The sequence below is a fragment of the Pseudomonas sp. CBS genome (assembly GCF_024734645.1).
GTDB lineage: Bacteria > Pseudomonadota > Gammaproteobacteria > Pseudomonadales > Pseudomonadaceae > Aquipseudomonas.
Genome location: NZ_CP102929.1, coordinates 574,669 through 632,339 on the forward strand (window position 1 = coordinate 574,669; position 57,671 = coordinate 632,339).

General features: G+C 61.0%; 28 protein-coding genes and 2 pseudogenes (1 of these 30 running past the window's edge). 27 read left to right on the forward strand and 3 right to left on the reverse strand.

What is annotated here, in order from left to right; genetic code table 11:
* The 9 genes from NVB75_RS02585 to NVB75_RS02625 all read left to right on the forward strand — a co-directional run.
* On the forward strand, positions 1–386 hold the 3' end of the coding sequence (locus tag NVB75_RS02585; RefSeq protein ID WP_258345818.1) for an iron ABC transporter permease. The gene continues 598 nt to the left of window position 1, outside the view; the window shows 386 of its 984 coding nt (coding positions 599–984); its start codon lies off the left edge, out of view; it ends in the stop codon at positions 384–386.
* Positions 383–1,423, forward strand: coding sequence for an iron ABC transporter permease (locus tag NVB75_RS02590; protein ID WP_258345819.1), 1,041 nt, complete (start codon positions 383–385; stop codon positions 1,421–1,423). The genes NVB75_RS02585 and NVB75_RS02590 overlap by 4 nt, the downstream gene beginning before the upstream one ends.
* Positions 1,424–1,451: 28 nt before the next feature.
* Positions 1,452–2,390, forward strand: a complete 939-nt coding sequence (locus NVB75_RS02595; RefSeq protein ID WP_258345820.1) for an ABC transporter substrate-binding protein — start codon at positions 1,452–1,454, stop codon at positions 2,388–2,390.
* Positions 2,391–2,583: 193 nt separating this feature from the next.
* Positions 2,584–3,576, forward strand: coding sequence for a TauD/TfdA family dioxygenase (locus NVB75_RS02600; RefSeq protein WP_258345821.1), 993 nt, complete (start codon positions 2,584–2,586; stop codon positions 3,574–3,576).
* A gap of 67 nt (positions 3,577–3,643) precedes the next feature.
* Positions 3,644–8,449, forward strand: a complete 4,806-nt coding sequence (locus NVB75_RS02605; protein WP_258345822.1) for a non-ribosomal peptide synthetase — start codon at positions 3,644–3,646, stop codon at positions 8,447–8,449.
* 50 nt (positions 8,450–8,499) lie between these two features.
* Positions 8,500–17,982, forward strand: coding sequence for a non-ribosomal peptide synthetase (locus NVB75_RS02610; RefSeq protein ID WP_258345823.1), 9,483 nt, complete (start codon positions 8,500–8,502; stop codon positions 17,980–17,982).
* 2 nt (positions 17,983–17,984) lie between these two features.
* On the forward strand, positions 17,985–27,014 hold the full coding sequence (locus NVB75_RS02615; RefSeq protein WP_258345824.1) for a non-ribosomal peptide synthetase: 9,030 nt from the start codon (positions 17,985–17,987) through the stop codon (positions 27,012–27,014).
* A complete protein-coding gene (locus NVB75_RS02620) occupies positions 27,011–30,793 on the forward strand; it encodes an amino acid adenylation domain-containing protein (RefSeq protein WP_258345825.1) in 3,783 nt (1,260 codons plus the stop codon). The genes NVB75_RS02615 and NVB75_RS02620 overlap by 4 nt, the downstream gene beginning before the upstream one ends.
* A complete protein-coding gene (locus NVB75_RS02625; RefSeq protein ID WP_258345826.1) occupies positions 30,793–32,436 on the forward strand; it encodes a cyclic peptide export ABC transporter in 1,644 nt (547 codons plus the stop codon). The genes NVB75_RS02620 and NVB75_RS02625 overlap by 1 nt, the downstream gene beginning before the upstream one ends.
* A 14-nt stretch (positions 32,437–32,450) precedes the next feature.
* Here the strand turns inward: NVB75_RS02625 and fhuF are convergent, their stop codons facing one another.
* The gene (fhuF, locus tag NVB75_RS02630; protein WP_258345827.1) at positions 32,451–33,176 is read right to left on the reverse strand and encodes a siderophore-iron reductase FhuF; all 726 of its coding nucleotides are present in this window, start codon (positions 33,174–33,176) and stop codon (positions 32,451–32,453) included.
* 287 nt (positions 33,177–33,463) lie between these two features.
* On the opposite strand from fhuF, the gene NVB75_RS02635 reads away from it, so the two are divergent.
* Together NVB75_RS02635 and NVB75_RS02640 are read left to right on the forward strand one after the other, a co-directional pair.
* A complete protein-coding gene (locus NVB75_RS02635) occupies positions 33,464–33,679 on the forward strand; it encodes an MbtH family NRPS accessory protein (protein WP_258345828.1) in 216 nt (71 codons plus the stop codon).
* 35 nt (positions 33,680–33,714) lie between these two features.
* Positions 33,715–35,145: a diaminobutyrate--2-oxoglutarate transaminase gene (locus NVB75_RS02640; protein WP_258345829.1), complete on the forward strand. Its 1,431-nt coding sequence runs from the start codon at positions 33,715–33,717 to the stop codon at positions 35,143–35,145.
* Positions 35,146–35,179: 34 nt separating this feature from the next.
* Here the strand turns inward: NVB75_RS02640 and NVB75_RS33095 are convergent.
* Positions 35,180–35,494: pseudogene (locus NVB75_RS33095) on the reverse strand (substrate-binding domain-containing protein); the annotation flags it as partial.
* A gap of 263 nt (positions 35,495–35,757) precedes the next feature.
* Here NVB75_RS33095 and NVB75_RS02650 point away from each other — a divergent pair.
* The 5 genes and pseudogenes from NVB75_RS02650 to NVB75_RS02670 all read left to right on the forward strand — a co-directional run.
* Positions 35,758–36,678: a LysR substrate-binding domain-containing protein gene (locus NVB75_RS02650; protein WP_258345831.1), complete on the forward strand. Its 921-nt coding sequence runs from the start codon at positions 35,758–35,760 to the stop codon at positions 36,676–36,678.
* Positions 36,679–36,840: 162 nt separating this feature from the next.
* A complete protein-coding gene (locus NVB75_RS02655; protein WP_375378929.1) occupies positions 36,841–38,058 on the forward strand; it encodes an SRPBCC family protein in 1,218 nt (405 codons plus the stop codon).
* Between the two features lie 14 nt (positions 38,059–38,072).
* On the forward strand, positions 38,073–39,203 hold the full coding sequence (locus NVB75_RS02660) for a hybrid-cluster NAD(P)-dependent oxidoreductase (protein ID WP_258345833.1): 1,131 nt from the start codon (positions 38,073–38,075) through the stop codon (positions 39,201–39,203).
* A gap of 49 nt (positions 39,204–39,252) precedes the next feature.
* Positions 39,253–39,885: a dimethylsulfoniopropionate lyase gene (locus tag NVB75_RS02665; protein ID WP_258345834.1), complete on the forward strand. Its 633-nt coding sequence runs from the start codon at positions 39,253–39,255 to the stop codon at positions 39,883–39,885.
* Positions 39,886–40,094: 209 nt separating this feature from the next.
* Positions 40,095–40,708 (forward strand): annotated as a pseudogene (locus NVB75_RS02670) (formaldehyde dehydrogenase, glutathione-independent); the annotation flags it as partial.
* 189 nt (positions 40,709–40,897) lie between these two features.
* On the opposite strand, the gene folD reads toward NVB75_RS02670, so the two are convergent.
* Positions 40,898–41,815, reverse strand: a complete 918-nt coding sequence (gene folD, locus NVB75_RS02675) for a bifunctional methylenetetrahydrofolate dehydrogenase/methenyltetrahydrofolate cyclohydrolase FolD (protein ID WP_258345835.1) — start codon at positions 41,813–41,815, stop codon at positions 40,898–40,900.
* A gap of 293 nt (positions 41,816–42,108) precedes the next feature.
* Here folD and NVB75_RS02680 point away from each other — a divergent pair, with 293 nt between their 5' ends.
* From NVB75_RS02680 to NVB75_RS02730, 11 genes are all read left to right on the forward strand, one after another.
* Positions 42,109–42,984: a LysR family transcriptional regulator gene (locus tag NVB75_RS02680; RefSeq protein ID WP_258345836.1), complete on the forward strand. Its 876-nt coding sequence runs from the start codon at positions 42,109–42,111 to the stop codon at positions 42,982–42,984.
* A gap of 109 nt (positions 42,985–43,093) precedes the next feature.
* Positions 43,094–44,743, forward strand: coding sequence for an electron transfer flavoprotein-ubiquinone oxidoreductase (locus NVB75_RS02685; RefSeq protein WP_258345838.1), 1,650 nt, complete (start codon positions 43,094–43,096; stop codon positions 44,741–44,743).
* Positions 44,744–44,951: 208 nt separating this feature from the next.
* Positions 44,952–45,701: an electron transfer flavoprotein subunit beta/FixA family protein gene (locus tag NVB75_RS02690; protein WP_258345839.1), complete on the forward strand. Its 750-nt coding sequence runs from the start codon at positions 44,952–44,954 to the stop codon at positions 45,699–45,701.
* Entirely contained in the window at positions 45,701–46,639 is a 939-nt protein-coding gene (locus tag NVB75_RS02695) for an electron transfer flavoprotein subunit alpha/FixB family protein (RefSeq protein WP_258345840.1), read from the forward strand. The genes NVB75_RS02690 and NVB75_RS02695 overlap by 1 nt, the downstream gene beginning before the upstream one ends.
* 10 nt (positions 46,640–46,649) lie before the next feature.
* Positions 46,650–47,507 (forward strand): formyltetrahydrofolate deformylase, encoded by an 858-nt coding sequence (gene purU, locus NVB75_RS02700; protein WP_258345841.1) that lies wholly within the window; start codon positions 46,650–46,652, stop codon positions 47,505–47,507.
* 50 nt (positions 47,508–47,557) lie between these two features.
* Positions 47,558–50,008, forward strand: coding sequence for an FAD-dependent oxidoreductase (locus NVB75_RS02705; protein ID WP_258345842.1), 2,451 nt, complete (start codon positions 47,558–47,560; stop codon positions 50,006–50,008).
* A gap of 349 nt (positions 50,009–50,357) precedes the next feature.
* Complete coding sequence (locus NVB75_RS02710; RefSeq protein ID WP_258345843.1) at positions 50,358–51,134, forward strand: AraC family transcriptional regulator; 777 nt, start codon at positions 50,358–50,360, stop codon at positions 51,132–51,134.
* Between the two features lie 103 nt (positions 51,135–51,237).
* Positions 51,238–52,143: a DMT family transporter gene (locus NVB75_RS02715; RefSeq protein ID WP_258345844.1), complete on the forward strand. Its 906-nt coding sequence runs from the start codon at positions 51,238–51,240 to the stop codon at positions 52,141–52,143.
* Positions 52,144–52,273: 130 nt separating this feature from the next.
* Entirely contained in the window at positions 52,274–53,971 is a 1,698-nt protein-coding gene (locus tag NVB75_RS02720; protein WP_258345845.1) for a B12-binding domain-containing radical SAM protein, read from the forward strand.
* 153 nt (positions 53,972–54,124) lie between these two features.
* On the forward strand, positions 54,125–55,504 hold the full coding sequence (locus NVB75_RS02725; RefSeq protein ID WP_258345846.1) for a hypothetical protein: 1,380 nt from the start codon (positions 54,125–54,127) through the stop codon (positions 55,502–55,504).
* Between the two features lie 986 nt (positions 55,505–56,490).
* Complete coding sequence (locus NVB75_RS02730; RefSeq protein WP_258345847.1) at positions 56,491–57,459, forward strand: helix-turn-helix domain-containing protein; 969 nt, start codon at positions 56,491–56,493, stop codon at positions 57,457–57,459.
* Positions 57,460–57,671: the final 212 nt, after the last annotated feature.

Below are 57,671 nucleotides of genomic sequence, written 5' to 3' on the forward strand. Positions count from 1 at the left end.
TCGGCATGTTGCTTTGCCTGATCAATGTCCGGGCGTTAAATGCCTATCGGCTGGGCGCGCAGGTGGCCTCCAGCATGGGCGTCAACCTGTTGCGGATGCGGCTGTTGAGTTTGGCGGCCGTGGTGCTGCTGTCCGGTTGCGCGGTGGCGTTGGCTGGCCCCATCGGTTTTGTCGGGCTGGTAGTGCCGCATGCGGCGCGGCTGCTGGTTGGCCACGACCTGCGGCAGGCGCTGCTGGCCGCGCCGCTGCTGGGAGGCTTGCTGCTGGTGCTGGCCGATGTCGTGGCGCGCACCTTGGTGAGCCCTTACGAGCTCAACACCGGCATCGTCACCGCGCTGATCGGCGGCCCGGTATTCGTCGCGCTGGTACTGAGGAAGCTCAAGTGAGTCGCTGGCTGACCACGCCAAGGCGTTGCCCCGGGTTGCCCTGGGTCGGCCGACCCATTGATGTGTTGGCGGCGTTAGTGCTGCTCTTGTTGCTGACGGGCCTGACGCTGTACGCGGCGAGCGTAGGCAGCTACACGACGGGCATTGCTCAGCTCTGGCAAAGTCTGTTCGCCGATAAGACGGCGCTGTCGGCCAGCGTGCTATGGGAGTTGCGCCTGCCGCGCATTCTGCTGGCGATACTCGGGGGCGCGGCGATGGCTCTGGCGGGCGTGTTGATGCAGTCACTGACGCGCAATCCACTGGCTGCGCCTGGATTGGTCGGGGTGGAGGCGGGCGCGAGCGTCACTATGTTGCTTATCTTGGTGCTGTGGCCGCAGGCCTTGCCGCTGCCGCTCTATCCTCTGGCAGCGCTGCTCGGCGGTCTGGCGGTGGCGCTGTTTATAGTCGCGCTATCCTGGCGCGGTGGTATTGCCCCGCTGCGCCTGATTCTGGTTGGGGTGGGGCTAACGGCCATGCTCGGTGCCGTCGCCGATCTGCTGATCACCTACGGCAATATCGATCGGGTCGAATCGGCGCTGATGTGGCTTGGCGGCAGCCTGCATCGCAGTGGTTGGCCGCAGGTGCAGAGCCTGCTGATCTGGCTGCTGGTGGCGGGCATGCCCCTGCTGTTCTGTCATCGCCAGCTCAACCTACTGCAGTTGGGCGAGAGCGTGGCGCTCAGTCGCGGCCTGAATGCGCCGGTGATAATGCTTTTGCTGTTGCTGTGTAGCGTCACGTTGACCGCGGCAACGGTGGCCAATATCGGCGTGATGACTTTCGTGGGCCTGGTAGCGCCGCACTTGGCGCGGCAGTTGTGCGGTGACCGGCATGGCGCATTGTTGCCGCTGTCGGCCCTGTTTGGGGCCGTACTGGTTCTGCTGGGGGACACTCTGGGGCGCGCTTTGCTGCCGCCGTTGCAACTGCCGGCCGGTCTGGTGGTGGCGATTATCGGTGCGCCTTATCTATTGGTTTTGCTGGCGCGGCAACGCAACCGTTGACGCGTCGTCACTGAAGGACATGACGAAGATGATGGCGAAGTTCAAAGCCCTTTCCCTGATAGCCTGTGTACTACTGGGCCTGAGTTCGATGCAGGCTGTCGCCGCCGAAACCCGTGTGTTCGAGAACCGCTTCGGCCGTGTCGAAGTGCCAGTCGCACCACGTTGCGTGGTATCCCTGCATGACCTTAGCCTGACCACTCAACTGCTCGAGCTGGGCATAACGCCTTGCGGGTCCACGGGGCGCAAGAAGCTGTTGTCGGACGTGTTGTTCCGTGGTGCTCAGCAGCGCTTCGATGTCTCCGGCATTCGCTATGTCGGTTCGCACCAGTCGCCCGATCTCGAGGCCATCGCAGCGCTCAAGCCTGACCTGATCATTGGGCTGTCCTATCACCAGGACCTGAAAGAGCGCCTCAGTCGCATTGCCCCTGTGGTGCTGCTGCCGGCGCGCGAGGCCGACATCAAGACTTACGCCAAAGAGCTGGCCGAACTGGTAGGCAAGCAGCAGCGATACGAGAAGCTACTAAACGAATACCAATGGATCGTCGGCGAATTCGCCAAGCGGGTGAAGGAGCCGGGGCGTATCACGGTAACCACCCTGGAGGTCTATCCGGATGGTTTTCAACTGATCGGCCGTTCCGGCATGGATGACGTGATCGCCGACTTCGGCCTAGGGCGCGTGTCCGCCTTCAAGGAGGCGCGTCAGAACGTGCCTTACAGCCTGGAGCGCATTGGCGACTTCGACAGTGATTTCATCATCGATACCTATGAGGAAATGCTCGGTTCGGAGGCCGGCACCGAGGCCTTCCGCCGATCGCCGCAATGGCAGAACCTGTTCGCGGTGAAGAACCATCAGTTCCTATATTTCAACCGCAGTCGTTTTGCCGACACCATGCAAGGCATGATCGGTTCGGCCTACCTGCTGCTGTCGCATATCGGCGAACGCGATTACAACCTGCAGGAAAAATGAGCCAGACAGCCTGAGTAGCGGTTACTGCGGCCCAGGTGATAGCTAAATAATGTCTGGAGCTATGCGGCTTCGCGGCTTGTGTGCAGCAATGAATGCCCGGGACGCCATACTTAAATAGTATTAATTCCTGTTTGATAATGAGTCGGTTTTGCGATAATTTTGTGCTCCTCGTCAGTAGCAGTAAGGAACGCAGATGCTTACCGATTTGCTCAATCGTGCAAACCGTTCACTCGATGAGGTTCAGGCGGGTGTCGAGGGACCGCTGCCCTTCGTGTTGCGCGCCCCTGTGCCAGGCGACTCCTGGCGTGATCACGCGCAGCTGATCCGGCATGCCGCCGACAGCAACCTGCAGACCACCGGTGGCATCCTCTTTCGCGATTTCGCCTTCCGTGATGCCAATGACTTCGAGGATTTCGCCCGCAGTTTCGATCACGAGCTGCTGACCTACGACTACGCCTCCACGCCACGCACCAAACTCAACAGTCGCGTCTATACCTCGACCGAATATCCCGCTCACCAGGTCATTCCGCTGCATAACGAGCAGTCATACTCGTTGAACTGGCCGATGAAAATCTGGTTCCACTGCATCCAGGCCTCGCCGGTCGGCGGTGAGACGCCTATCGCCGACAGTCGCCTGATCTATCAGCGCATCGATCCCGCCATCCGCCAGCGTTTCGCCGACAAGCGCCTGATGTACGTGCGCAACTACGGCAATGGTTTGGATCTCTCCTGGCAGCAGGCGTTCAGCACCGAGGACCGCAGCGAGGTCGAGCGCTTCTGTCGGCTCAGCCACATCGACTTCGAGTGGAAGGACGACGGCGAGCTGCGTACGCGCCAGGTCTGCCAGGCCGTCGCGCAGCACCCGGTGACCGGGGAGTGGGTCTGGTTCAACCAGGCGCATCTGTTCCACATCTCCAACCTCCCGGCAGCGTTACGCGAAACGCTGGTGTCGATCGTCGGCGAGGAGGACGTGCCGCGAAACGTCTTCTACGGTGATGGCTCGTCCATCGAGCTGGAGGCGCTGGAGCATGTGCGCGATGTCCTGCAGCGCACCCAGATCAGCTTCCCCTGGCAGGCGGGTGATGTGCTGATGCTCGACAACATGCTGGTCGCCCATGGTCGCTCCACCTTTCAAGGGGCACGCAAGGTGGTGGTGGCCATGGCTGAGTCCGCGTCGGCGATCTGACGCTGAATAATCCTCGAAGCCACTGCCAGGGTGGCTGACCTTGAATCCGCACGATGAAGGACGACACATGCTCGATTGCTTGATGCATGACTGCTGGCTGCGTGGTATCCGCATGTCCGCGAGCGAAGGCCGCCTGATGATTTCCACTGGCTTGCCTGAGGCCCTGAGTACCGAGCTGGAGCGTGAGCTGCATGCGCGCTGTACTGAAATTCTGCCCTGGTTGGCCCGCCACCCGGACTACTTCCAGGCACGCCCGCTCAACGATAACGAGCGGGCCCTGTGGTTCCTGCAGCGTATGGAGCCCGCCAGTTGCGCCTACAACATCGCCCTGGCCGGGCGTATCAGGCCGCACTACCTCTGGGCAGATCTGCCGCATCGTCTGGAGCGGGCCTGGCAGACGGTGCAGCAGCGTTACCCGCACTTGTGCAGTGCCTATGTCGAACGCGACGGCCAGTTGCTGCAGTGGGACAGTCGCCCGCAGCCCACTTCACTGCAATGCGAAATCTGTCAGGACGCGGATGCGGCCAGTGTGCAGCAACGTATCATTGAGCTGGCCGACAAACCTTTCGATCTGGCTGCCGGTGAGATCAGCCGGCTGGTGCTGTTGAGCAACCAGTTGGGTGATCGTGTCGAGTACACGGTGCTGCTGGGCATCCACCATATCGCCTCCGACCTGACCACCTTCGACGTGCTGTTCAGTGAGCTGTTCGCCCTCGTCGATGGTGACGAGCTTGTCGATGTCGACCCCGAGGCCTATCGCAACTGGGGCAGCGCGTTGTACCTGCGCAGCGAGGCGATCGAGGCCGAGGAACTGACCTGGTGGCAGGCGCAACTGGCCGAAGCGCCGGCGCTGGAGCTGCCCATCGACTTCGCCCGTGGAAGCATTCAGGGCTTCGAGGGCGGAGAGCTGTCGTTCCATTTTGGCGCGGACAACAGCGAGCGGCTGCGTGCGGTCGCCAAAAGCCTGGGAGTGACGCCCTACGTCTATTGGTTCTCACTGTTCCAGCAGTTTCTCGGGATGCTGTCGGGTCAGGACGATTTCGTTCTCGGTACGCCAAGTGGCTGGCGCTTGAAGCGCGAGCAGTCTGAACTGCCGGGCTATCTGGTCAACCCGTTGCCGGTGCGCTGCCGTTTGCGTCCTGACCTGTCCAGCGCTGAGTGGGCCAAGCAGGTGGCTGCCACTGTCCGGCAGACCTTGCGCCATCGTCACTATCCCTTCGCACGCCTGGCCAAACATCTGGATCTGCCTCGGCAGATGGGCCGGGCACCGGTGTTCCAGCACATGTTCACGCTGAACAAGGAGCGTGACGTGCCGTTCGAGCGCTACATCGAACGCGTGATTGGCGAGCAGCGTGGTGCGGCCCACGAGTTGAACCTGGTGATCATCGATGACCTGCCCGAGTTCGTCGGGCGCTGGCGTTACAGCAAGGCGCTGTATCGGCGCGAGAGCGCCGAACGTTTTCAGGCGCAGTTCATTGCCCTGGTCATGGCGGCTATGGAGCAGCCGGACGTGCCGTTTGCCGAATTGGACTGGCTGCCTCTCGAGCAGCGTTCGCAGTTGTCTGGCGAAAGCCTGCCGGTCCCGGAAGAGGGCGCCTGGAATGCTTTTGCCAAACACTGCATGGAGAAGCCCCAGGCCATCGCCCTGGAGGATCAGCAGGGACAACTGTGTTATGCCGAACTGGCCAGGGCCGTGGTCGCCCGTGGCGAGCGCCTGCACGGCTCGCTGAGTGCGAGCGGTGATAGGGTTGCCCTTTGCCTGCCACGCAGCCGCGAACTGGTGATGCACATGCTCGCCGCCTGGCAGTGCGGCGCAAACTATCTGGCCCTCGATCCGCAGTGGCCCGCGTCGCGTCTGCAAGACATCTGCCTGGATGCAACGCCTAAGGTCTATGTGGGTGAGGGCGAACGGCCAAGCTGGTTACCGAAGCAGGTACAGTGGCTGGCCGTGCCGGGCGAGGCGCTGTTCAGCGATGCGCCGCTGCGCACCAACCTGCCGGCAGACTTGCCGGCCTACGTGGTCTACACCTCCGGCTCCAGTGGGCGGCCCAAGGGTGTGGAGGTGACCCAGGGCAACCTTGTTCACTATGTTAGCGCCTGCCTGGCACGGCTGCGCTTGAGGGCCGACGCCAGCCTGACGAGCCTGGCCAGTTGCGCCACGGATCTGGGCCACACTGCCTTGTTCGGCGCGCTGCTCAGCGGCCGGCGCTTGCGCCTGCTGGACGAAGCGCTAGCCTTCGATGCCGAGGAGCTGGCGACGCTGCTCGGGCAGCAGCCGGTGGACATGCTGAAGATCGTGCCCTCGCACCTCAACGCCCTGCTGGTCGCCAGCGAGCCGCAGCGCCTGTTGCCGCGCCAGTGCCTGGTGCTCGGTGGCGAAGCCCTGGGCGCCGATCTGCTGGCGCGGGTGCGCGCCCTAAGCCCGCAGCTGCGCATCGTCAACCACTACGGGCCCAGCGAAACCACGGTGGGCGTGCTGACTCACGACGTCGAAGGTGAGGGGGACGCACCGCTCGGACGCCCCCTGGGCAACGTGCGAGTCAGCGTGCGCGGGCCGGATGGCGCATTGCTGCCGGCTGGCGTCAGCGGCGAGTTGTATATCGAGGGCGCGACCGTCGCGCGTGGCTACCTGAGTGCCAGCGAGGCCGATCGGGCGCGCTTCGGTGCATTGGGTTACCGCACGGGTGACCGGGTACGCCTCGATCATCTGGGGCGGGTGCTGTTCCTCGGGCGCCTGGACGAGCAGGTGAAGATTCGCGGCTACCGCGTCGAGCCTTCGGAAGTGGCGGCGCAATTGCGTGCGCTGCCACAGGTCGATGACGTGCGCGTGCTCAACGCACCGACGCCCGTGACCGGCAACCGCTTGTTGGCTTTCCTGGTCGCCGGGCCGAGCGCACTGGCGGACATTCAGGCCGCGTTGCAGGCACGCCTGCCGGACTACATGCTACCGGCGCAGTGGCATTGCCTGGAGGCGATGCCACTGCTGGCCAATGGCAAGGTCGATCGTCAGGCGTTGTTGAACCTGGCCGAGCAAGCACCGCGCAATCTTGAGCCGCGTACCGAACAGCCGTTGAATGCATTGGAAAGCGCCTTGCTGGCCATCTGGCGTGAACTGCTGGGTCACCCGAACATCGGCCCGGACGACGACTTCTTCGCCCATGGCGGCGATTCGATTCTCGGCCTGCAGATCATTGCCCGCGCACGCCAGCAACAGATTACCCTCACCCCCAAGCAACTGTTCGCCGAGCCCAGCGTGCGGGCGCTGGCGCGGGTGGCGCAGACGCCACAGCGCGCCAGGGTCGAGCGGCTGCTGGTGATCGCCCGGGAGATTCTGGAAAAGCCTGATCTGAAAGCTGACGACAACTTCTTCGCGGTCGGTGGCGACTCGATCCTCAGCCTGCAGATCATCGCCCGTGCCAAGCAGCAGGGCCTGCAGCTCAAGCCCAAGCAGATATTCGAGTTCCCTTCGGTCAGCGGCTGGGCCGAGCAGGCCGTGGACCTCGCCAGTGCGGCCGAGCAAGCCAAGGTCGATAGCGCCGAGCCGAGCGCCGCGTTCGCCCTGACGCCGATCCAGGCCTGGTTCTTCGACCAGCGGCAGACCACGCCACAGTACTGGAACCAGTCACTGTTGCTGGCCGTTCACCAGCCGCTGGAACCGGCGCGCCTGGCCCAGGCACTGGCGATCTTGTTGCAGCGTCACAGCAGCCTGCGGTTGATCTTCGAGCAGAGCGGGCAGGGCTGCCAGCAACGCTATCAGCCGCTGTCGGCGGCGATGGCCGACACGCTGCTGCGGGTGGTCGAACAGCCGCTGGACGACGCGCTGCTGCTGCAGTGGCAGCAGGGCTGGCAACTGGATCGAGCCCCATTGATCCGATGGGTGTATTTCACCGGCAGCGGGCATCTGCTGTGCACGGCACATCATCTGCTGGTCGATGCGGTGTCCTGGCAGGTGCTGCTCGATGAGTTGGAACGCCTGTACCACGACCCGCAGGCTTCATTGCCGGCGGTTTCCACTCGCTTCGATCATTGGAGCGAGGCCTTGCAGCGTCATCGTCATGTTCCCGAGGTGCTGGCCCAGCTCGGCTACTGGCAGGCGCAGTTGGCCGAGGAGGGCGAGGTCGCCCGTGATGTCAGCTTGTATGGCGAAAGCCGCACGCTGGAAACGAAACTGTCCCTTGAGAAAACTGACTTGTTGCTGGGCGACTGCCATGGGGCCTACAGCACCCAGGTGCAGGATCTGCTGGTCGCGGCACTGGCTGGCGTGATCGGCCAATGGCTGGGGCGTGAGCAGGTCACCCTGGAGATGGAAAGCCACGGTCGCAGTGGCTGGGAGCAAGGCCCGGATCTGTCGCGCTCGGTGGGTTGGCACACCAGCCGCTACCCGTTGGCCGTGCGCGCCGCCGAACAGCCGGAGGAGGCGATCATCGCCGCCAAGGAGGCATTGCGCCGTGTTCCGGAGCAGGGCATCGGCTACGGCCTGCTGCGCCTCAATCCACAGCACGGGCTTGGTGCTGCTTCGCTGCTTACCTTCAACTACCTGGGACGGGTCGACCAGTGGCTGGGTGGCTCGCGGCTGTGGCGCCTGGCGCAGCCGGTTTGCCCGGCCATGCGTGCCCCCGACACCCGTCGCACACATCTGCTCGACGTGACCGCTCTGGTCGACCAGGGCCAGTTGTACATCGAATGGCGCTACGCCCCGCACGTGCATGAGCAGGCCCTGATCGGCGCACTGGCAAAGCAGTTCCAGCAGGGTATCGAAGACCTGCTCGAACACTGCCTGGCCCCCGAGGTTGGTCGCGCCACTGCTGCCGACTTTGCCGACTCGGGGCTTTCCGACGACGAATTCCTCGGTCTGCTCGAGCAACTGCAATGAGCACCCCCGGCGCCCCTACATCCCCAGCCCATGGCAAGGAGACCCTCGGCATGAACGACAAGGTCAAAGCACTTTCCCGCAATATCGAGGCCATCTATCCCCTGGCTCCTATGCAGCAGGGGTTGCTGTTTCACAGCCTGATGCACCCGGGCAAGGGCATGTACCTGCTGCAGTACCGCCATGTGATGGTGCTGCCGCAACTCGATCTGCAGGCGTTCCGCCAGGCCTGGGCACAGGTGGTGGAGCGCCACGAGCTGCTGCGCACCTCCTTCGTCTGGAAGCAGCAGAAGCGGCCAATGCAGGTGGTGCACAAGCAGGTCGAACTGCCGATCAGCTATGAGGACTGGTCGGATATCGACGAGGCCGAGCAGCAGGGGCGTCTGGAGCATATGCTGGCCGAGGAGCGTCGCGAGGGGCTGGATTTCACCCAGGCACCGCTGATGCGTGTGCGCCTGTTCAAGCTGGCCCCGGACACCTACCAGTTCGTGCGCAGCTATCACCACATCCTCATGGATGCCTGGTGCTTCTCCATCATCATGATGGACTTTCTCGACGGTTACCGCGCCGCGCGTGAGGGGCGGCGTCTGGAGCTGCCCAAGCCGCGCCCGTACCGCGACTTCATCCGCTGGCTGGAGCAGCAAAAGCCTGAGGATCATCAGGCCTTCTGGCAGCAGCGCCTGGCCGGTTTCGACACCCCCACCGAGTTCGGTTTCGGCCATCCTGGCCGCGTGATCGATGCGCCGGAGCCGGTGGAGGATTGCGTCGAGCACCTCAGCGTCGAGCAGACGCAGGGCCTGCAGCAGGCCGCCAGTGGCCTGGGCATCACCCTCAACACCCTGGTGCAGGGTGCCTGGGCCTTGGCGCTGGCGCGCTACAGCGGCAATCGTGACCTGCTGTTCGGCGTCACCGTGGCCGGGCGCCCGGTGCACATGCAGGGCATGGAGAGCATCGTCGGGCTGTTCATCAACAGCCTGCCGCTGCGCTGGAGCTGGCAACCGCAGCAGCCCCTCGGTGCCTGGCTCAAGGCCTTGCAGGCCGAGAACTTGAGCCTGCGCGAACATGAAAACGTGTCGCTGGCGCAGATCCAGAGCTGGAGCGAGGTACAGCGCCAGGATCTGTTCCAGAGCCTGTTCGTCTTTGAGAACGCGCCGATCTCCGCCAGCCTGCGCCAGGGCCAGTTGGACTACCTGATCAGCGACATGGCCAACCGCACCCACACCAACTATCCGGTGACCGTGGTGATCGTGCCCGGCGAGCGCCTGCACCTGCAGTTGACCTACCAGACCGACTGGTTCCTGCGCGAGGAAGTCGAGCAGATGCTGCGCCACTTCCGCACGCTGCTGCTGAACATGGGCGACAGTCTGGCCAGCGAGGTGGATATCCCGTTGCAACGCATCGCCATGCTCGATGCGGCAGAGATCGCCCAACAGCACGCCTGGGCCAGCGGTGACCTGGCGGCGGACGCGGCGCAACTGCAGCCGCTGTACGTCGAGCGCCTGCAACAGCAGGTGCGTCGCACCCCCGAGCGAATCGCCGTGGTGCATGGCGAGCACAGCCTGAGCTTCGATCAGTTGAACCGGGCGGCCAACCGACTGGCCCGTCATCTGCGCGCCAATGGCGTGCAGGACGGCGACCTGCTGGCGTTGCTCGACGAGCGTGGCCTCGACCTGGTGATAATGATCCTCGCCACACTCAAGGCTGGCGCAGGCTGGCTGCCCCTGGACCCGCGCAATCCGCCGCAACGCCTGGCCCAAGTGCTCACCCAGAGCCGTTCGCCGCTGCTGCTGCATGGCGTGGAGCAGGGTGAGCTCGCACAGCAGGCGCTGCAGCAGATGGCGCAGCCGCCGGCGGCGATCCGCTACGAGCCAGCGGCCCTGAGCGGCTACAGCGATGCCGACCTGGACATCCCCGTGCATGGCCTTTCGCTTGCCTACTGCATCTTCACCTCGGGCTCCACCGGCACGCCCAAGGGGGCGATGGTTGCCCATGCCGGCATGCTCAACAACATGATTGGCAAGTTGCCGGGCCTGGGCTTGAATGAAGATGACGTGATCGCCCAGAGCGCGCCGCAGTGCTTCGACATTTCCGTCTGGCAGACCCTCGCCGGCCTGGTGCTGGGGGCGCGCACGGTGATTCTCGGCGACTGCGTGATTCAGAACCCCGAAGCGCTGGCCGAGGCCATCGCTCGCCATGGCGTGAGCATTCTAGAAGCGGTGCCGTCGCTGATGCAGAGCCTGCTCGAGGCGGGCCTGGAGCGCACCGCACTGCGCTGGGTATTGGCCACTGGCGAGGCGCTGCCACCGGCGGTGGCGCGGCGCTGGTTCGAGCGCTACCCCGACATCCCGCTGATGAACGCCTACGGGCCGGCCGAATGCTCCGACGACGTGGCCTTCCATCCGCTCACCGAGCGCCTGGCTGAGTCTCGCAGCAGTGTGCCTATTGGTCGCGCCACCCTGAACAACCGTCTGTACCTGCTCGATACTGATTTGCAACCGGTGCCGCGCGGTGCGGTGGGAGAAATCTTCGTCGCCGGCGTGGGGGTTGGCCGTGGCTATATGGCCGACCCGGCACGCACGGCGGCGGTGTTTTTGCCCGACCCCATCGCCAACGACGGCAGCCGCCTGTATCGCACCGGCGATCTGGCGCGTTTCCTGGCCAATGGCGAGCTGGAGTACGTCGGTCGTACCGACCACCAGGTGAAGATTCGCGGCCACCGTATCGAGCTGGACGAGATCGAAGCCTGCCTGACCCGTTACCCCGGCGTGCGTGAAGCAGTGCTGCTGGCCCGTGACGACCAGCAGCGCGCCAAGGTGCTGGTCGCCTACCTGGTGGCCGAGTCGCAGCCCTCCATCGAGGCGCTGCGCGAGTTCGTTACCGCCAACCTGCCGCCCTACATGCTGCCCAGCGCTTTCATGCTGCTCGAGCGCATGCCGCTCAACGCCAACGGCAAGATCGACCGCAAAGCCCTGCCGGCGCCCGACTTCGCCGCGCAGAGCGAGGCGCGCTACGTGGCGCCAAGCAGTGAGCTGCAAGCGCAGTTGGCCGAGGCCTGGCAGGGCGTGCTGGGGCTCGCGCGGGTCGGCATTCAGGATCACTTCTTCGAGCTGGGCGGGCATTCGCTGCTGGCCACGCAACTGATCGGCCAGATCGGCAAGCTTAGCGGCAAGGAACTGCCGCTGCGCGTGGTCTTCGAGCGCCCGACCATCGCCGCCATGGCCGAGTGGCTGGAACAACAGCAGGCCAGCGAGAAAACCACGCCGATGCGCCTGCCGCGTCCGCAGACCCTACCGCTGTCGTTTGCCCAGCAGCGCCTGTGGTTCCTCCAGCAACTGCAGCCGCAAAGCCCGGCCTACAACCTGGCCGGCGCGGTTCGCCTGAGCGGCGACCTGCATGTTGCTGACCTGCAGGCAGCTCTGCAGGCCCTGGTCGATCAGCACGAAGTCCTGCGTACCCGTTTTGTCAGCGACGGCGGTGAGCCTTCGCAGCTCATTCTCGCCAAGGCCGAGCTGGCCTTGCCGCTGATCGAGGTGGTCAGCGAAGCGCAGTTGCACGACCTGCTACGCCAGGACGCGATGACTCCGTTTGCCCTGGACAGCGCGCCGCTGCTGCGTGCCTGCCTGTACCGCCTCGGGCCGCAGGCGCACGTACTGGCGCTCAATTGCCACCATATCGTCGCCGATGGCTGGTCGCTGCAACTGATCATCGACGGTCTTTGCAGCCATTACCGCGAGCTGCGCCAGGGGCGTAAACCGGCGTTGGCCGAGGCGCCGATGCAGTACGCCGACTATGCCCTGTGGCAACGCCAGTGGATGAACAGCGCCGCCTGCCAGGACGAGCTGGCCTACTGGCGCGACGAGCAGTTGTCTGGCGAATTGCCGGTGCTCGAACTGGCCGCGGACTTCCCTCGGCCGGCCCATGCCAGCCAAGCCGGCGGGCGTGTCGAGCAACGCCTGCCGGATGCGCTGGCGGCGCGCCTGCGGGCATTCAGCGCGAGCCACGGCTGGAGCAACTTCATCCCCATGCTCTGCGCCTTCCAGCTGCTGCTGCGCAGCCGCAGTGGCGAGCACGACATCCTCGTCGGGGTGCCGGCCGCCAACCGCCATCACGCGGCGTTGCAGCCGCTGGTGGGCTGCTTCGTCAATACTCTGGTCTATCGCCAGAAGCTTTCCGGCACGGCCAGCCTGCTGCAACTGATGCGCGAGTTGCAGGCGCTGTCTGTGGCGGTGCAGTCGCATCAGGATCTGCCCTTCGACTACCTGATCGAACAGCTCGGCGTGGCCCGCCAGGTCAGCTACAACCCGTTGTTCCAAGCGATGTTCAACTACTTCCCGGGCCATGCCCTGGAGCGTTTCGACCTGACCGAGCTGATCGCCGAGCCGCTCGACAATCGCCCGGACAGCGCCCTGTGCGACCTGCATCTGGACGTGCGCGACAGCGAACACGGCATCGCCCTGAGCCTGCAGTACAGCAGCGAGCTGTTCCGTGAGCAGACCGCGCAGGCGATGCTCGAGCAGTATCTGGCGCTGCTCGATGCCGTGCTCGAACAACCACAGCAGGTACTGGGCGAACTCGCCCGGCCGCCCGAGCAGCGCGCGCTGGCGCGCTTGCACGGTGAGCCTGTGGAGGGCCGGGAAGACATCCTGCAGGCCTTTGCACGGCAGGTCGCCGGGCAGCCTGAGGCCATCGCCGTGCAGGCCGGCGAACGGCACCTGAGCTATGCCGAACTGAACCAGGCGGCCGAACGCCTGGCCGCTGCCTTGCAGGCCCGTGGCGTCGGCGCCGAGGATCGTGTGGCCCTGCGCCTGCCGCGCGATGCGCGGCTGCCCATGGCCATGTTAGCCATTCTCAAGGCTGGCGCCGCCTACGTGCCGCTGGCCGAGGACACCCCTGCCGAGCGCGGCCGTTACATCCTTGCCCATGCGCAGCCGCGGTTGTGCCTGACCAATGCCGAGGCCCTGGCGGAACTGGCAGAGTGGGGCAGTGCCGTCGAACTGCTGGATATCGATGCGCTGACCACCACCGAGCCCTACTGCGCGCCGAGCGTGCATCCTGCCCAGCTCGCCTACGTGCTCTATACCTCGGGTTCCACCGGCCAGCCCAAGGGCGTGGCCATCGCCCGTGGCAACCTGATGAACCTCATGCTCGGCGTACAGCAGGTGCTGCCATTGACGGCGCAGGACAGGGTGCTGGCGCTGACCACAGCGACCTTCGATATCGCCATCGTCGAGCTGCTGCTGCCGCTGAGTCGCGGGGCCAGGATCCTGCTCGCCGACCGTGAGCAGGCACGCGACCCGCAAGCCCTCGACCGCCTGATCGAGGCCGGCCAGCCGACGGTGATGCAGGCCACTCCTGCCACCTGGCGCATGTTGGTGGCGCACACCGGGCGCAGTTGGCAGGGCGTGCGCGCGATTTCCGGTGGCGAGGCCCTGCCGTGCGCGCTTGCCGAGGCCATGGAGCAGCGTGGTGCCCAGGTGATCAACGGTTATGGGCCGACCGAGGCCACCGTCTACAGCACCTTCGAGCCGCGTCAGGGCGAGAAGGGCGGGGTGGAGGTGCCGATCGGCCGGCCGGTGGTCAATACCGCCGCCTATGTGTTGGACGCCGACTTGCAACCCGTGGCTCCCGGCGTTTCCGGCGAGCTGTACCTGGCGGGTGCCAACCTGGGGCGTGGCTATTTCGCCGCACCTGCCCTGAGTGCGGTGAGCTTCCTGCCCGATCCTTTCGTGCCGGGGGCGCGCATGTACCGCACCGGCGACCGCGTGCGGCGCAACGCCAAAGGCAGCCTGGACTACCAGGGGCGCCTGGATTTCCGGGTCAAGCTGCGTGGCTTCCGTATCGAGTTGGGCGAGATCGAGGCCCTGCTGGCGCGGCTCACCGGGGTGCGGGAAGCGGCTGTGGTGCTGCTCGGCAGCGGCGACACCGCGCGCCTGGTGGCTTACTACTCGGTCACGCAGGCGGCGGGTGCTGACGTGGGCGACGCCGCGCTACGCGTGCAACTGGCGCAGCACCTGCCGGATTACATGCTACCGAGCCAGTTCGTGCGTCTCGACAGCTTGCCGCTGAGCCCCAGTGGCAAAGTCGAGCGCAAGGCGCTGCCGGCTCCACTCCAACATGAAGGTCAGCGCGACGGCGAGCTGAGCAAACCCTGGGAGGCGCAACTGGCCGAACTGTGGTGCGAGCTGCTCGGGTGCAACGCGGTTGGCGCAGGCGACAATTTCTTCGCCCTCGGCGGCCATTCGCTGCTGGCGGCACGGCTGGTGGCGCGCATCGCCGAGCGTTACGAGCGGCAACTGCCGCTGCGCAGCGTGTTCGAGTGCTCGACCCTGGGTGAACTGGCGGCCATCCTGGCCACTGCCGAGGGCGCAGGCGAGAGCATCCTGCGGCCATTCGGCGAGGCGACGGCGCCGCTGCACTTCACCCAGCAGCGGCTGTGGTTTCTCGACCGCTTGCAGGGCGACACCCAGGCCTACCACCTGTCACTGGCCATGCACCTGCACGGTACTCTGCAAGCCGAAGTCCTGGAACGCGCGCTGGCACAACTGGTGGAGCGCCAGCACAGCCTGCGCAGCGTGTTCAGCGAGACGCAAGCAGGCGCGCGGCAGCAGGTCGTGCAGTTGCACGGCACGCTGCTCAGCGTCGAGCCCTTGCAGCAGGATGTGCATTCGCCGGCCTTCGCCCGTACCTTGAGCGAGGAAGCGCAACGCGCCTTCGACCTGAGCGCAACGCCGCTGTGGCGGGTTCGGCTGTATCAGGGCGAAGGCCAGAGCGTGCTGCAGGCCACCTTGCACCACATCATCGCCGACGCCCGCTCGCTGGAGATCTTCTTCGATGAGCTGCAACGTCTTTACCAGGCCGAGCTGAGCGCAACCCAGGCGGCGTTGGCGCCGCTGCAGCTGCAGTTCAGCGATGTCGCCGCCAGTTGGCAGACCCCTGCCGGGCAGGCACGCATTGAAGCGCAGCTGGACTACTGGCGGCAGGCCCTGGCCGGCGAACCGCCGGTGCTGGACCTGCCCACCGACCTGCCACGTCCTGCCGAGCAGGGCTACCACGGGCGGCGCCTGCGTTTCGAGTTGCCCGTCGAGTTGGTCGAGCGCCTGCGTGGCACCGCGCAGCGCCATGGCCTGACCGCCTTCGCGCCTCTGCTGGCAGCATGGAAAGTGCTGCTGGCCAGGCATTCGGGGCAGCGCGAGCTGTGGATCGGCCTGCCGGTGGCGCAGCGTCAGCAGGCGCACACCGACAACCTCATCGGCTATTTCGCCAGCACCCAGGTGCTGCGTAGCCAGATCGACCCACTGCAATCGGTGGCGTCGTTCTGGCAGGCGTTGCAAGCCACCCACCTGACCGCGCAGCAGCACGGCGACGTGCCCTTCGAACGGCTGGTGGAGGCTTTGCAGGTACGCCGCGATCTCAGCCATACGCCGCTGTTCCAGGCGCTGTTCAACCTGATCCAGCGCGATGACGTGGCGGCGGTCGGCCAGGGTTTTGCCGGCCTGCCGGCGCAGCGCCTGGATGTCGAGAGCGACAGCGCCCTGGTGGACATCGGCCTGCATATCGAGCAGCACGGCAGCGCCTGGCACTGCGTGCTGGAGTACAACACCGAGCTGTTTGTCGCCAGCACCATGCAACGCTACGCCGACGAGTACTGTCACCTGCTCGACGGTATGCTGGCGCGGCCCGAGGCGCGGCTGTGGGATATCGACCTGGCGAATGCCGATCATGCCCTGACACGCCGTGCGTGGAACCTGCCAGCGCATGCGCTGAGCGAGACGCAGGATCTGATCGCGCGCTTCGAGCGCCAGGCCCTGCGCACCCCGGATGCGCTGGCCGTGGATTGCCAGGAGCAACGCTACAGCTATGCCCAGCTCAATGCCCTGAGCAACCGCCTGGCCCACTGGCTGCGCGCCCAGGGTGTCGGCTGCGACGATCTGGTCGCGCTGTGCCTGACCCGTGGCCCCTGGCTGCTGCCCAGCATCCTGGCGATCCACAAGGCGGGCGCGGCCTACTTGCCGCTGGATCCGCAGCAACCGGGCGAACGGCTGCGTTTCATCATCGAGCATGCGCGGCCGCAGCTGGTGCTCAGTGAGCAGGCCTGCGCCGACGTACTCGGCAGTGTCGACAGCCAGGCCGTCGACCACCTGCCGCTGGACGAACAGCCAGCGCACGACCTGGCATTACCGGTGGTGCCGCTGCAGCGGGCCTACGTGATCTACACCTCGGGCTCCACCGGCACACCGAAGGGCGTACAGGTCACCCGTGGCAACCTGAGCAACCTGCTTGCCGGCCTCGACCGCCAGTTGCCGCTGACGGCCGAGGACGCCTGGCTGGCCAGCACCACCTACGCCTTCGATATGTGCAAGCCGGAGCTGTTCCTGCCGCTGCTCAAGGGCGCGAGCATCCTCCTGGCGCGTCGCGAGCAGGTGGTCGATGGTCACCGCCTGTTCGATCTGCTGCGCCGTGCCACGGTGTTCCAAGCCACCCCAGCCGGCTGGCAGATCCTGTTGGAAACCGGGCGTGACGACTGGCCGGTCCTGCGCGGCCTGATCGGCGGCGAAGCAGTGCCGGCCGAACTGGTGAGTGCGCTGCAGGCCAAGGGGGTGAGGCTGATCAACGCCTATGGCCCGACGGAAACCACCGTCTGGTCGACCACCCAGGCGCTGCGGGAAGTACCGGCCGGTGTCGCCGATATTGGCATGCCGCTGCTCAACACCCGTTGCTACGTACTCGACGAATGCCTACGGCCAGTGCCGCTGGGCAGCACCGGCGAGCTGTATATCGCCGGCAGCGGGGTGACCCGTGGTTACCAGCGGGCGCCGGCGATCACCGCAGCGGCGTACCTGCCCGATCCGTTCGCCAGCGAGCCTGGCAGCCGCATGTACCGCACCGGCGACTTGGTGCGCCGACGCACCGATGGGCGCCTGGCCTATGTCGGACGCGCCGATTTCCAGGTCAAGGTGCGTGGTTTCCGCATCGAGCCGGGGGAGATCGAATCGCTGCTGCGCCGTTACCCCGGCGTGGACGAGGCGGTGGTCATGCTCGATGCGCGCAGCCACAACCTGTTCGCCTGGCTGCAGGCCGCGAGCCCGGTCGACGAGGTGGCGCTGCGCCGTCATCTGGAAAGCCTGCTGCCCGCGTACATGGTGCCGGCCGGCTTCATCCAGGTGCAGCGTTTCGCCCTTAATGCCAACGGCAAGATCGACCGCAGGGCCCTGCCGGCGCCGCAAGCGCAGGCAGAGCAAGGCGTGGCCCCGCGTACGGCGGTGGAGCGCGAACTGGCCGAGCTGTGGCAGGAGCTACTTGATCTGCCGCAGGTCGGCGTGCTCACCAGCTTCTTCGAGCTCGGTGGCCATTCGCTGCTGGCTATGCGCCTGATGACCCGGGTGGAGAGCCGCTTCGGTGTCAAGGTCGAACTGCGCAGCCTGTTCCACAACCCGACCATTGCCGGCCTGGCCGAACAGATCGAAAACCCGCAGCGGCCTTCGACCGACCAGGCACTGGATGAGATGCAGCGTTTGCTGGCAGAGATGGAAGACTGAAGATGAATGCGACCAACCAACAGGCCTTTGTCGAGATCGCCCAGCGCCTGGCCTCACTGCCGGCGGACAAGAAGCAACTGTTCCGTCAGCGCCTGGCCGAGAAGGGCATCGATAGCTGGCGCCTGCCCATCGTCCCGGCCGCTGGCAGGGTGGGTGCAGCGGTGCCGCTGGCCCATGCGCAACTGCGTTTTCTCTCGGCCGAGGCCCTGAGCAGCCGTGCGCTGTACAACCTCTGCTCGGTGCTGCACTTCGATGGCCGTCTGGATCTGGCGTGCCTGCAGCAGGCCATGCAGCAACTGGTGGAGCGGCACACGATCCTGCGCACTCGCTACGTGGCCGATGCCCGAGGCCACTTGCAGGCGCACTGCGAGCCCTGGACGGCGGGCCTGCCGGCGGTCGAGCCGTTACCCCGCGAGGCGCTTGCCGACCCACAGCAATGGTGCGCCGACGAGTACGCCCGACAACTGGCGGAGCCCTTCGACCTGAGCCGCGACGTGCCCTGGCGCTGGCGCGTGTTCAGCGATGCCGAGCAGGGCAGCACCTGGCTGTTCTTCACCATCCACCACGTCGCCTACGACGCGTGGTCGGCCCAGCAACTGACCCGCGAGCTGGCCGAGGGCTACCGTGCCTCGAGCCTGGGCGCGCCAGCCCAATTGCCGCCGCTCGACATCCAGTACGCCGACTATGCCGCCTGGGAGCACGAGTGGCTGACCAGCGACGCCTGCCGCCAGCAACTCGATTACTGGTGCAGCCAGTTGGCCGATGCGCCCGGTGCGCTGGCCTTGCCCTGCGATCACCCGCGTCCGCCCGCGAACCAGCGCCGCCATAGCGGCGCGGTACGGGTGCGCGAACTGCCAGCTGACTTGTCGGCGCAGGTGGATGGGGCCATCCGCGAGCAGGGCGTGACCCTGTATATCTTTGGCCTGACCGCCTTTGCCTGCCTGCTGGCGCGCTACAGCGGCGAGCGTGACCTGTGCCTGGGTACTTCGGTGGCGCAACGCGATCGCCCCGAGCTGGCGCCGCTGATCGGGCCGCTGCTCAACACCCTGGTGATTCGCCAGCGCCTGGAGGACGACCCGGACTTTCGCAGCGCCCTGCTGCGCACCCGCGACAGCGTGGCGGCAGCGTTCGACCAGCAGACCCTGCCGTATGAAAAGATCCTCGAAGCCCTCGACCGGCCGCGTTCCAGCCCGTTGTTCCAGGCCATGTTCGTGCAGGTCGAATTACCGGAAAGCCGCACCCTGAGCCTTCCGGGGGTAAGCGTCGACGTGCTCGACCCGCCGCAGCGCCATGCCCGTTTCGATCTCACCCTGCGTCTGCTGCGTTGCGCCGACCAGCGCCTGCGCTGCGAGCTGGAATACAGCGACGAGCTGTTCGAGGCGGCCACCATTGAGCAACTGCTCGACGATCTGCAGGCCATCCTGCAGGAGGCATCAGTCAATCCCGGGCAGCGGTTGTCGGCACTGCGCCTCGCCTCGCCGGGCAGCGAACTGCATGGCCCCGCGCTGGGCGCCAGCCCTGAGCCGCTGGATCGACAGGTGCAGCAGTGGGCCGCGAGCACGCCGCAAGCACCCGCCCTGTGCGATACGCGGCAGTCGCTGGCCTACGGCGATCTGGCCAATGCCGTACAGGCACTGGCGCTGCGCCTGGCCGAGCAGAGCGTCGGCCCCGGCCAGGTAGTCGCCCTGTGCATGCCGCGCAGCGCCGAGCAGGTGCTGGCAATGTTGGCCTGCTGGCAACGTGGTGCGACCTGCCTGTTCCTCGACCCGGCGCAGCCCGTGAAGCGCTTGCAGCAACTGCTTGAAAGCAGTGCGGCGAGCCTGCTGCTGACCCTGGCCGAGGCGCCAGCGCTGAACGGCGCGGTCGCGCGTCTGCAACTGAGCGCCGCCGATCTCGCTGCGCCCGCACCGTGTCAGCCTGTGCCCAGCCTTAGCCAGCCTGAGCAGGCCGCGTACCTGATCTACACCTCGGGCTCCACCGGCCAGCCCAAAGGCGTGCTGGTCAGCCATGCCAACCTGGCGCATTACGCCTCCGCCGTCAGCCAACGCCTGCAGGCCAGCGCCAGCAGCCGTTGGGCGACCCTGGCCACGGTCGCCGCCGACCTCGGCCTGACCTGCGTCTTCGCCGCCTTGCACTCAGGTGATCCGCTGATCCTGCCGGAGGCCGCGCTGGCCTTCGATCCACCAGGTTGGGCCGATTTCCTGGCCCAGCATCCCGTGGACTGCCTGAAGATCGCCCCCTCGCATTTGCGTGGCCTGCTGGCGCTGGACGATGCCCGGCGGGTACTGCCGCGGCAGTTGCTGATCCTGGGCGGTGAAGGCTTCGATGCGGCGCTGTTCGCCCGCATCCGCGAACTGGCGCCGGAGCTGCGCGTGTTCAACCACTACGGCCCGTCGGAAACCACCGTCGGTGTGGTCTGTGGCGAGGTGACGGAGGCCGGGCAGGGCGCTTACCTGCCGCTGGGCCAGCCATTGGCCGGTGCCGAGCTGCGGATCGTTGATGCGGCGGGCCAGCCCGTGCCGCGCGGCGTGGCGGGCGAGTTGCTGATCGGTGGCCCCCAGGTCGCGCTGGGCTACCTTGGCCAGCCGCAAGTCACTGCCGCCGCCTTCATCGATGACGCAGGGCGGCGTTTCTACCGCAGCGGTGATCGGGTACGCCTGGATCACCATGGGCGTCTGGCGTTCCTTGGACGCCAGGACGATCAGGTGAAGATTCGCGGTTTCCGCGTCGAGCCCGGTGAGGTCAGTACCTGGCTGAGCCGGCAAGCGCGGGTACGCGAAGCCGCTGTGCTGGCACGCGAGATTCAGGGGCGCATGCAACTGGTGGCCTATCTCGCGCCGCGCCTGACCCCGGACGAACTGAGCGCCATCCAGGCGCAGGCCCGGGCGCAACTGCCCGAACCGCTGCAGCCGGCGTACTGGTCGAGCCTGGACGCCTTGCCGCTGACCACCAATGGCAAGCTGGATCGCCGCGCCTTGCCCGAGCCTGAAACTAACGTAGCGGTGGATGAGGGCGGGCAGGCGCCCCAGGGCGTCAGCGAGCAATTGCTGGCCCGGCTGTGGTGCCAGGTGCTCGGCTGCGCCGCGGTCACTCGCCAGGACGATTTCTTCGCCCTCGGCGGCGATTCGATTCTCAGCTTGCAACTGATCGGCCTCGCCGCGCGCGAAGGGCTCCGGCTGCAGCCGCGCGACGTGCTGGAACAGCCGACGCTGGCGGCCATGGCAGCAAGTGCCGACTGCCGCGCGCAGCCGCGTCTGGCCAGTATTCTGGCGGCCTTCCGCGAACTGCTGGGCCAGCCGCAACTGGGGCTGGACGATGACTTTTTCGCCGCTGGTGGCGATTCGATTCTCAGCCTGCAACTGATCGCCCGGCTGCGCCAGGCCGACCTGCGCATGATGCCGCGCCAGTTGCTGGAAAACCCCAGGCCGCGGCAACTGGCGGCCGCTCTGGAGCCGGCGCCTGCCATCCGCAGCGAGCCGGCAGAGGCGTCGCCAGCGTTGGCCAGTGCCGTGGCGCGGCTATCCCATGCCCAGGAGCGGCTGTGGTTCATGCAGCAGCTCGAACCCGACACCACTGCCTACAACGTCACGCAACTGCTGGTCTTGCAGGGTGCATTGCACGTGCCACGCTTGCGCAGCGCCTGTCTGAGCCTGATCGAACGTCATGAAGCCCTGCGTTGCCGTTTCTTCGAGGACAACGGGCAGGTGCGTCAGCGCCTGGTGGAGGCGCCCGAGGCCAGCTTCGCCCTGCACGATTTGCGCGCATCGCCGGCAGGTGCACGTGAGGCAGCGATTGCCCTGGCCGCGCAGCGGGTCTTCGACCTGGCCCAGGGGCCGCTGGTGGCCATTGACTTGTTCCAGTTCGCTGAAGACGACTATCGCCTGCTGTTCAACGCCCACCATATCGCCGTGGACGGCTGGTCCATGGGACTGCTGGTGCAGGATCTGGCTGCCCTCTATGAGGGCCGTCAGCCCGCGCCCAGAACGGGCCTTTTGCAAGTGATCGAAGCGCAGCGCCAGGCGCTGGAAGGGGAGGCCGGCCAGGTACTGCTCGATTACTGGCAGCAGCGCCTGCAGGGCTTGAGTGACGAGCCGCTGGCCCTCAGTGAAAGCCCGCGCCCGGCAGTGCGGGCGTATGCCGGCGCGCGCGAGCAGTTCCCGTTGCCAGGCGAGCTGACCTCGGCAATCGCGGCCCGTGCCAAGCAGCTTGGGCTGACCCCCTTCGTGCTGTATTTCGCCGCGCAGCAACTGCTGCTCTGGAAACACGCCGGGCGCCGCGATTTCGCCATCGGCCTGCCGGTGTCCGGGCGTGAGGCGGCGGACAGCCAGGCGCTGGTCGGTCTGTTCGTCAACACCCTGGCGTATCGCGTGCAGCTTGATGCGCTGGAAAGCCTGGAGCGTTTTCTGCAGCGCCTTGGCCAGCGCCTGGCGGATGACCGGCTCCATGAGCAATTGCCGTTCGAGCGCCTGCTCGACGTGCTCGAGGTCGAGCGCAGCCTCGACCGCACGCCATTGTTCCAGGCCATGTTCAACTACCAGGTGGACCACCTCGGCGAGCGCAATCTGCAACTGCCGGGCGTCACGGTAGCGCCCCTGGCATTGCCGCAGGGGGCAATCAGCGCCAAGTTCGACCTGACCTTCAACCTGTTCAGCCAGGGCCGCGGCGATGAGGCCAGCAGCCAATTGATAGTCGAGTACGCCACCGCGCTGTTCGACCCGGCCCGCATTCAGTGCCTGGTGGACGATTACCTGGGCGTGCTGTCCAGCTTGGCGCATCTCGATCTGCAGCAGCCGCTGCTGGCGCTGCCACTGCCGTCGGTACAACGCCTGCACAGCGCGGGCGAAGCTGCCGAGCTGGACATCGAGGCGGATTTCGTGACCCGCTTCGAGGTTCAGGCCGCCTTGCATCCCGAGCGCACCGCGGTGTTCTGCCGCGACCGACAACTGAGCTACGGGCAGTTGCAGGCACAGGCCAACCAGCTTGCGCATTGGTTGTTGGCGCAAGGTGTGACGGCGGAATCCACGATCGCCTTCTGCCTGCCGCGCGACGAGCGCCTGCTGGTCTGCCTGCTGGGCATCCAGAAGGCCGGGGCGCAGTACCTGCCGCTCGATCCGAGCCATCCGCCTGCGCGGCAGGCGGCCATCGTGCAGCGGGCACGGCCGCATCTGCTGTTGTGCGATCGTCAGGATGAGCATTCCCCGGCCACGTTGCGCTGCCAGCTCTGGCGGGACCTGGCGTTACACGCGCAGCCGGCCGATGCACCGGCGCTGCCGAGGCACCTGCAGCAACTGGCCTACACGCTCTACACCTCCGGCTCCACCGGGCAGCCCAAGGGCGTGCAGATCAGCCGGGGCAACTTTGCCAACTTCCTGCTGGCGATGGAGCGCGCCTTGCCGCTGGAGGGCGTGCAGCGCTACCTGGCGCTGACCACCGTGACGTTCGATATCAGCGGCCTGGAACTGTGCCTGCCGTTGGTGCGCGGCGGTAGCGTGGTGCTCGCCGATGACGAGCAGCGCCAGGACCCGCTGCTGCTGGCGCAGTTGATACGTCAGCGGGCGGTGGAACTGATCCAGGCCACCCCGGCGACCTGGGCGATGCTGCTGCAGGGGGATCGCCAGGTGCTGGCCGGGCAGGTTGCCCTGACCGGCGGCGAGGCCCTGGCGGCGGAAATGGCCAACGAGCTGCAGCAGCTCGTCGGCTGCCTGATTAACGTCTACGGGCCGACCGAAACCAGCGTCTGGTCGACCCAGACGTTGGTGGAGGAGCTGCATCAGCCGGTGGTGCCAATTGGCCGTCCGCTGCTCAACACGCGCTGCCATGTGCTCGACGAGTTCCTCTGTGAGGTTCCGCCAGGCCGTGCCGGCGAGCTGTATATCGCAGGCCTTGGACTGGCCCGTGGTTATGCCGGGCAGCCGGCGCTGAGCGCCGAGCGTTTCATCGCCGACCCGTTCGGCGGCGCTGGCGGGCGCCTGTACCGCACCGGCGATGTGGCCCGCTGGCAGGCCGATGGGCAGTTGTATTACCTGGGCCGCAGCGACGATCAGATCAAGCTGCGCGGCTTCCGTATCGAGCTGGGCGAGATCGAGGCGGCGCTGCTCGGTCACCCGGGGGTCGCCCAGGCAGTGGTGGCGGTGCAGGGTGAGCACCTGGTCGCGTTCTGGGTTGCCAGTCTGTCTGGCGAGCCGAGCGCAGACGAGCTGCGTGAACATCTGCAGGCACGTCTGCCGGTGTATATGCTGCCAACTCATCTGCAAGCGCTGCCGGGATTGCCGCTCAACAGCAATGGCAAGGTGGATCGCCAGCAATTGCCGCAGTTGCGCAACCAGCAGCAGGCGGCAGCAGGCAGCGCGCAGCGGCCGATGAGCGCCAGCGAGACCCTGCTGAGCGAGATCTGGGGCCAGGTGCTGCAGCTCGAGCAGGTGCCGCTCGATGGGCATTTCTTCCAACTCGGCGGACACTCGCTGATGGCCGCGCAGGTGCGTTCGCGGCTGCGCGAGCAGGGCTTCGAGGTGCCGCTGCGCTGGCTGTTCGAGACGCCTTCGCTGACGGAGCTGGCGGCGCGCCTGGAAACCCAGGCCACCGCCATAGACCCGGCTGGATTGAACATCGCGCGGGTCGATCAGCACATCGACCAGCCGCTGTCACCTGCGCAGCAACGGGTCTGGCTGATGCAGCAACTGCAGCCGAGCGACAGCAGCTTCAACATGAGCAGCAACGTGTGCCTTCGGGGTGCCCTTGATACCCAGGCGTTGCAGCGGGCCTTGCAGCGTGTGGTAAGGCGCCATGCGATCCTGCGCACCACCTACCATCAGCAGCAGGGCGAGGCGCGCCAGCGCATCCAGGCGGATTTTGCGTTGACGCTGCAACTGGCGACCGTGAGCCAGGCGCAGTGGGCGCAGGCTGAACATGAGATGGCCGCGCGCCCGTTCGATCTGAGCGTTGAGGCACCGCTGCGCGCGGTGCTGTATCGCCTGGGCGAGCAGGAACATGTGCTGCAACTGGTGCTGCACCATATCGCCTCCGACGGCTGGTCCGGCTCGGTGCTGATCGGTGAGCTGGTCGAAGGCTACGAGGCCTACAGCCAGGGCCGGCTGCCCGTGGAGCGCGAACTGGCGATCCAGTACGTCGACTATGCCGCCTGGCAGGTTTCAGCGGCGCTGCGCGCCCGTCAGCGCCAGGGCCAGCAGTTCTGGCAACGTACCCTGTCCGGCATACCGAGCCAGGTGCCGTTGCCGTTCGACTTCCCACGCGGCGAGCGCGATAACAGTGGTGGTGCGGCCTTGGACTTCCAGTTGCCAGCGGCAACGCTGGCACGCCTGGAGGCCTTACAGCGTGAGAGCGGCTTATCGCTGTTCATGTTGCTGCTGACTGTCTATGCCGCCGTGCTGCAGCGCGAAACCCAGGGCCGCGACCTGGTCATCGGCACCGACGTGGCCAACCGCGAACACCCGGCGACCGAGGCGCTAATCGGCTTCTTCGTCAACCTGCTGGCGTTGCGCATTCGCCTGCAACCGGAGCTCAGCTTCCGTGAGCAGGCGGCATTGGTGCGCGATATCTGCCTGGATGCCTTCGCCTGGCAGGACACACCGTTCGACCAGGTGGTGGAATGTCTCGACCTGCCGCGTGTGGCCAACCAGCATCCGTTGCTGCAGACCCTTTTCGTGCTGGACAACACGCCGCGTCAGCCGCGCCGCCTCGGCAACCTCGAGGTCACGCCTCTGAGCCGTGAACAACAACACTCCAAGTTCGACATGGCGCTGTTCGCCACTGCCGACGGCGATGTCCTCAGCCTGCGCTGGGTGTACCGCACCAGCCTGTTCCGCCCACCCACCATCGAACGTTTGCGCGACAGCTTCCTGGCGCTGCTCGATGCTGCGCTGGGTGCGCCGGACAGCCCCATCGATGCCTTACCTTTGCCTTCCAAGGGGGCCGCTGCCATGTCCACCACCACGGACAACCCGCTGCAACGCAAGATGAGCAAGCTCGGCAAGCTGCGCCAGAATGGCCCGGCTGCCGCGGTTACACCGATCGAAACCCGGCCGTTGCGTGCCGGCTCCAGCTTCCCCCTGCTGGTGCAACTGCGCGAGCGCGAGCTGGCCCCCGCCGTGTGGGCCGAGAGCAATCGCGAGCAGGTGGAAAGCTGGCTGCGCGAGCACGGCGGGATTATCTTCCGTGGTTTCGATCTGCCGACCCCGGCGGACTTCGAGCAGTTCTGCCAGGCGTTGTGCCCGGAGCTGTACGGCCAGTACGGCGATCTGCCGAAGAAAGAGGGCGGCAACAAGATCTACAAGTCCACACCCTATCCGAAGGACCGCATGATCATGTTCCACAACGAGAGCGCTCATCAACATCGCTGGCCGCGCCGGCAGTGGTTCTATTGCGAGACGCCGGCCACCAGCGGCGGGGCCACGCCCATCGTCGACAGCCGTGAGGTATACCGCGAGCTGCCGGCCTGGCTGCAGGTCAAGCTGCGTTGCAAGCAACTGATGTACGTGCGCAATTTCAGCGCCAGCCTGGATGTCAGCTGGCAGCACTTCTTCCAGACTGAGGAGCATGCCGAGGCCGAACGCATCTGCCATGAGGGCGGGATCGAGTTCGAGTGGCGCGGTGCCAACGAATTGCACACGCGCCAGGTGTGTCCGGCGGTGATCCTCCACCCGCTGACTGGCGATGCCAGCTTCTTCAACCAGATCCAGCTCTACCATCCGGCGTTTCTCGATGCCGATATCCGTGAGCAGTTACTCAAGGGGCGCGACAGCGTCATGCCCCGGCAGGTGTTCTACGGTGATGGCAGCGAACTGGAAGAGGCCGCCATCGAGGCGATCAATGCCGCTTACGAGCGTTGTGCGGTGCGCTTCGACTGGCAGCGCGGCGACGTGGTGATGCTCGACAACATGCTCGCCGCCCATGCCCGCGACCCCTTCGAGGGCGATCGGCGCATCGTCGTCGCCATGGGCGATATCTATCGCCGCGATCAGGTCGCGGCCGCACCGGCGACGGCTGAGGAAAACGCTCTGGAGATGACACCATGATGGATCTTGGCCTGCCTCTTTCCCCGGCCCAGAAGCAATTGGCCGAGGCCAACCCGCAGGCGTACCGCTGGGTGCGCATGACGCTCCCCGGTGTTGCGCCAGAGCGGGTCGAACAGCGTCTGCGTGACGCCTTGGGCCAACACGATGCGCTCCGCCTGCGCTATCAGCGCCCGCTCGGCGCCACTGGCCTGCGCCAGCGCGTGGTCGAGCCGGGCGAGTTGCGCCTGGACTGGCACCAGGCGGGTGCCGGCACCGATGAGGCGGCGTGGCAGCGCGACGCCCAGGCCCAGTGCCTGGCGCAGCAGCCCGACCTGCTGGCCTGGTGGCGCGACGAGCAGCTATGGCTGGCGCTGCCGGCCTGCTCGCTGGATCTGCACAGCCTCGAGCAACTGCGCCGTGAGCTGCTGGGGCAGGGCGCGGTACTGGAGGCCGAGCCGATGCAGTACAGCGATTACGCCGAGTGGATCGCCGGCCTGCAACTGGACGAGGACGCCGAGCAGGGCGCGCAGTTCTGGCGCAACCTGGCCCTGCAGGAGGTGCCGGGGCTGCGCCTGATCGAGCGCTATGGCATGGCCATCGGTGCCCGTGGCTGCGTGCAGCAGGCGCTGGAACCTGCACTGTGCAGTGCCGTGCAGGCACTTGCCGGGAGCGAGGCTTTGGCCATCGAACCTCTCGCCCTGGCAGCCTGGGGCGCCTTGCTCGGCCGCCTGAACGGTCAGCGCCATGCGCAGTTGGGCCTGCAGCACGACCCGCGTGACGACTATGAGGAGCTGCAGGGCGCCTACGGGCTGTTCGAGCAAACGCTGCCCATGCAGGTGCATTTGTCCGAACACGCCAGTTGGGTCAGTCTGGCCCGGCAACTGGCCCGGCAACTGGAAAACGCCGTGCTCTGGCAGGAGTACCTCGGCCAGGCCGAGCTGCTGCCGGAGTGGCGTGCCAGCTATCAGGCCGGGCTTCGCGTGCAACATCTGGCCGAGGTACAGGCGCTGCAGGCCTTGTCCTTCGACACACCGGTGGAACTGCAACTGCACTGGCTGCTGGATGAATCCGGCCAGGGCCAGTTGGCGCTGGTGTACGACACCGGGTTGTATCGCCGTGAGCAGATGCAGCTCTTACTACGCCGTTATGTGCACTGGATCGGCCAACTGTTGCAGGCGCCGCAAGCGCCGCTGGACGGCCTGGATACCTTGCTGGCGGAGGAGGGGCAGCCCACAGCGACTGCCGAGGAACTGCCAGCGGACGTCGATATCGTCGAGCGATTCCGTGCCCACGCGCGCCACCAGCCGCACAGCCCGGCGCTGCGCGATGGTCGGCAGCTGTTGTCCTATGCCGAGGTGGATGAACTGAGCGAACGGGTGGCCGGCAGTTTGCAGCAGGCCGGCGTTGGCCCTGACCAGGTGGTGGCGCTGCTGCTGCCGCGTGGCGCGCAGATGCTGGTCGCCATGCTGGCCTGCTTCAAGGCCGGCGCTGCCTATCTGCCGCTGGACCCGGCGCTGCCACCGCTGCGTCTGGCCAGCATTCTCGAGGATGCCAAACCTGCTGTTCTGCTGCATCTGGATGAGTCGAGCCTTGTCTGCGCGGTGCCCAGCCTGGCCTGGTCGAAGGCCAGCAGCGCTGCACCACTCGCTGCGGCTGTGGCCAGCGCGCCGCAGCACCTGGCCTATGTGCTTTACACCTCGGGCACCAGCGGCAAGCCCAAGGGGGTGCAGATAGAGCAGGGGCAGCTACGCCACTACGCGAGCCAGATCACTCACGCGCTGGATTTGCCGGCAGGTGGTCAGTACGGGCTGGTGTCGTCGCTGCTCGCCGACCTGGGCAATACCGTGCTGTACCCGGCCTGGCTGCAGGGGGGCTGCGTGCACCTGCTGAGCCAGGCCAGCGTCACCGATGCGCAGGCCTTCGCCGAGGAGCTGCGCGATCATCCGCTGGATGTGCTGAAGATCGTTCCATCGCACCTCGAAGCCTTGATCGGCGAGCATCCGCTGGAGGGTGTGCTGCCGCGTCAGGTGCTGGTGCTTGGCGGCGAAGCGGTGGGTGAGAGCCTGCTGGCGCGGCTGGCAGCGGCAGGGTCTGGTTGCCGCCTGTACAACCACTACGGACCGAGCGAAACCACGGTTGGCGTGCTCTGGCGGGCCATCGACAGCGAGCAGGGGGCGAGCGGCACGGCCCTTGACCAAGTGCTCGGCAACAACCGCATCTATCTGCTCGACGAACAACAGCGCCCCGTGCCTTGCGGGCAGGCCGGCGAGTTGTGCGTGGCCGGGGCCAGTGTCGGCCGTGGCTACCTGGGGGATGTCGGCAGTTCGGCATTCGGCCAAGACCCGCGGTCCGGCGCACGCCTGTATCGCACCGGTGATCTGGCGTTGCGCCAGGCCGATGGCGCCTTGCGCATTCTCGGGCGCAATGATCAGCAGGTGAAGATTCGCGGTTTTCGTCTGGAACTGGCGGAGGTAGAACAGGCGTTGCGCAACCTGCCGGGTGTGGAGCAGGCGGCGGTGTTGCTTGATGGTGAGCGCTTGTTGGCCTTCGTTGTGGAGGAGCCAGGGCAGAGCCGGGCCGCGGACGTGATGCGCGACGATTTGGCCCAACAACTGCCGGACTACATGCTGCCCGCCGGCATCTTCGCCCTAAAAGCCCTGCCGCTGAACAGCAATGGCAAACTCGATCGGCAGGCGCTGCTGGAGCGTGCCCGGCAGCGCCTGCAAGGTGCGCGGGTGGCCCCGGTCGGCGAACTGGAAAGTGCCGTGCTGGAAATCTGGTGCCGCGTGCTGGGTGTCGAGGATCTCGGCGTGACCGACAACTTCTTCGCCACGGGCGGGCATTCCCTCGCGGCGATCAAAGTGGTGGCACTGATTCGCGAACAATTGGGGCTCAACCCGCCAACTAATCTGCTGTTCGAGCGTCAGACCGTGCGCGAACTGGTGCAGAGCCTCGATCAGGGCGCGAATAGCGAGGGCTGGCAGGTGCTGAACGACGTGGCCGGTGGGGCGCCGGCCTTGCTTCTGGTACATGGCGCGGAGGGTCACCTGAAAGACTACCGACCGTTGGTGGCGCAACTTGGCGAACAGCAGGCCGTTTATGGTTTGGCGGCATTTGGCGAAGGTTGGGAAAGCAAGGATCTGGGCAGGCTGCTGCAGCGCTATGTGCAGAGCATTCCTGAGTCGCTCAAGCAGCGGCCGCTGGTGGTACTGGGCTGGTGCCTGGCTTCGCGCCTGGCGCTGCTGTTGATTGCGCACCTACAGTCAGCCGGTTTTACCATCAAGGCCTTGGCGGCGGTGGATCATGATCCGCAGCGCAGCCTCGCTGGCGACGGCGACGAGGGTGGCCAGTTGCTCGCCGACTTGGTGTACCTGTGTCGCAGCCGTTCACGGCCGCTTGGCGATACGTTGCGCGAGCGTCTGGCCCGGCAACTGGTAGATTGCGATTATGCCGAGGGAGTGACCCGCATGCTGGCCGATGCCGAGGTGCGTGAGCATCTGCAATCCCACGGCGCTGATGCCGAGTTGCAGGCTGTGATGGTGCGCTACCGGGCGATCAAGACGCGCCTTTACGAACAGGCCTTACCGGTGGTCGACGTGCCCATCTGGTTGTGGCGCAGCAATGCCCACGGTGATCTGCGCACCTCCTGGCAGGCGCACACGCGCAAGGCGCTGCATGATTGGAGCCTGGATGTCGGCCATCATGCGATCGTTGCCGAGCCGCGTCTGAGTGCGGATCTGATGTCCTTGCTAGCGCCAAGCATTGCGCCGCAGCACCCAGCCGAGAAGGTGTCGAACTGATGATGTTATTGAAGGAACTGCTGCATGATGCGCGCTGGCGCATTTTCCTGGCGGTGCTGTGCAGTGCCTTGAGTGCGGCCAGCAGCATCGGCCTGATCGGCTATATCAACCGCAGCCTGGAGCAGGGGCTGGATGACCTGAGCCAGGCGCTGGCGCTGTTCGCCGGCCTGCTGTTGCTGCTGTTCGTCAGCGGCACCCTGGCCCAGTGGCTGCTGGTGCAGATTGGCCATCGCCTGGTCTATCAGTTGCGCCTGCGCTTGGTGGGCAAGGTGTTGGGCACCGCTCTGGAGCGCATCGAGCGACTGGGCAGCCCGCGCATCTACAACGCGCTGACCAAGGATGTGACCACCGTGGCCACGGCCTTCAAGCAATTGCCGATCTCGCTGTACAACGGCTTGCTGCTGCTGGCTGGCCTGGCTTACATGGCTTGGCTGAGCCTGCCCTTCTTCGCCCTGACCCTGGCGGTGATCGCCTTCGGCGTGCTGATAGACGTGCTGCTCGGGCGCAAGGTCAAGCGCCTGATGCAGCAGGTGCGGCAGCAGGACGACCGGTTGACCGAGCAGTTCGAGGCGACCATTAACGGTCGCTGCGAACTGGCCTTGAGCCGGGAGCGTCGGCAGATGCTGTACAACCAGCGCCTGGAGCCGATCGCGCAGGCCTCGCTGCAGGCCTCGGTACGCGCCGATACCCTGTGGGCGATCAACCTGAACTGGACGTCGCTGCTGGTGTTCGTGTTGATCGGTACGCTGTTCTTCCTCGGTCAGGGCCTCGGGCTGCTGAGCCAGCAGGTGGTGATGGGTTACGTGTTGGCGATCATGTTCCTGCGTACGCCCATCTCGATGATCCTCGATGCCGTCCCGGCGGTGATCCGCGGCCATGTGGCCTTGCAGGCCATCGATGACCTGGCCCTGGGCGAGACGGTGCACTTCACCTTGCCGCCCAAGGCCGCCGAGCCTTTCCGTGAGTTGCGCCTGAGCAACGTGCAATACCACTACCCCGGGCAGAGCGACGAATTCGCCTTCCAGCTGGGGCCCATCGATCTGCACGTTCGCCGTGGCGAACTGATCTTTATCGTCGGCGGCAATGGCAGCGGCAAGTCGACCCTGGCCAAATTGCTGACCGGGCTCTACCAGCCAGGCGAGGGGACGGTCGCGCTCAATGGCGTGACGCTGGACGTCTCGAACAGCGAGTGGCACCGCGAGCATTTCGCGGCAATCTTCGCCGACTTCTATCTGTTCGCCGATGTGCTCGGTGAGAACGGCCAGCTCGATGGGCTGGAGGAGCGGGTCGATCACTATCTGCAACGCTTGGGGCTGGCGCACAAGGTGCAGTTCGTTGATGGACGCCTGTCTACCACAGCCCTTTCACAGGGGCAGCGCAAGCGCCTGGCCCTGCTGTTGCTGATGACGGAGGGACGCGAGGTGTTGCTGCTCGACGAATGGGCGGCGGACCAGGACCCGGTGTTCCGCCACGTGTTCTACCACGAGCTGCTGCCCGAGTTGCAGGCGGCCGGAAAAACGGTCATCGCCATCACTCACGATGACCGCTACTTCGACGTGGCCGATCGCATCTACCGGCTTGATTACGGCCAGTTGGTGGACTATGACCACACCAGCGAGAAGCCTTTCCAGTTGGTCAGGTAGCCGCTTGGAGCGGCTTATTCGGGTATTTTGTCGCGGTCGAGTGGGCAACTGCTGCAATAGCCGATGCCGGGCAGGCGGTAGCGAATGCAGCAGATACGGCGTAACCGCTGCGGTTCGTTAGCGCCGACGTCCTTGTAGTACACCGGGGCGAACAGCGGATTGCGCCGGCCATCGGGGCGCAGGCGGCTCTCCAGCACGGTTCTGGCCGGGGCTGCGCAATCGAACGTTGCCAATCGATGCAGTTCGATTTGGGTAGTGGCGAATTCGAAGAGGTTGCCGGCGTTGCTCCAGAACAGTCGTGGCGAGGCTTTCGAGACGCTGGCCATTACCTCGATCACCGGTTGCAGATGCCGCTCGATCAAGGCGTCGAAGCGCGCGAAGGGCGCGCTGGGTGGCAGAACGCTGCCTTCATGGGGCAGGTGCAGGCCAAGCGGCTTTCCCGCTGCCGAGAGGGTGACACCGACATCGCTCAGGGCGATAGGCAAATCGCGCTGCAAGAGCAAGCTGGCCGCCACGGCGGGTGCTATGAAGCAGAAATACCATTTCGACCAGATAGAGGTCAGCGCTATGAAATCGTCGCTGCCGTGGCGGGCTGCCAGTTCACGAATGAACTCGGCGAAATAGTCCGGCTGAAACAGTTGCGAGCCGGCAATTGCCTGCTGTTGATCACTGGCCAGTTGCAGGTTTTCCCCATAGTCCGCCAACGGGCCGCTGAACAGCGGGGCGAGGCTGGCGATCATCCTCGGGGCCCAGTGTCACCGTCAGGCGGCATTGCGCAATACTTGGTCAGGGAGGCTGTGGGTCGAGGCATAGTCAGTCGCTTGCTGTTGAGACTCGTTATCACTGGTGGCGATCAGTATAAACAAACCGGGGGCCTGCAGGCGAACCCTGTCTGTGACAGCAGGGCGTGTAAACGCATCACGCCAATACCTAATGATAATTATTATTAACTGTATTATCCTACGGCCGCTCGCACGCGAAGCTTACCCTACGAGCACTCGCACCTTCAGTGGAAACGGAGTGGAACATGAGTCTGGACAGTCCTGACACGCGATTTTTGGTTGTAGTCAACTTCGAGGAACAGTATTCGATCTGGCCGGATTACAAGGAGATACCGCAAGGCTGGCGCGCGGCCGGCAACCAGGGCAGCAAGCAGGAGTGCCTGGCCTATATCGAGTCGGTCTGGACTGACATGCGGCCTTTGAGCTTGCGGCAAGCCATGCAGGGACAAGGGCAGGGCTGATCGCCCACAATCGAGTGGTTAGTCACGGAGTCACAATGGAAAGCGTCCAGCCCCTTTCATCCTCCAGCGCAATCTTCACGCTGGAGCAGTTTTGCCAACAAGCGCCGCGTGATCTCAGCACCAACCCGTATCTGCAACGCCAGGCGGCCCGGGAGTCAAATGCCCGTTCCTACCCGCGTCGGATTCCGTTGGCCTTGCAAGAAGCCCACGGCGTTTATGTGCGCGATACTCAAGGCCAATTGTTCATGGACTGCCTCGCGGGAGCGGGGACATTGGCGCTGGGCCATAACCATCCGGTGGCCATCGCGGCCATGCGCCAGACACTTGATTCCGGCCTGCCCTTGCACACCTTAGACCTGACGACACCGATCAAGGATCGTTTCGTCGAGGATCTGTTCAACGCCTTGCCGGAAAACTTCGCGCGTCATGCGCGCATCCAGTTCTGCGGCCCGACCGGTGCCGACGGCATCGAGGCTGCCTTGAAGCTGGCGAGGATCGCTACGGGGCGCAAGCCGATCCTGACGTTCTCCGGCGGTTACCACGGCATGACCCTGGGAACACTGAGTCTGATGGGCAACCTGGGGCCGAAACAGGCGCTGGGCTCGTTGATGGCCGACGTGCAATTCCTTCCTTACCCCTATGACTATCGCTGTCCGTTTGGCATAGGCGGCGAAGCCGGCATTGATGCCGGACTGCACTTTATCGAACAGTTGTTGAGCGACCCGGAGTCGGGCGTGCTGCCACCGGCGGCGGTAGTCGTTGAAGTAGTGCAGGGCGAAGGCGGGGTGATCCCGGCACCAGTCCGTTGGCTCCAGGGCCTGCGTCAATTAACCCGCAAACACGGCGTGGCACTGGTCATTGATGAAGTACAGACCGGCCTTGGGCGCACCGGTAAGCTGTTCGCTTTCCAGCACGCCGACATTGAACCGGACATTCTGGTCCTGTCCAAAGCCATCGGCGGCGGTTTGCCGCTGGCGGTGATGGTGTATCGCGAAGAACTGGATATTTGGCAACCCGGTGCCCATGCCGGAACGTTTCGTGGCAATCAGATGGCGATGGCTGCGGGAGCCGCTACGTTGCGCCATATCATCAATGAAGACCTGCCAGGGCATGCTGACGTCATGGGGCAACGCCTGATGGAACAGTTGCATCAGTTGCAGAGCGATTACCCTTGCCTGGGTCAGGTTCGAGGTCGCGGCTTGATGGTGGGGGTGGAGGTTGTCAGCGATACGCCGAGCGATGCCCGTGTGCCCCCCGGGGATACAGCACTCGCCCAAGCTATCCAGCGCCAGTGCCTGCGTCTGGGCGTGATCCTGGAGCTCGGCGGGCGCCACGGCGCCGTTGTGCGATTCCTACCTCCGCTGATTATCCAGGCTGAAGAAATCGATGTGCTGGTCGAGCTGTTCCGGGTAGCGTTGAACAATGCCATCGCCGAGACCAGGGGTAGGGCGTTGCATATCGTCTAAGCAGGCAATCACTGCTACTTGGAGCGCTACTCAACATTGAAAGCTGCTCAGGTTTGATGAACGGGAACGGTACCCGGACCTCCGGTTCGTCCTTGATCATCTTGAGCGCTGCCTGCACCGTGCTGGTCACCTGGGCGTTGTAGATCTGGAATGCCGAGGCGATCAGCAACCCATGCTTGATCGCCATCATGCCATCAGACAAACCGTCCACGCCGAAAACCGAAATCTTGCCTTTGGCTTTGCCGGTTTGCTGTAGAGCCATGGCAGCACCGATGTTCATATCCTCATCGTTGCTGGCGATGGCTTCAAAACGGCTAATGGCGAGCAGCCAGTTGCTGGTCCGGTCCATCCTAATCAGGAACGAGATGACTGTCGGAGTGTGCATGCCTTCCGCTGGCTTTGTCGTTTGCTGTCGCTTGATACCGGAGATCGCTGGCATCAGCCTCAGGGATGCGGCATCGCTGGAAGGTGACATCAAACCCTCGACTCGCGATATACGTCGAACCTCAAGTTGATTTAGCCTGTACCTTTAGAGAGGTGGCTTTAAGGTGCCGTATTACCGGCACCAAATGGGTTACAGGCGTCGGTTTTGGCTTTGTCAGTGGAGCTTGAATGAATCAGCCGTTGAAAACGCGCCAACATAAGGGATATCGCCGGATTATCCCGTCGATGAACGCGCTCGTAGCATTTGAGGCGGTCGCTCGTAACGGTAGTTTCACGATTGCGGCACAAGAGTTGGGTGTGACTCAGGCGGCGGTCAGCAAGCACGTAAAATTCCTTGAAAACACATTTGGTGCACAGCTCTTCTATCGCCTTCATCGTTCCAATCAGTTGACGACAGAAGGAATGGCGCTTTACGACGCCATGTCCGTATCGATGCAACGCATTGCTGGCGTGTTCGACAAGTACGCGGAAGGCCAAGGCGAACACGCCATCGCACTGGCGAGTACCGCAGACTTCTCGAACTTGCGAATCATGCCGCGATTACATCTGCTGAGAGAGCAATTACCCACGTTGCGTCTGCGACTCACAACCCCGTCCGATCGCGATGCCGACCTGTCGGTCCGTTTCGGTCACGGCAAATGGGATGACGGCACCGCGGTTCTGCTGTTCGATGAGGAGATTTTTCCGGTGTGTTCTCCCTCTTGGCTGGCTCGCAATTGTTCACCGACCTCACTGGAGGAAATTGCCCATAACCCGCTCATTGATACCGATGCAACGCTGGAGGGTTGGATGACGTGGAGTACCTGGTTTCGCGCGCTGGGATACATACCCCCCAAACTGCAGTTCAGCCTGCGTTGCGCGATGTACGGCGATGCAATTCTCGCTGCGGTTCAGGGACACGGCATCGCATTAGGGTGGGGGCGGCTGCTGGAGAACCACTTGGCGTCCGGGCGGCTCGTTCGTGTATCCAGTCATGTGATGGTACCCAGTGATGCTTATTACATTTTTCTCGCCGCAGGCCGGCCGGAAACACCGGTTATCGACCAGTTGATGGAATGCCTGCGCGCTGACGATATCGAACCTCGTTAAAGGGGAGCATGACTCATAACTTTGAGTCATGAGAGCTTGACAATAAACCGCATTGACCAATGTTTATAGCTATTTAGATACTCTCACGCATCGTTGGCAATAAAGCCTGCTCGTGAGGTGTCTATGAATAACTTAAAACAAAAGAGCCATCTTGACGTTGTAATGGAACGCGCTCAATGGAGCGCTTTGGATGGCGAGGTATTTGGTCGCGAAGATATATTTGAGAATGACCTGGATATATTTTTTCACAAGCACTGGATCGTTGTCGGTGTCACTACCGAAATCCCGGAACCCGGAGATGTTTCCACCGTCGACATTGGCAAGTCATCGATAATCCTTGTGAGAGATGATGACGAGCAGATCAGGGCATTTCGTAATGTCTGTCGTCATCGCGGTGCCCGACTCAAGGAGGCAGGGCTTTCTACCGTTGGGATGCTGGTGTGCCCTTATCATCAATGGACCTACGACCTCGACGGGTCTCTCAAGCACACGCGTGACATGGGTAAAGAATTCGATCCCACGTGCCGCAGTCTCATTCCTGTCGCTTGTCGCGTCGTGGGTGCCCATATTCTTGCCTGCCTCAGCGATAAACCGCCTGCCGACATCGATTATCTGGTTGAGAACATGGAGCCGCGGTTTGCGCCCTACGATTTGACCAACACCAAGATTGCCTATGAAACGGAGATTATCGAGGAGGGTAATTGGAAGTTGGTGATAGAGAACAATCGCGAGTGCTATCACTGCGCAGCGGGTCATCCAGAGCTAAATGTTTCGTTCCTGCCTGAAGACTTTGCCGGCAGTACGGAAGGCATGACCGAGGAATCACTTCGCGTGCTCGAAGCTCACCAGGCCAAAAGCGTGATTGCCAAAAAGAGTTGGGAAAGCGAGGGACTGGTCTGTGATGCTATCGAGTATCTGGATGAGGATGCTGTCACTCAATTCCGGGCGCAACGTTTAGTGATCTCCGGTCATGGTGAATCCCAGACCCTGGACACTCGCGTCGCGTGCACAAAACTGTTTGGTGAGTTGGTTCGCCCGGACTTGGGCGACACACACTTCTGGACGCATAACTCGTGGACCCACGTGATGAGCGACCATGCCGTTATTTCGTGGCTGATCCCGCTTGCGCCAGGCAAAACACTAGTGAGATCCAAGTGGCTAGTGCATAAAGACGCCGTCGAAGGTAAAGACTACGACCTGCAACGGCTGACTGAAGTGTGGATCGCGACCAACCAGCAAGATGCCGGCCTGGTCAAAATTACCTACAGTGGAACCCAAGATCCGGCGTACATACCGGGCCCGTTTTCACACCTCGTTGAAGCCTACGTTCACCAGTTCACTCGCTGGTACACCGCACGCCTCATCGCGCACAGCGCTTGAATGGGAGACGTGTAATGAGTACCTTTCAGACAGCCTCTGCACCGTTGAAAAGATCTCGCTTCACTGATGTTGAAGTATGGTCTGCGTTCGATACAGGTTGGAGCAGTGGTGAACCGAAAAGCCTGATTTGTTGTGATGTCAGGGACGAAACCCGCGACGTGAAGACTTTCACTTTTCAATGTGGTGACTTCCAGGTGCTCGCTTTCGAACCTGGTCAGTTCATCACGATTGTGCCGAGTATCAACGGCCAGGCGATTTCACGCTGCTACACGCTTTCATCCTCTCCAGCGCGACCGTTTACCTTTTCGATCACGGTCAAGCGGGTACCGGGTGGGTTGGTGTCGAACTGGTTGCACGAAAACTTGCATGCGGGTGAGCAACTGACGGCATACGGCCCTGCAGGGACCTTCACCTCGACCTGCAGCGACGCTCGCAAACTGCTTTACCTGTCTGCCGGATCGGGGGTTACTCCCCTGATGTCGATGACTCGTGCAAGTTGCGATCTTGCAGCCGATGTCGACATTGCATTCGTCCACAGCGCACGGTCGCCGGTTGATATCGTTTTTAGGAAAGAGCTTCAGTTGCTCGCGTCATTCAAGCCCGGTCTGCACGTGCTTTCGGTTTGCGAAACGATCGAGACCGAGCCGGAGTGGATTGGTCCTGTCGGGCGACTTACGTTAGAGATCCTGCTTCAATCCGTGCCGGACTTTCTAGAGCGCGAGGTCTTCACCTGCGGACCCAAAGGCTACATGGATGCCGTGCAAGCACTGCTCGCTGGGGCGGGCTTTAATATGGAGCATTACCACCAAGAGAGCTTTGATCTGGGTGATCCATCCAGTCCAGTGGTGGTGCCCGTCGCTGCACCTTCTATGGTGCCGACTGGTGCGTTTACCGTCACGCTGGCAAAGTCGGGCAGGACGTTTCAGATGAGCCACGATGAAACGATTCTTGCTGCGGCCAAGCGTGCGGGAGCTGTGGTTCCCAGCTCATGCAGCCAAGGTATTTGTGGGACATGCAAAACTGCAATCCTAGAAGGCTCTGTCGATATGAACGCGAATGGCGGCATTCGTCAGCGAGAAATTGATAAAGGGTTTCGGCTACTTTGCTGCAGTAGGCCAACGTCTGACTTGGTTATCGATCTCTGATCGCCCACGCGGTCACCTGCTTAATCTAGACATCGAGGGTGGAGGTTTCATGGCTTTCTCTGAATCGCTTGGGCAGCAAACTGTGCAGCTTGAACATGCTCAGCAACTCTTGGTTCGGGTTGCTGAGCATCTCGGGGAGCATTGCACACAAGAGTGGGCGCATGAGATCTCCGCTAGTCGGCGATCTGTTCAATCCGCGCAACTATCGATCAATGCAGGTTTTCAGGCGAACGACGAAGGCGAGCGGTGTATCCACGACTCGCTGGTCGATAGCCTGACAAATGCAAAGTCTTCTTCGCTGGTGGATGGCGCGCTGGTGAAATGCATTGAGCAGCTGTTACCCAATGCGGTATGGATCAAGCGGCAAGCCGCCTCGAATGAAGGCGCTTACTTCGTGGATAGGCACCGGCACGCACTGGTCATTGGCAAGGGCAGCCGGATTCAATGCGACTCAATAACGCTGGGGCTGATGGTCATGGCCCCCGGCGTCCGTTATCCCTTTCACAACCATCCTCCCAAGGAGTTTTATCTCGTGCTGTCGGAGGGGGAGTGGTACCAGGAGGGCCTCGGCTGGTTTCGGCCGGGGCCTGGTGGGGTGGTTTACAACCCACAATCGATCGTGCACTCCGTGCAGTCGGGTGAGGAGCCTCTCTTGGCTTTATGGGGGTTGATGCATACCTGACGTCATCGGTTGCCTGGCTAGCTCCAGGCGCCATTCAGATGCTTGAAAGGCTCAGCTCAGCGCACGCGCAATCCAGCGTCCACATCTAAAGCCTTAAACAACAGCACGCGGATACCTCTGAGCGTCATTTGATGCAGAGAAAAAAGATGACTGCGGATAGTTGCTGAGTGGTTTACCTGAGCGCTGGCAGTGTCGAGGTTTAGCCCAAACTGCAGACCCCACGCGGCAAGCAGATTCAACGCGTCGTCATCTTTAAGGTTGTCTCAACCGGCATCTCCAGTTCCGTTCCCCAAATGGTGTGTGAGCGCATCACCGCCTAGGTTGGGCTGCTGCTTGGACACAAAATTACCGGTGAATTAATCGAGAGGGCAGCGACGTCGAAACCGGAAAGCCGGCAATCTAATGGCTGTGCCGTTCAACGTCGCTCGCGGTCGACGTCGCTCCTGAACGGAAATGCAAACGGGGTGTGCTGAAGCGTTAATCCGGCACGGCCGGGTGTTGACTACGGCTGGGTCGACATGAGCGATTGGCCAGGCGGAATATGCGAAGCTGCCGTACGCCGACATTCAACATATTCAAACCGCCTGATCGCGACCGCGCTATGGAAAAATCTGCGACCTAGCCTGCCTTTGCGACATCCCACCTACCGGTTAGCACAGCACACGCCAAATCGCAGGAGGTTGAAATTGCTGAGCTGTTACTGGACAAGGCGCTGCACGAGCGTATCGCTGCGCTGCTCGGTGAGCCGGAAGTGGATGGCGTCGTCGACGCTTTGGGCTTCAAAGCGTGCGGACATGGCGGTGACGGGGTGAAACACGGGGTTTAGGCCACTGTTCTCGATTTGTTGATGGGCGTGGTTCGGGTGGCTGGCAAAAAGAAGGCCGCCAGCGTGCAAGCGGCCAGGTCTCAAGCCCGACCAAGACTATCAACGAAAGTTTTGCCGATAACAGTGTGGTTAGAAGCTTTGTGCTCCTCGTAATGAGGCCGCGCGTGTCCTACCAACCTTCGTACGTCAGTAGCGGGCGGCCCTGTCCCTTTCAATGGCTTCAGCCGCAGCCAGCGTGTTACCCATCAGGCATGCGACCGTCATTGGACCGACACCACCAGGTACAGGCGTGATAGCTCCCGCGACCGGGCCTACCGAATCGAAATCGACGTCGCCAACCAGTACTGAGCGTCCACCTTTGTCTACGCGATTGATACCTACGTCGATCACGACGGCGCCCGGTTTAATAGCGCCGGCGTTGATGAACTCGGCTTTACCCATAGCAACGACCAAAATATCTGCCTGCCGGCATTCGCTATAGAGATCTTCGGTCCTGGAATGCACGATCGTTACGGTGCAGTTTTCTTGTAAGAGCAGATTGGCCATCGGTTTGCCAACGATGTTGGACCTACCAACGATGACGGCTTTTTTCCCGCTCAAATTACCCAGATGATCTTTCAGCATCATCAAGCAACCCAGCGGTGTGCAGGGGACCAGTGACGCTTTGCCCTGGCCGAGGAGCCCAACATTGATCGGGTGAAAACCATCGACGTCCTTTGCAGGATCGATCGCGGTGATGATTTTGGATTCATCGATGTGGGCGGGCAGTGGCAACTGCACCAGGATCCCGTGGACATAACGATCGTTATTCAACTTTTCAATCAATTGCAGTAGATCAGCTTGCGATGTACTGCTGTCAAGCAAGTGTGGAAATGAGTCGATACCGGACTCCAACGCTTTTTTCATTTTGGTTCTGACATAGACCTGACTCGCAGGATCCTGGCCTACTAGAACGACCGCAAGCCCTGGAGCTCTGCCGCGTTTTTCGCGAAACGCTCGCGCACCGATGGCAACTGACTGGCGTAATGTTTCAGCGAACTCCTTGCCATCAATGATATGGATCTGGGGGCTTAGAGTTTGATCCAATTGTTGAGTCATCTTCATCTTGTCCTATCCTGTCAGCGGTCGGGAAAAGCGGTATGCAAGCGTCCAAACCTCGCCTTTGATTCATACACGGCAGGCACAAATTATCTTTGCTGAACACGTTTCGATCGGTATCTACACGGCAAGCCCGCATTCAAGCCCGCCAGCTCCTCCCTAGACATAACCCAGCCTTGCTGGACGTCCATTTTGCCGGCGTTCGGGGCAGGTGCGATGAATGTTATGGTGGTTGAGTAGTCACTACAAACGATGTATACGACCTGTATTAATAAGTAGGGCTAATGGGGTAAATATCCATGTCGTTGACCAACCTTCAACTGAATTGGCTGCGAACATTTGAGTCGGTAGGTCGTCATCTGAGTTTCTCGGCAGCGGCCGTCGAGCTGAATATGAGTCAGTCGGCCGTTAGCCAACAGATCAAGTTGCTGGAGCACAAACTTGGCAAGCCTCTTTTTCAGCGTCAGACCCGTTCGATTCAACTGACCGTATCGGGCCGAGCTTACCTGGCGGTGGTTCGAGAAGGCCTCTGGCATATGCATCAGGGTATGAACAACATCTTCAGTTCAGTGGCGCAGGGCGTGCTTGAAATCAGCGTGAACAATTCTTTCGCGCAGCTCTGGCTCGCGCCACGAATGGAGCGATTTGCCGAGTTGTATCCGCAAATCTCGTTGCGTATGTATGGCGTGAACTGGGAAGCCGATGCACCGCCAAGTAGCGCAGAGCTTGAGATACGCTACGGCTCCGGCAACTGGCAGCAATACGATATCCAGCAGCTGCTTTCCACCGAATTGCGGCCTTACTGCTCATTGGATGTTGCGGCCAAATTGCGCAGCGCGGGCGGCCTGCTGAGCTTGGCGCTAATCGACGTTTTAGGTACGCCTAACGGCTGGAGTGATTGGTTGGCATCGCATCCCCAGGGCGAGGCCGAGAACTATCAGCGCTTCTATGTTGATAGTTATGCCATTGCTGCCAGCATGGCGATCGAGAATGCGGGCGTCTGCCTGCTCAATGAGGAACTGGTCGAGAAATCCAGGCTTCGCGGGCAACTTGTTTCTCCGCTGGACCAGAGTATCGACAGCATGGCGGGATTCTATTTGCTCAAGCCACTGAGCAAACCGCTTTCGGCAGCGGCGCAGGCATTTTGTACCTGGCTGGAGTCGGAACTGCGCTAATGAATTAGCCATACTTATTAATCAGTTATGGATACATCGTTTGTTACGTGGTCAGAGTCGCTCGTAGCATGGACTCCAAAGGCACGATTCAATGCCTGTGGAGACTGCGATGCAACGCGATGCGATGGAATTCGATGTAGTTGTAGTCGGCGGTGGGCCTGCAGGGTTATCCACTGCGATTCGCCTGCGACAATTGGCGATGGCTGCAGGACGAGAGCTATCTGTGTGCTTGGTGGAAAAGGGCGCGCAGATCGGTGCGCATATTATGTCCGGCGCGGTTTTCGAACCCTCAGCGCTCAACGAGTTGCTTCCCGACTGGCGTGAAATGGGGGCACCGCTGCACACACTAGTGAGTGCGGACGAGATTTATTACCTGACGTCATCTCGCTTTTCGATCAGGGTACCGGGTGCCTTTGCACCCCGCACGATGCACAACGAAGGTAACTACATTGTCAGCCTTGGAAACGTTTGCCGTTGGCTCGGTGAGCAGGCTGAAGCATTGGGCGTTGATCTGTTTGCCGGCTTTCCCGCTGCTGAGGTTCTGTATGACGAGCAGGGGCGCGTCAAAGGTGTGGTCACCGCTGACATGGGTGTGGACCGGGCAGGCGATAGAAAAGGAAGTTTCACTCCGGGTATCGAATTGATTGGCAAGCAGACAGTTTTTGCCGAAGGTTGCCGAGGTCACTTGGGTAAACAGCTCATTCAACGATATCAACTCGACGCCGACTCTGATCCTCAGCATTACGGTCTGGGTCTCAAGGAGGTTTGGGAAATTTCGGCCGAGCAGCACGTTCCGGGCTTGGTGATTCACAGTACAGGCTGGCCTTTGACCGTGAGTGGCGCCCAAGGCGGTGCGTTCATGTATCACCTGGAGAACCGCCAAGTCGTAATTGGTCAGGTCGTAGACCTTAATTACAGCAACCCCTTTCTGTCTCCCTTCGACGAACTGCAGCAAATTAAACACCATCCGCTTTACGAGCAATTCTTGCGGGGTGGGTCACGCATTAGCTACGGTGCACGGGCAATCGCCAAAGGCGGACTCCAGTCATTGCCCAAGATGCACTTTCCGGGTGGCCTATTGATCGGTTGTGATGCCGGTACTTTGAATTTCGCGAAAATCAAAGGCTCGCATACCGCAATGAAGTCCGGAATGCTTGCCGCGCAGACAATCTTCGATGCGCTGCTGGTCGATGACGCGGTTGGGCAGGATCTCGAGGAGTATGCAGCCCGGTTCAAACAGTCATCAATCCATGCAGAGCTGCACCAGCAGCGTAATTTCGGCCCCGCATTACATCGCTTCGGCAGCCTGGGCGGCGCCGCTTATGCGTGGTTCGACCTGAACCTGCTCAAGGGAAGAACACCCTGGACACTGCGTGACACGCACGCCGATTACGCGACCATGGTCAGCGCCGATCAAGCGAAGACCCTTGATTACCCAAAGCCGGACAATGTGCTGAGCTTCGATAAGACCTCTTCGGTTTATCTCTCCAACACCAACCATGAGGAAGATCAGCCATGCCATTTAATGCTCAAAGATGCGCAGTTGCCGATCGCTTTCAACCTGCCGACCTATGCCGAACCTGCACAGCGCTACTGCCCGGCTGGAGTATACGAACTAGTTGAAGTGGCGGGACAACAGCATCTGCAGATCAATGCGCAAAACTGCCTGCATTGTAAGACCTGTGATATCAAGGACCCGAGCCAAAATATTATTTGGTGCGCTCCCGAAGGCGGCGGTCCGAATTACACCAGCATGTAGAGATGGTCAATCGCATGGCCTAAGGTCAGTGCGAGGTGGATGAAGATAAGATTGGTTCACCTTTAGCCCGGCACAAGCCGGGTTCTTCTTGCCCGGCGCCAACAAATAAGCCTGGCTTATTCATGAGTAACATATAGATCGTTTGTAGCGGGTTATTCAGACTTATAGCATCCCTCTGAAGCAGGAACGGACTTATTCGGAGGTAGATATGAAGGTGATGGTGGCGGTGAAGCGGGTTCTGGACGCTAACGTCAAAGTCCGGGTCAAGACGGATGAGTCTGACGTCGAGTTAAGCAACATGAAGATGTCGATCAACCCCTTCTGTGAAATTGCAGTCGAGGCGGCATTGCAGTTGAAAGAGCGCGGCCAGGCCAGCGAGATTATTGCTGTATCTGTAGGGTTGGATGTATGTCAGGAGCAGTTACGTACGGCTCTGGCCATGGGGGCGGACCGTGCCGTGTTAATCAAATCCGGGAGTGATCTTGAACCGCTGGCCATTGCCAAGTTGCTCAACGAAGTGGTCAAGCGGGAAGGACCAGGCATCGTTCTGCTGGGTAAACAGTCCATTGATGGCGACAACAACCAGACCGGACAGATGTTGTCGGCATTGATGGGCAGCTCTCAAGGCGCTTTCGCCTCGGACATCCAGGTAGTCGGGGAATGGGTCAATGTTGCCCGTGAAGTCGACGGTGGCATGGAAACCCGAAGCCTACGTCTGCCGGCTGTGATAACCGCTGATCTGCGCCTGAACGAACCACGCTACGCCTCGCTACCGAACATCATGAAAGCCAAGAAAAAGCCTCTGGAAGTTATCGACGCTCATGAACTGGGGGTCGACATTACTGCGCGGCTGAAAGTCATCAAGGTGACCGCGCCACAAGAGCGAACGGCAGGTGTTCGCGTGAGCAGTGTTGACGAACTGGTTCAAAAGCTGAAGAACGAAGCGGGGGTTATCTAATGGCTGTTTTGTTGATCGCTGAGCACCACGATGGCGTGCTCAAGCTGGCAACCTTGAATGCATTGACCGCTGCTGCAAGCCTTGGTTCTTCGGTTGAAGTGCTGGTTGCGGGTAAGCACGCAGTTCACATTGCCGCAGAAATGGCCAGCTACACCGGCGTCAACCAAGTGTTGATTGCGGATGCACCGTCCTACTCAGACCAAGGTGTCGAAAACGTGGCGGCGCTTGTCACTGAATTGGTGACGACGTCGGCCTACAGCCATGTGCTGGCCGCTTCGACAGCCTATGGCAAAAATCTTCTGCCCCGCGTTGCGGCGTTGCTGGACGTGGCGCAGATCAGCGACGTCGTCGAAATCATCTCGGTCAGCCGCTTTGTGCGTCCGTTCTATGCGGGTAATGCATTGGCCACCGTTGAAAGTGCCGACCCGGTAAAAGTGCTGACGGTACGCACTACAGCATTCGCACCAGCTGAAAAATCCACGGTAAGCGCCGCCGTCAAGGCGCTCACGCTTTCCCACGAAACTGGCCTTTCCACCTTCGTCAACGCGGACTTCAGCGTGTCGGAACGGATCGAGTTGACCTCCGCCAAAATCATCATCGCCGGTGGTCGTGGGATGGGCAGCGGGGCCAATTTCGGCTTGTTGGAAAAAGTTGCCGACACGCTTGGCGCTGCCGTCGGCGCATCACGCGCCGCCGTCGATGCCGGGTTTGTTTCCAATGACATGCAGGTTGGCCAGACCGGCAAGATCGTCGCGCCACAGCTGTATATCGCTGTCGGCATTTCAGGTGCCATTCAGCATTTGGCGGGTATGAAGGATTCCAAAGTCATCGTTGCAATCAACAACGATGAAGACGCGCCGATTTTCCGTATCGCCGACTACGGCCTGGTTGCCGATCTGTTCGAAACCGTCCCGGCGCTTGAAGCTGCATTGTCTTGAGGACCCTGAAATGAGTACAAAGCGTACCTATACCTTCGCCTTCGATTGTCCTGATCGTGTAGGGATCATTACTCGCACAGCCGGGCTGTTTGCCAATCACGGCGGTTGGGTTGAAGAAGCGTCTCAGTTTTCCGATGAGGAAAGTAACCGCTTCTTCAGTCGCATGGTGGTGCGCGCCGATTCACTTCCCTTTGATATGGAGGTGTTGCGCAGCAAGGTTGAGCCGATTGCTCTGGAAATGAACATGAACTGGCGGCTGGTGGACAGTGATCAGCACAAACGTGTGGTGCTGATGTGCAGCAAAGGTTCGCACTGCATGACTGACCTGCTGGATCGCTGGAAGACGGGCGACTTGGTCTGTGACATCGCTTGCGTAATTTCAAACCACGAAGACTTGCGCAGCCTGGTGGAGTGGTACGGCATTCCTTTCGAGTACGTGCCGGTGGATAAGGACAACAAGTCAGCAGGTTTTGCCCGGACCGAACGCCTGATCGATGAGTATCGCGCCGACTGCATTGTATTGGCGCGCTACATGCAGATCCTTCCTCAAAACCTATGCGAAAAATACCGGCATAAGGTCATCAATATCCACCACAGCTTTCTACCGTCATTCATCGGTGCCAAGCCCTACCACCAGGCCTCTCGACGCGGCGTGAAGCTCATCGGCGCGACTTGTCACTACGTCACCGAGGACCTCGATGAGGGGCCGATCATTGAGCAGGACGTTGCCCGGGTCAGCCATGAGCAAACAGTCGATGACTTGGTCAGGCTTGGCAAGGACGTCGAGAAGACTGTATTGGCGCGGGGGCTTCGAAACCATCTTGAAGACCGCGTGCTGGTGTATGGCAATAAAACCGTCGTTTTATAACCCAACTGTCGAGTCGGTTGCCGGGTTGGCAACGGGCCTTGGAGTTTCACATGAGCAATAGCATTCCGAGTTCAGCTCGCGTAGTCATCGTCGGTGGTGGGGTAATCGGTTGTAGCGTTGCCTATCACCTGACCAAATTGGGTATCAAAGATGTGGTATTGCTGGAGCGAAAAACGCTGACCTGCGGTACCACCTGGCACGCAGCCGGCCTGGTGCCAACTCTGCGAGCCACTTACAACATGAGCATGCTGGCCAAATACAGTGCCGGTTTGTATGAAGGCCTTGAGGCGGAAACCGGACAAGCAACGGGATTTGTTCGCAATGGTTCGCTGAGCATCGCTACTCACCAGGAGCGTTTCACTGAACTCAAGCGTGGTGCCTCAATGGCCAAATTGTGCGGCTTCCCTTGCGAGGTGGTGAATCCTGAGCAAGCGCTAGATTTATGGCCGCTGCTGAACATCGATGACATCGTGGGAGGTGTATATCTGCCTCTGGACGGCGTAGTGAATCCGGTGGATGTGACCCAAGCGCTGGCCAAGGGCGCTCGCCTGGGCGGTGCGCGCATCATTGAGAACACCCAGGTTCTGGACATCAAGATCAAGGACGGGAAAGCTGCAGGCGTGGTCACTGCCCAAGGCGATATCGATGCGGAGTTCGTCGTCAATTGCGCAGGCATGTGGGCGCGCAATTTTGGTAAGAAGGCGGGGGTCAACATCCCTCTGCACGCCGCGGAACACTATTACGTTGTGACCGAGCCAATGCCGGAAATCAACGGCATCATGCTGCCCACCCTGCGGGACCTGGACAACTACAACTACTTCAAGACCGATGCCGGCAAATTGCTGGTGGGTACGTTCGAGCCCAACGCCAAGCCTTGGGGTCATGAAGGCATTCCCGACAGTTTCTGCTTCGATGAGCTGCCGCCTGATCTTGACCACCTTGAACCGTACCTCGAAGCGGCTATCCGCCGTATTCCAGCAATGGAGAAAACCGGTCTGCAAGTATTCTTCAATGGACCGGAAAGCTTTACCCCGGACGATCGCTACCACTTGGGCGAAGCGCCTGAGTTGCGCAACTACTTTGTCGCTGCCGGTTTCAACTCAATCGGGATTCAGTCGGCAGGTGGCGCCGGTAAAGTGTTGGCCGAGTGGATCGCCAAAGGCCATGCGCCGATGGATTTGTGGGACGTGGATATCAAGCGCAATATGCCGTTTCAGGGCAACTCACAATACCTGTACGACCGCACTACTGAAGGCCTGGGTCTGCTGTATGCGATGCATTGGCCATTCCGTCAGTTTGAAACTGCACGGAACGCCCGCAAAAGTATTCTCCATGATCGCCTCGTCGCAGCAAATGCCTGCTACGGCGAAGTAGTTGGCTGGGAACGCGCAAACTTTTTCGCCCCTGAAGGCGTCAAGCCTGAGTACGGTTATAGCTGGGGTAAGCAGAACTGGTTCGATTGGTCGGCGGCCGAACACCTCGCAGTGCGCAAGACCGTCGGGTTGTTCGATCAAAGCTCCTTCGCCAAAATCATGGTGCAAGGCCGCGATGCCATGTCGGTGTTGAACCGAATCTGTAGTAATAATATCGATGTCGAACCTGGCAAGATCGTCTACACCCAGTGGCTCAACGAGCGGGGCGGCATCGAAGCGGACCTGACCGTCACACGGTTGGAGAAAGATTCTTTCCTGATCGTCACCGGCCCATGGACACAGACCCGTGAATTAAACTGGTTGCGCCGCAATACGCCGGCGCAGGCCAACGTGGTGATTACCGATGTCACTTCGTCCATGGCTGTAATCAGCATCATGGGCCCCAATGCCCGCAATCTGTTGCAACCGCTTACCACCGATGACCTTTCCAATGAAGGGTTTCCGTTCGCAACCTCGCGGGAGATCGAATTGGGCTACGCGCGAGTGCGCGCTTCGCGCATCACTTACGTTGGTGAGCTGGGCTGGGAGCTTTACATTCCGACAGAGTTTGCCCCTGATGTGTTCGACCGGATTGTTGCTGCCGGTGAACCGCATGGTCTAAAATTTTGTGGTTACCACGCACTGAACTCGTTGCGTATCGAAAAAGGTTATCGCCATTTTGGTCATGACGTGATGGAGGAGGACACGCCCCTGGAGGCCGGTCTGTCTTTCGCCTCTGACTTCGATAAGGCGGGCGGTTTTATTGGCAAGGAGGCATTGCTCAAACAGAAGGCCGAGGGCGTTAAAAAACGAATGGTGTTGTTCAAGTTCCTGGACCCTGAGGCGACCAGTTACCACGAAGAGCCTATTTTCCGAAACGGGGAAATCGTCGGTCGCACCACATCCGGCATGTACGGTCATTTCATCGGTGGCAACGTAGCGATGGGGTATGTGTGTAACGACGCTGGGGTGAGCGCTGATTGGGTCAAGGAGGGCAAGTACGAAATAGAAATTGCGACGCAGAAGTACCAAGTTGAAGCAAGCCTGCGTGCTTTTTATGATCCAGAGATGACAAACATCAAGTGCTGACAGACCCTCGCACACCTGCTCAAGGGATGGGGTAGGTGAGCGTGGCCGAAAAGCGTTCAAGACGCGTGATCTAGGTGACAGGCGTTGCCGCCAGTTCTCAAGCGAGGAAGACGTAAGACAAAAACAGTTAAGTGGTCAGCATAAAGTAAGTGCCAGCGAACAGATCGGGTTCGGTGAAGCCTGCTATCTGATGCTGATGGAAAACAGAGCGGCAATAGCCTCCTGTTATCGATAGCAACGCGTACGCGTTTAGGCAGGTTAAGTTGGATGATACTTCCGCTGAGAGCGTACTGGCCCTCGAGTGTATCGGTGGCTTAGGATAAACGCCTCGACACATGGAGAGTCATGGATGAACGCTACCGACCCCCAATCGTTATCCCTGGCGTTGCGCTCCTACTCAGGTGAGGTTGAGCTTCACCAACACGACTTTCATCAAATAGTGCTTCCCCAATCCGGGTCAATGGAGATTGAAGTCGACGGACGAGGTGGCAAGATCGACGCGAGCCAGGGCGTGGTGATAGCTGCTGGCTCCCGACATACATTCCTGGCCAATAACCACAACAGTTTTCTGGTGCTGGACGTCTTGATCGACCATAGCGAGGCGCCAAAGAGCACGGCTGTGACTCTTGGTCTATTCCAGGACAAGGGTTTTTTTGCGGTTAGGCCCGATATACGGCATTTGCTCGATTACGCCAACTGCAACGGGCCACAGTTGGTCGGCTCGCCCGCGATGGCCGAGTCCTGGAGTCGGTTGCTGTTGTGTTCGTTATTGCAGCCCGAGGTTGCGCGCAGCGATCCCGGCCAGTTTGTTGTCGCTCGCGCGCTGGCCTATATCGAACAGCACCTGAGCACCGCCCTGTCGGTGCATGATATTGCGCGTTATGCGGGCACCAGTGAACGGCGCTTGTATGTGCTGTTTGGGCAGCACCTGAACACTACGCCGTTCTCGCATATTGCGAACTTGCGTCTGAATCTAGCTATCGACCTGCTGCGCCAGACGTCTTTGTCGATCACTGATATCGCGCATCGCGCCGGTTACGCCGACCAGAGCGCATTGACCCATGCCTTGAAGAAAGCCCGCCATGTAACGCCGGCCGTGGTGCGCAAGCAAGGGCAAGCTCACTGAGAAAATAGCAGTCCCGAACAATTCTTTGGCGGGCTTGATCAATACTCGCTTTGCTGACCTTTCTATTGTTCCCGCTTGAGGATTATCCGCAGACGGGGCTTGTATGAGCAATTCCAACCCATCCATCACCCTTGCCAAGGGCGCCGCCAGTGCGACGCTGATGGGGGTGATTGCTGTGTTTTTGTGGGCGTGCCTGGCGCTTCTGACCACCTTGACCGCCGGGATCCCGGCCTTTCAGTTGCTGGCTTCGAGCTTCGCGGTCGCGTTCGTGGCCAGCCTGTGCATGCTGGGGCTGCGTGGCGCTGCCGGGTTCAGCAGCTGGCGCCAGCCCTGGTCTGTGTGGGCAACGGGGTTTGCCGGCATCTTCGTCTATCACGCGTTGTATTTCTTTGCCCTGAAGGCCGCGCCGGCGGCTGAAGCTAGCCTGATTGCCTACCTGTGGCCGCTGCTGATCGTACTGCTGTCGAGCTTTGCCACCGGCGAGTCGCTGCGCAAGCGCCAGTTGCTGGGCGCGTTGCTCGGCCTTGCGGGGACGGCCTTCATCATGCAACTGCGGGCCCGGAGTGACAGTGCGTCGATGCCGGTTATCGGTTACGCCGCAGCCTTTGCGTGTGCCTGGGTCTGGGCGATTTACTCGGTGTTCAACCGGCGTTTCAGCCATGTTCCGAGCAGCATCGTCGGGGGTATTTGTGGGCTGGTGGCAGTGGCCGGAGGGCTCTGCCATCTGGCGTTCGAAACCACGGTGCGCCCTGAACCGGGCCAGTGGGCGGCGATCATTGCCTTGGGGCTGGGCCCGGTGGGCCTGGCTTTCTTCGCCTGGGACCACGCGACCAAGCACGGAAATCTATCGATGCTGGGCGCCTTGTCTTACCTGGCGCCGCTGTTCTCAACGCTGCTGCTGATTGCCGTGGGGCAAAGCGATGCCAAACCGATCCTGATGATTCCCGCCGTGTTGATCATTACGGGGGCGGTCATCGCCACTTCACGCTCACGCACGACCTCACGGTGATTTCGACGGGTAAGGAGACAGGGAAATGAACTTGATAGCTTCGCAGGGAACCATGAGGATTGAGAGCGACGGGCCGAGTTTTTCGGTCGCACCTACGCGGCCCTTGCTCAGTCATCTGGGAAAGCCATCGTTGCTGAACAGCCGAACCGGCATCCGCCGTCGCGCCAATGGTGAGGTGCCTCGTGTGCTGCTGTTTGTGCCGCCTTACACACGCCTGATCGAGCCCACGTCACACGACAGCGCATTTGCCCGCATCGGCATTGATACGTTCGAAGTGATGAAGCGTGCCGGTACGCCTATCGGCCTGTTGCGCATCGCCACGGTAGCCCGGCGTGCCGGTTATGACGTGCAGATTATCGATTCGCCGTTTGCCGGTTGGTCCCAGGAGCACAGCCTGGTCAAGGTCGACCAAGGGCATCTGATCCGCTACGGCCTGACCGATACGCAGATACGCGAGATCATCGAAACCGCGCAGCCTGATGTTGTCGGGATCCAGTGCAACTACACCGCGCAATGGGGCAATGCACGGGCGTTGGCCGAGATGGTAAAAACTCTCGACCCCAATTTGGTGCTGGTCACTGGCGGCGCTCACTCCAGTGGTGACTGGAAGAATGCACTGCTGGATTCGGCCTTCGACTTCGCGCTGATCAATGAAGCTGACCGGGCCTTTACGCTGCTGCTCGACGCCTTGACTCACGAAGGGACAGACATCAATGCCGTACCTGGGGTGGCGTACCGCGACAGCCGAGCGCAACTGATCCGGCCCACCCAGAAATCCAGCTACCAGAGCATCATCCCCAAGCGGCAGGACCTCGAAGAGAGGCTCGGAGTGATGCCCTTGCCGGACTTCAGCTTTCTGAACATGAACCATTACCTGCAGCCTTATCACTCCTCAGGTGCGCGAGTACGCAAACATGGCGCGTGGGCGCAGATATTCTCCACGATTGGCTGCAACGTGAATTGTAACTTCTGCTACATCCCGAAAATCAACGGCCCCTGGCGGGCACTTGGCCTGGACTGGTTTGACCTGCACCTGGCCGATCTGGTGAAACAGGGGGTCACCGAAGTCCTGATCGAGGACGATCACCTGATGCACGACCCGTTGTATGCGATGGAGGTTGGCAAGCTCCTGAAAAAATATGACTTGCCCTGGGTCGAGGAAGGCGGGTTGAGCCTTTTCAACCTGATCCTGCTGCATTTGGGCGAAAGCTTCATAGACCAGATGGATGAGAAGGAGCGCAAAAATCCGCAATATCGCAATGTGATCGAGGCGGTAAAAGGCGGACTCACGGCAAGAGAGTTCATTCGGTCGATTGCCGAAAATGGCTGCTACAACATTTACCTCGCGGTGGAGAGCGCGAACGAAGACAGCCTGCTCAACTCCAACAAATCCCGACTTAACGCGATCCAGCACTCGACGTTCGAACTCATAGAGATGTTTACCGAGCACGGCATTCAGGTCACCGGCGGGTTCATGCTGGGGTTCGTCAATCCTCCCAACAGGCCTGGGCAAAAGCCTTTTGTAGAAAGCCTGGAACTGATTGAGCGCACCATTGATTACGCGGTCAACCTCATGGGCGCCGGCATGGCATATGCCAACCCGTTTATCGTTACGCCGATTCCCGGGACGTCGATGTGGGAATACCAACAGCGATATGTGGTGCGTCACTACGACAATGGTTGGTCCCATGAAAAAGCCACCATGGCGACCGACCAATGGAGTGCCGAGGACATCGAGAAAGCCCGATTGGAGTTGCTGGTGCGAGCCAACGGGGCTGATCGTGTCCGAGAGATGGTGCGTCGCGGCACTTGGCCCGTGGACGCTTAACAACCGCCGTCACAACAGGTGATCGCTAAATAAGTCAAATAAAGGGGGCAGGTGGAGACGTGACAAAAAATTGTAATCTTAAAGCGCATAAGTGAGTTTGGCGTGGTGAATTAATTTTTGGAACAAGATGTTCTTAAGCGCAAGGAGTGTTGCATGTATGAGGTTTTCTTGAAATGGTTTGAACCCTATTACCGGTTCTTACGCGGTGGCGCTTATAGTTTGGAACAGTCCTTTGATGGGCTCCATTGGATGTCGACGAATTTTTTAGTCCGGGATGCCTCAGGGAAAATTATCAACAGCTATTGGTCGCCTGATGAGGCGCTTGCCATTCCATTTGCTTTGCTACTAGTGTCCGTTGTTCTTCTGGTCCCCTTTTTGCTTGCGGCCTTTTACACGTTGCACAAGATTAAGGGGGTGGCGTTCGGCTTCATAATTCTTATTGCTCCTGGTGTGTTGAATTATTTTGGACTTTTCCCTGATATAAATTATATTCCGCGCCGCTATGTTCTCGATGGAACCGGAACGCTCGGTCAGGCAACTGGCTTTATACCTGTTTTGATTTTGGCAATGCTCTGGGGGTGGGCTTTAGTCATTCTGATCTATGATAATTTTAACTTAGGAGAGAGATTTCGGCAGTTATACGATCATCTTTGGTTTCCTACCGCGCTGGCGGCGGCGGTTTTCTTCGTGGCCGATTCTGACTCCAGCACGACCCTCGAGAGCGTAAAGGAACATGGCGAGGTAGTGAGGTCCCAGGCTGGTTTCTTATTGGCCCAAGTGAAGCGCTACGATACCTATTGCCAGTCGAGAGGCACCCCTGAAAAGGTCTCGTGTAAATGGGCTAGCAACATTTATCACGACCTCTATGACTTGAAATATACGTCTCCCGAGTTATTTAAGACTTTTGGGCCGCAGAGCTCTACGGACATGTACTCTCTACGAGGAATGAATTTATCTGCGCAGGATGTCATCGCCTTACGCAAGGAGATATACGATTATAATCAAGAGGTATGTCCTATTAAGTCCTTGGGGCAGGGCGTCAGGCAATTGGCTAAAGAGTCGGCTGTCTGCCAGACGACTCCTTCACAGTTCTGCACAGCTTTTCCAGACGATAACGAAGGGGCTTTCGAGAAATCATCGCCTTTGGACACTGTTGCGTTGTCAACAGAATGCGTGATTCCAACGCTTGTTCAAGCTAGAAAAAGCGTTGAAAAAATGCTAGCGGAGTCTGAGAGCATCAAAGAAAACAAACACTATCGACTATTCTATTTTGTCATTATTGCGTTCGTGCTTGGCGGGAAAGTTGCAAACTCAAGTACAAAGCTAACTGGGCATGACCGCCTGGATATACAAAATAGAAGAAGAGTGGCGAAGCTATTCTGCAGCTTTCTCCGCTGGATAACACATGCTTTGCGCGGATTGCTTAGAAGATTAGCAAATTTGCTCAAGTGGACGGTTCGACTTTTTTCAGAGCGTCGCAAAGCTAGGGCAAATAACGTTGAAGAGGGAGAAGGGGCTCCTCATCGTGAATAGAGGAGGTGAGCCAGGCAACGGGTGCACCGGTTTAGAGGGGGCCGTATTGCCAGGTTATTCAGGCTAGGTCTGCCTTAGCTTCATTGTTGGCGTCGTGCCCTAACCAAAGGTCGTGGGTTCGGATAAATCGGGCAGGAATGTCCGTTTTATCCAGCTTCTTTCATCGATTCGCCCAGGGAGTCTGCCTGGATGCCAATTTAATGGGGGACACCGCCATGTCCCTTTTTAGGGCACTGCACAGCGACATTGAAAAGGAGTTGACTTGTCCTGAAACGGCTAAATACTATTGGAACAAGACTCCAGTAAGTTGGGGTTTTGCGTAGGTCTATCGCTTTTAAAAGCGCGTTGGGGAGGTGTTTCGCCCGTCTGGCTTGGTCAGTCGATTCTCGAGCAAGCAGCTGTGAAGGGGCAGGCAGTGGGAGCAGGCAAATATTTTGTTAATGACCTGTTTCGATACTGGTGTAGTACCACATAGATTGGTGTCAGGTTTGCACGTACGCATGTTTCCCCCGACGTGATGTAGAGGTTGTATGAGCGTGGGTCTGTGCGTCGCTGATGAAGCCATGAGCTAGGTTGAGACTTCGAGCGAAGAGCGCGTGCATGGGGAACCTCGGTGCTGGTGTGGTTTTTGATGATGGAAGGTTGCGCTTAGGATCAGTCCTGTGTGGCTGGCTAGTTTTTAGAGGCGGAGTTTAACCTGCTGTGGGAGGGCTGATCGACGGGGCCGGAGCCACTATTACCATCTAAAAGAAAGCGACGCGAGACATCAAGGCGCAAAGGGTTATCACTAAAAATCGCAAAACTACGGGATGGCGATGTGCAGCTCAGGTAGTACCCAAAAGCTTGCCAAAGGCGAGCAATGCCATGATTTTTCTCGACGTTGAACGGATTCACATTTCTAGTAAAATTACGCTTTGTAACTCACTTAAAACTGCCTTTATTAGCATTGTTTTCATCCAGGGTCATAAAGGTATCGGTGAATTGTTATGAGTGATGTGATTTTCTCCTCTTCGCACCTTGCCGGTGAAGCTTTGGCTGTCAAGTACTTTGATAATTATTGCTTCGAAATGGATGTGAGGCCTGGAGCGCGTGGGCAGTTAGAGTGCATGACTAAAATGTGCAAAATCGGGAGCTCCATTGTCAGCTTGACTACCAGCAGCACGGGCTGGGGTTATGAGGCCAGGTCCGGGGCGGACGGTTTTCTCTTTACAATTCCTCAGTCTGGGACTGTTACATGGGAAAGCCCTAAGCAGCGAATCTTTTCTAAGGTTGGTAATGTCTCCCTTCTGGATCATCGAGAAGTCGTTTTTTCAAATTATTCGCAGGGCGCACAATATGTAACTTTTTATTTGTCACAAGAGGATGTTGTACGTTATTTGACACTGCTTATTGGCGAGCCCCCGGTGTCTAGAGTTAATTTTGCTGTCAGGGCAGCGGGAGAGGGGGCTGCGAAATTCATGACAGGGCTCGCTGACTTGATGATCAGCGCCGGATCAAACAGAGAGTCGCTTGAAAGCAAAGTATTAACTCACCTGAAAGAGAGTTTGATATGCTTTGTTCTGTACAATGTTGAAAATAATTATTCAAAAAATATAAGGTCATCGAAGACTGTAGCCTCACCGGTTCCGTATTCCATAAAGAGAACCGCCGAATACATACATGCTAATTATGATAAGTCATTGATTTTAAGTGATTTGGCGGTTTTTTCGGGCGTCAGTATCCGAAGTCTACAGCTAGGATTTAAACAGTTCAAAGGCACTACTCCTATGGCCTATCTCCGCAAGGTCAGGCTGGATAAAGCGCATTCGATGCTTGCTGATTATAATTCTTCGCTTTCGCCAAAAGAGGTGGCTGATCTTTGTGGCTTTACTGATTTTTACCTGTTTAATAAATATTATCTGATGGCCTTTGGGCAGCGGCCTATAGATACCATGAGAAGTAGACTTTTTCTATGAGAGTTACCTAGCTATTATCACGGCTTGTGATTTGTAGAGCCGTTGTGCAGGGAAATAAGGCAGCGCATTTGCACGATTGTCATTTCGCGACGATGTAGTCTATCTTCTCCTGAATATCGTATTTGAAAGTGCCTGAGATGGAGATCGCAGTCCTGAGAGCCAAAGGTTTTTAGCTGTTTTAGTGACTCTCTAGAGCTTCACATACAATTTTA

What these genes read in the sequence shown, in the direction of transcription:
- NVB75_RS02595 (WP_258345820.1), top strand. Translation starts at nt 1,452, where the DNA reads ATGATGGCGAAGTTCAAAGCCCTTTCCCTGATAGCCTGTGTACTACTG.
- NVB75_RS02600 (WP_258345821.1), top strand. Translation starts at nt 2,584, where the DNA reads ATGCTTACCGATTTGCTCAATCGTGCAAACCGTTCACTCGATGAGGTT.
- NVB75_RS02605 (WP_258345822.1), top strand. Translation starts at nt 3,644, where the DNA reads ATGCTCGATTGCTTGATGCATGACTGCTGGCTGCGTGGTATCCGCATG.
- NVB75_RS02610 (WP_258345823.1), top strand. Translation starts at nt 8,500, where the DNA reads ATGAACGACAAGGTCAAAGCACTTTCCCGCAATATCGAGGCCATCTAT.
- NVB75_RS02615 (WP_258345824.1), top strand. Translation starts at nt 17,985, where the DNA reads ATGAATGCGACCAACCAACAGGCCTTTGTCGAGATCGCCCAGCGCCTG.
- NVB75_RS02620 (WP_258345825.1), top strand. Translation starts at nt 27,011, where the DNA reads ATGATGGATCTTGGCCTGCCTCTTTCCCCGGCCCAGAAGCAATTGGCC.
- NVB75_RS02625 (WP_258345826.1), top strand. Translation starts at nt 30,793, where the DNA reads ATGATGTTATTGAAGGAACTGCTGCATGATGCGCGCTGGCGCATTTTC.
- fhuF (WP_258345827.1), bottom strand. Translation starts at nt 33,176, where the DNA reads ATGATCGCCAGCCTCGCCCCGCTGTTCAGCGGCCCGTTGGCGGACTAT.
- NVB75_RS02635 (WP_258345828.1), top strand. Translation starts at nt 33,464, where the DNA reads ATGAGTCTGGACAGTCCTGACACGCGATTTTTGGTTGTAGTCAACTTC.
- NVB75_RS02640 (WP_258345829.1), top strand. Translation starts at nt 33,715, where the DNA reads ATGGAAAGCGTCCAGCCCCTTTCATCCTCCAGCGCAATCTTCACGCTG.
- NVB75_RS02650 (WP_258345831.1), top strand. Translation starts at nt 35,758, where the DNA reads ATGAATCAGCCGTTGAAAACGCGCCAACATAAGGGATATCGCCGGATT.
- NVB75_RS02655 (WP_375378929.1), top strand. Translation starts at nt 36,841, where the DNA reads ATGGAACGCGCTCAATGGAGCGCTTTGGATGGCGAGGTATTTGGTCGC.
- NVB75_RS02660 (WP_258345833.1), top strand. Translation starts at nt 38,073, where the DNA reads ATGAGTACCTTTCAGACAGCCTCTGCACCGTTGAAAAGATCTCGCTTC.
- NVB75_RS02665 (WP_258345834.1), top strand. Translation starts at nt 39,253, where the DNA reads ATGGCTTTCTCTGAATCGCTTGGGCAGCAAACTGTGCAGCTTGAACAT.
- folD (WP_258345835.1), bottom strand. Translation starts at nt 41,815, where the DNA reads ATGAAGATGACTCAACAATTGGATCAAACTCTAAGCCCCCAGATCCAT.
- NVB75_RS02680 (WP_258345836.1), top strand. Translation starts at nt 42,109, where the DNA reads ATGTCGTTGACCAACCTTCAACTGAATTGGCTGCGAACATTTGAGTCG.
- NVB75_RS02685 (WP_258345838.1), top strand. Translation starts at nt 43,094, where the DNA reads ATGCAACGCGATGCGATGGAATTCGATGTAGTTGTAGTCGGCGGTGGG.
- NVB75_RS02690 (WP_258345839.1), top strand. Translation starts at nt 44,952, where the DNA reads ATGAAGGTGATGGTGGCGGTGAAGCGGGTTCTGGACGCTAACGTCAAA.
- NVB75_RS02695 (WP_258345840.1), top strand. Translation starts at nt 45,701, where the DNA reads ATGGCTGTTTTGTTGATCGCTGAGCACCACGATGGCGTGCTCAAGCTG.
- purU (WP_258345841.1), top strand. Translation starts at nt 46,650, where the DNA reads ATGAGTACAAAGCGTACCTATACCTTCGCCTTCGATTGTCCTGATCGT.
- NVB75_RS02705 (WP_258345842.1), top strand. Translation starts at nt 47,558, where the DNA reads ATGAGCAATAGCATTCCGAGTTCAGCTCGCGTAGTCATCGTCGGTGGT.
- NVB75_RS02710 (WP_258345843.1), top strand. Translation starts at nt 50,358, where the DNA reads ATGAACGCTACCGACCCCCAATCGTTATCCCTGGCGTTGCGCTCCTAC.
- NVB75_RS02715 (WP_258345844.1), top strand. Translation starts at nt 51,238, where the DNA reads ATGAGCAATTCCAACCCATCCATCACCCTTGCCAAGGGCGCCGCCAGT.
- NVB75_RS02725 (WP_258345846.1), top strand. Translation starts at nt 54,125, where the DNA reads ATGTATGAGGTTTTCTTGAAATGGTTTGAACCCTATTACCGGTTCTTA.
- NVB75_RS02730 (WP_258345847.1), top strand. Translation starts at nt 56,491, where the DNA reads ATGAGTGATGTGATTTTCTCCTCTTCGCACCTTGCCGGTGAAGCTTTG.